Here is a 57671-nt window from a genome sequence, read left to right as displayed (position 1 = left end):
GCCGTCACGCAGCGCGGAGTGTCGGCCGGATAGCTCCCGCTAGATGACCGTCAATCGGCGGCGTCCAATTTTGCCCGCCGAATAGCGCTTACGGCCCCAGGCCCACGAGGCTGGTACCGCCGCAGACATAGAGCACCTGGCCGGTGACGAAATCGGAACGTTCGTCGAGGAAGAAGGTGATGGCGTGCGCCACGTCCTCGCGCGAGCCGAGCCGCCCGACCGGGACGTTGCGCGCCATCCGCGCCTGCTGCTCGGAGCCCTTGGGAATGACGCCCCAGAAATTGTCGGTCAGGATCGGCCCCGGCGCGACCACGTTCACGGTGATGCCGCTCGCGGCGAGCTCCAGCGCCCAGGTCCGCGCCATGCCATGCACGCCGGCCTTGGTCGCCGAATAGGCCGAGCGCGTCGCCGCGCCCATCGCCGCCCGCGAAGAGACGAACACGATGCGCCCGAAGCGACGCGACAGCATCCCTTCCAGCGCCGCCTGGGTCAGCAGCATCGGCGCGCCGAGGTGCAACTGCGCCAGCATCAGAATGTCTTCCGGCTTCGCGTCGGGCAGCAGGTTCGGCAGGATGACGCCCGCATTGTGCACGAGGCAGTCGATGGCGTGATTCCGGCCGATCTCCTGCGCGATCGCGCGCGTCTCCGCGATGTCGGTCAGATCGGCGCGATAGGCCGCGAGCAGATCATGGGTCCAGTCCGGCTTTTCCAGCCCGACCGAGACCACGCGCTGCCCCTTCTCGACGAGCTTTCTCGCCAGCGCCTCGCCGATCCCCGAATTGCCGCCGGTGATGAGTGTGGTGCGGATCTCGCTCATGATCGATTCCCTACCCCGCGTCAGACCTGACGCCGCTTGAGGTCGCGGAGGTCGAAGAAGGCGCCATCGCGCATCAACCTTGCGACAAAATCCTTCAGCCCGCCGCGCTGGATCTTCTCGGTCGCGGTCAGCGGCAGGCTGTCGACGAAGCAGATCCAGCCCGGCGCCTTGTAATAGGCCATCTGCTCCAGGCTCCAGCGGACGACGTCCTCGGCGAGCGCGCGGCCGGCGCCGGCCTCCTCGGCGATGATGACGGCGGCAACCTCGTCGCCGCGCACCTGATCGGGCGTCGCCGCAACCGCGGCCTGCCGGATCGCGGGATGGCGGTTGAGGACGGACTCGACCTCGACCGCGGCAATGTTCTCACCGGACCGGCGGATCACGTTCTTCTTGCGATCGACGAAATGGAGATCGCCATCCACATCGCGCGACACGATATCGCCGGTATGCAGCCAGCCGCCCTCCCACGCCTCGGCGGTCGCCTCCGGGTTTTTCAGATATTCGCGGAAGAAGCCGTAGCGCGGGTCGGCGCCTGCCCGCCGCACCAGGAGCTCGCCCGGCGTCCCAATTGGGGCGTCATTGCCGCTGTCATCAACGATACGAACGTCAACTTCGGGTGCGGGTCGCCCGAAGCAGCTGGTGCCGATCTTGCGCGGCTCGACATTGGCGGCGATGACGCCGCCGCTGCCCGTCTCGGTCATCGCCCAGGCCTCCAGCAGCGGAAAGCCGAAGCGGTCCTCGAACGGCGCGTGCAGCAGCTTGTCGACGCCGGCACCGAAGCCGAAGCGAACGGTGTGCGCGCGGTCCTGCTCCGACGGCGGCGCGCTCATCAGCATCGAGGGCATGACGCCGAGATAATGCAGGCAGGTCGCGCGGCTGTCGCGCACGGAAGCCCACCAACTGCGCGGATGGAAGCGATCGAGCATGGTCAGGCTGCCGCCGACCGACAGCATCGCCATCAGCGACACCGCCATCGCGTTCATGTGGAACAGCGGCAGCGGCGTGATCATGCGCTCGCCGTCGGGCTTGAGCGCGATCAGCCCGCCGACGTCGCGATACCAGTTTCCGGAATGCAGGAAATAGGTGTTGGTGAGCACGCAGCCCTTGGGCTGACCTGTCGTCCCCGACGTATAGAGCAGCGCGCATTCGGTCGCGCCGTCACCCGTGCTCGCCGGCCGCACGCCGCCGAATGGCGCGGGCACGTCGTCCTCGCTGGTCACGACGGGGATCGGCCGACCGGCCTGGCGCGCCGCCGTCTCGACCTCGTCGCGCCGCTCGGCAAGCACGAACGCCGCGTTCATCTCGGAATGCGCGATGATGTATTCGAGCTCGCTCAGCCGCAAATCCGGATTGATCGGCACCACGGAGACGCCGAGCGCGTTGAGCGCGAACCACAGCTCGACGAACACCGGCCTGTTCTGGAGCAGCAGCCCGACCCTGTGGCCTTCGCCGTAGCCGCGGCCCGCGAACGCGGCGCGCCAGCGCTCGACCCGCTCGAGCATGGCGCGATAGGTGATCTCGCCCGCCGCGATGCCGTAGATGGCGGCCGTCTCCGGCAGCACGTTGAGGAAGCCCGCCTCGCCGCGGCGAAGCGCGGTCTCGCGAAAGCGGGCGTAGACTGTGGTCGCAGCGGTCAAATTCGTCTCACATGAAGAGCTGGATGTTGCCGAACGGCGCGTCGAAATTGACGAGATCGACGCGCTTGAGCTTGATCTTCAGGGCATCGCCGACCTGGACGAGATCGTGCGAGGCCCATCCCGAATAGCGCTCCAGCATGTCGCCGCGCGTCTCGGTGTAGATGTAGGACGTCCGCGCCTTGAACACGCCGGCAGCCGTGTCGCACGCCACGATCTGCGGCGCCTGCAAAAGATGATGGCAACGGCTCTTCGGCTTCTGGCTGAAGGTGCGCTCGCCGGCCAGACGCTCGACCCGCACCTTCAGGAGCAGCAGGTCCTCATACATCAGCGACGGCTGAAGCACCGGATCCTGCTGCTGCCATTCGAGCGGCATCCAGTAGCGCCCCTCGGGGTGAAACAGATCGAGCCAGGCCTGCCACTGCATCGTGTCGAGCAGCTCGGCCTCGCGATAGATGAAGTCCGTGATCGTCTTCTCGGTGATCATTCGGCGGCCTCGACACGCTTGTCCATATCCATGGTCATGAATTTCGCCCAGGCGTGGAACTGGTTGCGCATCTGCCGCTCGGAGGTGCCGTTGATCACCGCCGTGACGTCCTGCTCTTCATGGCTCTCGTAGAGCCGCCGCAGATTGACCCATTGATTGCCGTTGGATTTCAGGCCTTCCTGCGCCCGCTCGTACATTTCGAGGTCGTCGTGTCCGACGATTGAGGTCGGCGCGTTGATGAAGCGGTTGTACATCAGCGCCCGCTCGTAGAGCTTGTCGGGCGCGCCGACCAGGCGATAGACCCAGCTCTCGACCAGGGTCTTGTCGACCGCGATCGGGATGAAGTTGCGCAGGATCTGGACGGCACCCTTGACCATGATGTTGGGGAAATAGACGGTGTTGTGCCTGACCTCGCCGAGGATCTCGTGCGCCCGCTTCTCGCCGTAGGCCGCGACCATCTGGTCGAGATAGCCCGGGACATCCGAGTAGTTCGAATGGATGGAGTTGGCGACGCCGGTGTGGCCATGGCCGTTCGGCCAGATCCTGATGCCGCTCTGCTCGTAGAACTCGTACGGGCTCATGAAGGGACTGTAGAGCTGCACCGCCATCGGCGTTTCCGTGGAATCGCCCTGCTCGCGCTTCCAGACCTTGACCGCAGTGCCGGCCGAGCTCTCATGCGCCACCATCGGATGGCAGGTGTCGGTCTGGTTCTCGACCAGCATCTTCCAGTTGCAGGTGTGCATGTAGCGGATCGGCGTCGCCATGACGGCGAGCTTCCCCTCCGGCGAGCGGTCGACCATGTTGTCGATGGTCGAAAGGCTCTCGCCGAAATAGTCCTCGAAGGAGACGCCGCTGTCGCTGAGCCGTGCGAAGATGAAGTCGCGATGGATCACGACGTTCTTGACCCTGGACAGCCCCTCATTCGCCTGGGTGTCGCCGAAGCCGGTGCCCTCGTAGCCCTTCTTCAGCGGGATCGCGAGCAGCGAGCCGTCGGTCTTGAAGGACCAGGCGTGATAGGGGCAGCGGAAGAACTTTCCGGTGTTGCCGCAGGGCTCGGAGGCGATCTTCACGCCCTTGTGCGGACAGCGATTGTAGAACACATGGATGGAGCCGTCGGTATGGCGGCTCGCCAGCACCGGCTGGCGGCCGATCGTGGCGGTGATGAAATCGCCAGGCTTCGCCAACTGGCTGGCATGCCCGACATAGACCCAGCTGTTCGGGAACAGATGCTCCATCTCGAGCTCGAAGATCTCGGGGTCGACATAGACGTCGCGATGAACCTCGGCCTCGCGCACCAGCGCGGCAATCGCGTGGGCATCCCTTCCGTATTTCGCCATGGCGTCCCTCGCCTCCCTCACAAATCCAGCACCAGACGTTCCGACTTCGCGCGCGATACGCAGATCTGCATGACCTTGTTGGAGGCCTTCTCGTCGTCGCTCAGGATGACGTCGCGATGGTCGGGTACCCCTTCGACCACGCCGCACTGGCAGATGCCGCAATCGCCGCGCTGGCAATCGTAGAGCACGTCGAGCCCCGCCGCCTCCAGCGCCTGGATAATGGTTTGGCCGGCTGCGACGCCGACGACCTGTCCGGTCGATCTGATCTCGACCTCGAACGGCAGGTCGGGTGAAGACGGCTGCTCCGCCTTGAAGAGCTCGTAGTGAATGCGGTCCGCCGGGACGCCCTCGGCAAGCGCGGCCGCCTTCACCGCGTCTATCATCCCCGCCGGACCGCAGACGTAGATGTGGGCGTTCGCGGCTGCTCCCCTGAGCGCCACGGTAAGATCCAGGCGGGACTCGTCACTGTCGTAATGAACGGACAGGCCTTTAGCGCAGATGTCCCGCAGATGCGGCAGGAACGCCAGAAGTCCTTGCGTACGGCCCGCGTAATGCAGGCGAAACGGACTTGCGCGGGCGGTGAGCTCCGCCGCCATCGACAGGATCGGCGTGACACCGATGCCGCCGGCAAACAGCAGCGCGGGCGCCGGCCCCTCGTGCAGATGAAAATTGTTCACCGGCGCGCTTGCCTTGACGACATCGCCGATCTTCAGCGCATGCATGAACTGCGAGCCGCCGGTCGAGGCCTCCTCGCGCAGCACCCCGAGCGCCAGCGCATCCTCGGCAAGACTCGGCAGGGCCATCAGCGAGTACGGCCGGTCGCCTCCGTTCGGGAGCGCCACGCGGATATGTGCGCCTGCCTGCCATGGCGGCACGGGGCCGTCCTCCACGCCAAGCACAAGGCTCCGTACGAACGGTGTCTCCGCGGCATACGACCTGACCCTGAGCTTGAGCGGATGCGCGTCCATTCAGGCATCTCACGAATTATATGAATTTGCATATTTTTAGACATGTAATAATTGGATGTCAATCGGGCGCAAGGGGCTCATGGGGCGGCCATGGCGGGAGGTCCCGGCGCCGGCCGCCTATTCGATCGGCGCCGGCCGCACCAGCTGGAAGAGATCGCGGGGCCTCGCATACCAGCCCGACCCGTGCATGCGGGCGATGAGGTCGAGGCCGACCGTATCGATATAGCCTCTCTGTGCATCGATCACGAACTGCTCGGCCACATGAGCACAGACGATCTCGCCGATCACCGCGATCTGCCGGGGCCCGGTCTCGTGAACCGAGAGGGAGCGACATTCGAACGCCACCGGGCACCCCTCGATGAGCGGAGGCGCAACCATCTGCGAAGGACGTGTTTGAAGTCCCGCGATCTCCATCTCGTCGACACCGGCCGGAGCATCGACGGCCGTCGCGTTCATGGCTTGAGCCATCTGGTGCGACACCAGGTGAGCGACGAACTCGCCCGTTTCGACGATATTCTGCGCCGTGTCTTTCAAGCCCTTGTTCGGATGACGCAGCAGGCCGAGCACGACCGTCGGCGGTTCGTGCCCGAGGACGTTGAAGAAGCTGAAGGGCGCGGCATTGGCGGCGCCGTCCCGGGAGCGGGTCGTCACCCACGCGATGGGGCGCGGCGTAACGGTCGCGGTGAGAATCTTGTAGCGGATATCCGCCGGAAGGTGGCCCATATCGAAGAGCATCGGTCCCTCAATTGCGCGCGCGAACGGCGCTGACGGTTGATACTGCCCGCTTCGGTCGATCGTCGACGACGAGCTGGAAAACGTCCGGACGGGAATAGTGCCCCGCGGCGTCGAAATCAAACTTGCCGCGCGTCACCTCATCGAGCGCAATGTCGGCATACAGGATGGTCTCCCCCTCAAAGCATGGGCCCGCCAGCACCTTGCCGAGCGGATTGACGATGGCGCTGCCGCCGCGCATGAGCACGGTCTCGGGATCGGCACCCAGCGCGCACTCGTAGTCCGCCGGGAAGGCGCCGCGCTTGAGATGCTGACAGGCCGTCAAGACGAAGCAGCGTCCCTCCAAGGCGATATGCTGCATGGTCGGAAGCCAGGTATCGCGATCATCCGCGGTTGGAGCGCAGTAGATGCTGATGCCCTGGCTGTACATGTGCATGCGCAGCATCGGCATGTAGTTTTCCCAGCAGATCACGGCGCCGATATTGCCGAGCGAGGTCTCGAACACCGGCATGGTCGAGCCGTCGCCGACCCCCCAGATCAGCCGCTCGCCCGCGGTCGGCATCAGCTTGCGGTGCTTGCCGACGAACCCGCGCGCCCCGTCGAAGAACAGGGCCGTGCAGTAGAGCGTGCCCTGCTCTCGCTCGATGCAGCCGATGACCGTAAAGGCACCGGTTGCGGCCGCCGCCGCGGCGATCGTCTCGACCTCCACGCCATCGAGATCGATGGCCGCCTCCCAATACAAACGGAACGCCTCACGTCCTTCGGGCTTGCGCATGCCGACGGGAGCGCCGAACGAATTTCCCTTGGGATAGCCGCCAATGAAGGCTTCGGGGAAAACGACCAGCCTGGCGCCGGCACCAGCGGCCTTCTCGATCAGGGCTGCCGCCTTTTGCGCCGACACCAGCGAGCTTGTCGGATCTGACGCGGCCTGAACGACGGCCGCCTTGTAGGTGTTCGGTCGGTTGATATCCATCATGTCATCCCGGGCACGGAAACGGAGAGCGGGCCGCTGCCGCGGCCCGCCAGCATGTCATACTCAGTGATCCGCCTCGATTTGCGGCCTGTTCGGCAGCATGATCGATCCGATCACGGCGACGACCGTGCAAATGACGACCGGATACCAGAGCCCCGCAAACACATCGCCGACCGCGAGCGAAAGATAGGTTGCAAAGAACGGCAGGAAGCCACCGAAGATGCCGGCGCCGATGTGGTAGGGAAACGAAAGTGCCGTGTATCGGATGTTGGCCGGGAACACCTCGACCAGGAACGACGCCACCGGCCCATAGACCATCGCGACGATGACGGTCATGACGACCAGCAGAAAGACGATGTAGGCTGACGACACCTTCGCGGGATCCGCCTTGGCAGGGTAACCCGCCTCGGACAAGGCCTTGCGATAAGCCGCCGCATCATATCCGGCAATCGTCTTGCCGTTGACCGTCATGGCTACGGCCTGGCCGTCGACCGGGGCGGCATAGCTGAAGTTGATGCCGCTTCCGATCAACAGCTTCTTGGCCTGGACGCAAGGCTTGCCATGATCGCCATGCGAGCTCAGCAATGCGGCCGCAAGGCCGAACCGGCATGCTTCGCTGGTGGTGTCGGCGTGCACCGTCACCGGCGCACTGCGGGTCGCGGCCACGAGCTGCGGGTTTGCTGCCTCCAGCAGCGACGAAAACATCGGCCGGTAGCACAGCGCCGAAAGTACGAGACCCGTCATCATCAGCCATTTGCGTCCGACCCGATCGGACAGCCAGCCGAAGAAAACGAAAGCCGGCGCACCGATGACGAGGCCGATGACCATCAGGGTATAGGATGTCTGCAGGTCGATCCTTGCGATCTGCTGCATGAAGATCATCACGTAGAACTGGCCGGTGAAGTAGGTTGACCCCATCCCCGCGGTCACACCGAACAGCGCGATCAACACCAGGCGAAGGCTGGACCACCGGGCAAAGGTGTCTCTGACCGGGCTCCTGGACAGGCGACGCTCGGCCTTGAGACGCGTGAAGACGGGCGATTCATGCAGCCTGGCTCGGACGTAGATCGAGAACGCCAGCATCGCGATCGAGATGATGAAGGGAGCGCGCCATCCCCAGGCCTTGAAGTCGGCCTCGCTCATGACGCTCTGCGTGCCGATGATGACCGCAATGGAGAGCGCCAGCCCGACCGACGATGTGATCTGGATCCAGCCGGTCAGAAGCCCGCGCCGGTCCGGACGCGAATGCTCCGCAACGTAGATGACGGCACCGCCATATTCGCCGCCGACCGCGAGGCCCTGGATCAATCGCAGCATGACCAGCGAGATCCATGCAGCATGACCCACGCTGGCATAGGTGGGCAGGAAGCCGATCAAGGCCGTGCCGCCGCCCATCATCACGATGGTGATGAGGAAGGTATATTTTCGACCGACCAGATCGCCGATGCGGCCGAAGACCACTGCGCCGATCGGCCGGATCACGAAGCCTGCCGCAAGAGCACCGAGCGACGCAAGCACGGCGGCGGTCGGGTTGTCCGGCGGAAACAATACCGAACTCATGAACACGGCCAGCGAGCCGTAGATGAAGAAGTCGTACCACTCGAACACGGTGCCGAGGGTCGAGGCGAGAACGACCTGCCGCTCCTCGCTGCGCGTCAGATTCTGGTCGGCGGGTACCGCCGTCGCTCGTGCATCCATCGTCATTCCCCTGTTTGCGCCCGCGGCCAAACCCAGCCCCGCTTCAGGCAATTTTATTTAGTCATATACATATGATGTCGTCAAATACAGCAAGCTTGAATATCCGGCGCGACGCGCCCAATAATGCGCCAGCACGACACCCGCCATAACGCCCTGATCTATAAGGATTTTCAGTGAAGAAGCCGCGCCGACCCCGTCCGCCGGATCCGGCGCCCGCATCCGCACGAGGAGCCAAACCCGGCAAGATCACCAAGGCGGAACGGCCCGGACGGCGCGGCATTCAGTCGATCGAGATCGGCTTCAAGATCCTCGACTACCTCAGGACCGAAATGCGGCCCGTGCCGCTGAAGATGATCGCCGCCAACACCGGAATGTCCGCGGCCAACGTCCACTATTATCTCGTGAGCTTTCAGGCGGTGGGCATCGTCCGACAGGAGAGCGACACCGGCTGCTATGCCCTCGGCCCCTACGCATTGAAGCTCGGCATGGCGGCCATCGAGCAATTCGACGTCTTCGCCGTCGCGCGGCCGGCCATGACCGAACTCGCAACGACGATCGGCCACACCGTATTTCTCGGCGTGTGGGGCAATCGCGGACCGACCATCATCTATCGCGTCGAGGGCGGAGCCAGCCGGCCCATCATCGAGCTGCGCGTCGGAAGCGTCCTGAGCCTGCTGCGGTCCGCGCTGGGGCGAAACTTTCTTGCACATTTGCCGCGCTCGCTGACGGGCGAGATGCTGGATCAGGAGCTCAAGGAGGAACGCTCGCGCGAGACGCGGGTCGATGACGCGCCAACCACCAAGGCCGAGGTGGAGGAGATGATGGACACGATCCGGCGCGACGGCATCAGCCGTTGTCGTGACGCGCTGCTGCCGAACTTCACCTCCCTGTCCGCACCGATCTTCGACCAGGGCGGATTCATGATCGCGGCCATCACGATGATGGGCCCCATCGGTATTCTCGACGATGACCTGAAAGGTCCGACAGCGACGGCCCTGAGCGCCCACGCGCGCGCCCTCTCCGCGACCGCCGGCTGGCAAGGCGGAGGCTGAACCGCCCTCGCCGGCTCGATCGGGCGAGAGCAGCGGCCGCGCATCAGAGCTCGCAGTTACGGCAGATTGTCCCGCAGAAAAATGTCGATGCGGATGCGTTCCTGGTCGGGGCTGATGGGCTCACCCGAGCAATGCGCGAGCAGGACGCGCGCTGCGGACCGCGCCTCGTGGCCGGGGTCCTGGTTGATGATGGCGTCGAGCGTGCCGCGGACCAGGAAGCGCCGCGTATACTGAGTCAGCTCATGGGTGATCCAGACCACCTCGCGCGCCCGTCCCGAGGCCTCGAGCGCATCAGCAATGCCACGGTTCCCGGCGCCGCAGCAATAGATGCCGCGGAGATCGGCATGGCGCGCCAGCAGCGCGGCCGTGAGCTTCCGCGTTCGGTCGCTGTCGTCGCGGCCCTCGATGACCGGGAGCGCGCGCAAATCCGGATACTCGCTGGACAGGATCTGGTGGAAGCCGAACTGCCGCTCGGTGTGATCGCGCAGCGACAACGATCCCGCGATCACCGCGACCGTCCCCTCGTTGCCGGCGAGGAAGCGTCCCATCAGCGTGGCCGCGGTCCGCCCCGCGGCCGGGTTGTCGATACCGACATAGTGCAGGCGGCGCGAGCTCGGCGCGTCCGACACCAGGGTCACCACGGCGACCCCGCGGCCTGCGAGCTCGTCGATCGCGGCGCGTACCCTCGGATGGTCGAGCGCGATGACGGCGACGCCCTGATAGGCCGGCGACAGGTTTTCCAGCGCGCTGGCCAGCACGTCCGGATCGAACACGTCGACATGGAGAATATCGATGAAGCCGCGCTGGCCGGCGAGCCAGTCCGCGGTGCGCTGGACCTGCTCGGTCAGGTTGGTCATGAAGCTGTTGCTGCCGGTCGGCAGCACGAACGCGAAACGGAACGTCTGGCCGCGGGCAAGCCGCGCGGCCGCGACGTCGGCACGATAGCCGAGTTTTGCCACCGCGGCCTCGACACGCGCAACCGTCTTGGCGCGCACGCCCTCGCGCCGGTTGACGACGCGGTCGACGGTGGCGAGCGAAACGCCCGCCGCGCGCGCGACATCCTCGAGCGTCGCGCGAAGCACCGGCTGCGCCGCGCCGGCTGTCATTCGCGCGCCGCCCACAGCATGCCGCGGGTCATCAGCGTTCGGATCTCCGGCACGTCAAGCTCGTAGGCACGGTGGCCGAGCGAGGAGTAGAACACCCTGCCCGCGCCGTAGCGCTTCTTCCACACCACCGGCATGACCACGCCCTCGATCCAGGGCGCGTGCTCGCCGGTGAAGGTCGTCGTCGCCAACACCTCGTTGGCGGGGTCGACATGCATGTAATACTGCTCCGAACGATGCTCGAAACTCTTAAGACCCTTCATGATGGGGTCGTCCGGCTTCGTCAAGTCGACCTTGTAGTCGATGATGTTGCCGGGATGTGCAACCCACTGCCCGCCACACAGGAACTGGTAGTCGACGGAATCGCGGAACGCGTCGCACATGCCGCCATGATGGCCGGCGAGCCCGACGCCGCTGCGCACCGCCGCGCAGAGATTGAGCGCTTCCGCCTTCTCGATCTTCGACATGGTGTAGATCGGGATGATCAACGACAGATCGTGAATCGCGGGATCGGCGAACGCCGCCGTCGTGGTTTCGATCCGCACCTCGAAGCCTTCCGCCTTCAGCCAGCCGCGGATCATCGAGGCACAGAGATCCGGATCGTGTCCCGGCCAGCCGCCCCAAACAATCATTGCCTTGCGCATGTTTCTGTCCTCAGTCGATCTGTCCGGTTTCGCGTCCGGCCGGCAGCATCGCCGGCCGCTCGACGCGGCTCTCGATCATGACGCGCCGCCCGTCGTCGGCGGAGGTCTGGAACGCCTCCATCACCTCCAGCACGTGGAAGGCGAGCGCCCCGCTGGCGCGGTGCGGCCGGTTGTTCAGGATCGCGGCGGCCATGTCGGCGACGCCGATCGAACGGAACTCACCGTCGACATGGCCGTGCGTCGGCGGCACCGTCTCCCATTCACCGCCGGTCCTTGCGACCTGCACCTCGCCGCCGAAGCGGTTCGGGTCCGGCACCAGCATGCTGCCCTTGTCGCCATAGATCTCGATCGGCGCGTGCCGGTGCTTCGGGACATCAAAGCTCATCGCGATCGAGACGACCGCCCCGCTCTCGAATTCGAGCGTGCCCGCCACATGGGTCGAGACCTCGACCGGAATCAGCGTGCCGTTCATCGGCTGGCTGGTCACCACGCGCTCGGATTTCGGACGCGCGGTCGAGCCCATCACGCTCGCGACCGGGCCGAGCAGCTGGACGAGATCGGTAATGTAATATGGCCCCATGTCCAGCATCGGCCCGCCGCCGCGCAGGTAATAGAAGCCTGGCGCCGGATGCCAGCGCTCGTGGCCGGGACAGCCGAAGAAGGCGCTGCCCGCAACCGGCGTGCCGATCGCGCCGTCGTCGATCAGCTTGCGCGCGGTCTGGTGTCCACCGCCCAGGAACGTATCCGGCGCGCAGCCGACGCGAAGGTTCTTCTGCGCCGCGAGATCGATCACCTTGCGCGCCTCCGCGACGTTGATGCCGAGCGGCTTCTCGGAATGGACATGCTTGCCGGCATTGAGCACGGCGAGGCTGACGTCGGTGTGGGCGAGCGGCACCGTGAGATTGATGACGATCTCGACGTCGTCGCGCCTCAGCAACTGATCGACCCGCATCCCCGGCAGGCCGAAGGCCGCGCCCTGGCGCTCCGCGGCATCGCTGCGCATGTCGGCGAGCGCCTTGACCTCCATGACCGGGAAGCGCTGGGCCGCCTTCAGATAGGCGGTGCTGATGTTGCCGCAGCCGATGATTCCGACGCCTATTCTTCTCATTGTGATCTCCGTGAGATTCCGTTCATCCCTTGACCGCGCCCGCGGTGAGGCCGGCGACGATGTGCTTCTGCGCCAGAAGGAAGAGAATGACCGTCGGCAGGATGGTCAGCGTGATGAAGGCAAGGATCAGGTGCCACTCGGACGAATACTCGCCTTGATAAACCATGATGCCGAGCGGCCAGGGATAGAGCGCATCGGTGTTGAGCATCACCAGTGGCAGCAGATAGGCGTTCCAGCTGTTGACGAAGGTGATGGTGCCGACGGTGGCAAGGATCGGCCGTGACAGCGGCAGCGTCACGTAGCGAAAGAACTTGATGTAGCTGCAGCCGTCCACCAGCGCGGCTTCGAGCAGTTCATACGGAATGTCCTTGAAGAAGCGCCGCAGCAGCAGCACGCTCATGGCCAGGCTGAATGCGACCTGCGGCAGTGCGACGCCGAAATACGTATCGAGCAGCCCGAGATCGCGCACCTTGATGAAGAGCGGCAACACCGCTGTCGCGGCGGGAAACAGCAGGCCGAGCGTCAGGTAGCTCAGCAGCATCGATGAGCCGTAGAACCTGACGTGAGCGAAGGTGAACGCGGCCATCGAGGCCACGATCAGGGTCAGCGCCACCGCGAGCGTCGAGATGACCAGCGAGTTGCGGAGCAGCTGCCAGTAGCGCGCCGAGAACAGGATGTCGGCATAGTTCTGCCATTCCCAGTGCCTTGGCAGGCCAAACGGATTGACGCGCAGCTCGCCGAGCGACTTGAAGCCGCCGAGCAGGGTCGCGAGCAGCGGCACCAGCACGAAGACGGCGATCACGGCGAGGAACAGCGCCTTGAACAGCACGGTGGGATCGAACGCGGTACGGGTGGTCTCAGTGTTACTCATCGCGCATGAACCATCGCTTGTAGGTGAAGGCAAAGGTCACGCAGATCACGAACAGGATGACGCCGATGGCGCTGCCATAGCCGACGCGCATGCGGGAGATGCCGTTGTTGTAGAGGAAGCTCACCATCGTGTTGGAGGAATCCGCAGGTCCCCCGCGCGTCAGCGGCATCACCAGGTCGAATAGCTGGAGCGAGCCGATGATGGCGAAGAACACCGAGAGGCGGATGGTCGGATAGAGCAACGGGATGACGACATGGCGGAGCGTCTGCGACCGCGTCGCCCCGTCGATGGTGGCCGCCTCGACCAGGCTCTTGTCGAGGCCCTGAAGCGCGGCGATGAACAGCATCATGTGGAAGCCGAAATACTTCCATACGATGACGATCAGCACCGCCAGCATCGCCGTGTCGGTCGAGGCCAGCAGATGCGGCGGCTCGGCGCCGAAGGTGCGCCAGATCGAGGCGACCAGGCCGTAGTCGCCGTCGTAGACGAACGAGAAGATCAGCCCGGTTGCGATCTCGGCCAGGATATAGGGCATGAAGAACAGCATGCGCAGCGCCACCGCCCCGCGAAAGCGCTCGGCGAGCATCAAGGCGAGCGTGAGCGCCAGCGGCAGCTGTATCAGCAGCGAGACCGCGATGATCAGCCCGTTGTTGCGCAGCGCGAGCCAGAAGGCGCGCGTCTCCAGCACGAAGCGATAATTGTCGAAGCCGATCCAGTTGGTCGGCCGGCCAAAGCCGTTCCAGTTGAAGGCCGAGTACCAGGCCGCCTCGCCGATCGGCACCACCACGAACAGCGTGAACAACAGCAGCGCCGGCGGCAGGAACAGGATCAGCACCGTGAAGCGGCCGTCCCAGCCGGGACCGCGCACCGCCGTCGGCGAGACCGATGTCTGCGCAACGCCCATCGCCGGCGCGCTCGCGATCGGTCGCGCCACCGTCAGTTACCCTGCTTCCAGGCCGCCTCGATCGCTTTCGCGGCGTCCTGCGGGCTCATGCTGCCGCCGGCGATTTCGGCAGTAACGTCATTGACGACGCGACCGACCGAGGGACCGAGGCTCTGGTCGTAGAAGTTCTGGTGATAGTTCGACTTCGCCAGATTGGCCGCGATCAGCTTCATGAAGGAATTGTTGAGGCCGGCATCCGCGCCCTGCACCACCGGGATGATGAAATTGCCCGCCGCAAGCCGCGTCTGTACGTCCCTGGAGACGAAGTATTTCAGGAAGTCGACCGCCTCCTTCGGCGAGCCCTTGGTGATCAGCCAGCCGGTGATGCCGCCGAGCGTGTCGGTCGGCGCGCCCTTGCCGCCCGAGACGACCGGGAAGTCGAACCAGCAGATCTTGTCCTCGGAGAGGCCCACCTTGTCGGCGGCGAGCGCGCGCTGCAGATGATAGACGGTGCTGATGGCGAGCGTCATTGCCGCCTTGCCGTCGCCGAAATAACCGACCGCCTGCGGATTCTTGAAGCCCAGGAAACCGTTCTGGAACGGCTGAAGATCGACGAGCTGCTTGAACAGCTCGCCGGATTTCTGGAAGGTTTCGCCGGCGAAGCCGCCGTTCTCGCCGCGCAGCGCCGCGTCAAAGGCCGGCTTGCCGCCGATGCGCACGGCAAGATGCGTCCAATAGAAGTGCAACGGCCATTTGTCGGCGCCGCCGACCACGATCGGCGTCACGCCTGCGGCCTTCAACGTCTTGACGGCGGCAAGCAGGTCATCCCAGCTCTTGATCCCCGCGGGATCGACCTTCGCCTTGGCCATCAGCTCCCTGTTGCAGAGGAAGCCGACCTGCGACAGCGCGGTCGGAAGTCCATAGACGCGGCCATTGCTGGTGAAGGCAGCGAGCGCTGCCGGCGTCAGGCTGTCGCTGTAACCCTTCACGGAATCGGTGATGTCGTCGAGGACGCCGGCTTCGATCTGCGCCGTCAGGACGCCACCGGCCCAGCTGTAGATGATGTTGGGCCGATCCTTGGATTGCAGGATGGTCGGCAGCTTGGCCTTGTAGGCCTCGTTCTCGAGGAACTGCATCTCGACCTTGACGCCCGGATGCGACGCCTCATAGTCGCGCGCGACCTCCTCCCAGATCTTCACCTGGGCCGGATTGGCCTCGATGTGGAGCCATTTCACCGTCGTGTCGGCTGCGGCAGAGTTGACCCAAAGCAGGCATGCGGCAGCGGCGAGTCCCAGCTTCCCGAGCAGTCTCATCACATCCCTCCCGATCGGCTCTTATTCTTTGGCTGCAATCCTGCCTTCGATTTTTGAGGTACGCAACTAAAATTCTGATCTATGGACCTCACGGCGGAAGCGGTTAAGGTTGGCAGGACAACCGGGCGGCGCCTTGCACCGCCCGCAACACAAGAAAAAGAGGTGCCCATGGCCGCCGTTTATTCCGACCTTGCCGGCAAGGTCGTTCTCGTCACTGGTGGCGCATCGGGGATTGGGGCTGCGATCGTGCGGCGCTTCGCGCAGCAGAAATCCAATGTCGTGTTCTTCGACATCAAGGCCGACGAGGGCCAACGCCTGGCACGCGAGCTGTCCGATCAGGGTCTGGCTGCGCATTTCCAGCGCGTCGACCTGACCGACATCGCCGCGTTGCGCGCCGGCGTCGCCGAGGCGCGCAAAGCGCACGGCGCGATCAATATCCTCGTCAACAATGCCGCGCATGACGAACGCCACAACACCGAAGAGATGACGCCGGAATATTGGGACGACCGCATCGCGGTGAACCTGAAGCACCAGTTCTTTGCGGCGCAAGCCGTGCTGCCGGACATGAAGGCGGCGAAGGCCGGCGCCATCATCAATTTCGGCTCGGTGTCGTGGATGGCCGGACAAGGCGGCATGGCGGCGTACACAGCCAGCAAGTCGGGCGTAGTCGGTCTCACGCGTTCATTGGCGCGCGACTACGGTCCCTACAATATCCGCGTGAACGCGATCGCGCCGGGCTGGATCATGACCGAGCGCCAGCTTGAGAAATGGATGACGCCGGCGGGCGAGATCGAACTGCAGCAGCGACAGTGCCTGAAGCGCCGGCTGGTGCCGGACGAGGTCGCGAAATTCACCGTCTTCCTCGCCTCGGACGAGGCCTCCGCCTGCACCGCTCAGCACTACGTCGTGGATGGCGGCTGGGTGTGAGATGCCTTGAGGACGGCGGGCGCATCAGGGCGCGGCACGGTCGCCGATTGCACTGCAAAATCACTTGCGCCGCAACATTCAAAAATGAGACTGCCCGTCAAACCGGACGAGGCGCCCACGCAGGCACCGCATTCGACTTCAGCTAGCTTCCCTCCAAAGCCGCGGGCCGTTCGAGAGCCACGGGCGTCGCGCCCGGTTCGGCGCGGCAACAAAGCGACGACACAGGGAGGAGCACAATGTCGAAATGCGGTGTGGGACTGCTTGCGCTGAGCAGCCTGTTTCTTTCGAGCGCGGCGATCGCCCAGGAAAAGATCAAGGTGGGCGTGACCGCAACCCTCGAAGGCACCTACACGGTGCTGGGCGAGGACGGCATGCGCGGCCACCAGACGGCACTCAACGTGCTGGGCAAGAAAATCGGCGACAAGGAGCTTGAGTTCATCGTCGCATCGACCGACGCGACGCCGGATTCGGCAGTGCGCGCCGTCCGCAAGCTAATCGAGCAGGACAAGGTGCAGATCCTGCTGTCGCCGCTCTCCGGCGACGAGGGTATCGCGGTGAAGAACTTTGCAAAGACCCATCCCGAGCTGACGTTCATCAATGCGGCATCCGGCGCCCAGGAAACGACCTATGTCGATCCTGCCCCGAACTTCTTCCGCTACAACATGGACGGCGCGCAGTGGCAGGTCGGCCTCGGCAAATACGCCTATGACGACAAGAAGTATCGCAAGATCGCGACCGTCGGCGAAGACTACTCCTTCATCTACACCCAGGTGTTCGGCCTCGTGCTCGAGTTCTGCGGCGCCGGAGGCCAGGTCACCAACCGGCAATGGGTTCCACTCGGCACCAAGGACTTTGCCTCCGTCATCGCCGCGCTGCCCGACGACGTCGATGCCATCTATCTCGGGCTTGGCGGGGCGGACGCCGTCAACTTCCTCAATCAGTATCAGCAGGCCGGCGGCAAGGCGCATCTGATGGGAGGCTCCATCATGATCGACCAGACCATCCTGTCGTCAAAGGGGAACGCCAAGAACGCGCTGATCGGCACCATCGCTGCGAGCGGCCAAGCCGATACCTGGGAGGATCCGGGCTGGCAGAAGTTCGTGAAGGCCTATCAGGACGCCTTCCCGCCCAACAAGCGTTTTCCAAGCCCGTCACTGCTCGCGACCAATTACTATGGCTCGACAATGGCCCTGATCCTGGCGCTGCGCGAGGTCAATGGCGATCTCAGCGACAACCAATCGAAGTTCAGGACTGCGCTGGCGAAGATCGAGCTCGACGCGCCGAACGGCAAGATCAAGCTCGACTCCAATCGTCAGGCGATCGGCACCAACTTCGTCACCGAAGTCGTCGATGATGGCAAGGGCGCGCTGTTCAGCAAGGTCGTGAAGGTGATCCCGAACGTGAACCAGACGCTCGGCTACGACCCGGCCGTGTTCTCGAAGATCGGGCTGCCGAGCCGCACCGTGCCGGAATGTAAGAAATACTGACGCATCACATCGGCAGCAGACGGGCGGGGAGCGACTTGCTGACGCGGGCGCTCTCCGCTCTTGCAATCTCGGCGGCGTTGTTGAACGCTGGCTAAAAAGACAAGAACATTCGGGAGGGAAGGCATGAGCCGTGCGCTCGCCGTCTTCCACGGCCGGTTCGGTCGGGCGACGGTTTATCAGTTGAACCGCCCTTTCAATATCCACGCGCATCGTGAAGGTCATCTGATCTTCCATGTCGGCGGCATGCCCGCATGCATCGATGTCTCCGCCGGCCACTACGATCTCAACGAAACCTCGGTCGTTGCCGTCAATCCTTGGGAGCCGCACAATTTTCTGCCGACCGACCTCGACGGCGGCGCGATCTTCTTCGTGCTCTATGTCAATCCCGAATGGTTTGCGCCCGATGCATCGGGCACCGACCGGCTGCGCTTCGGCCGCACGCAGTTCAAGCGCACTGTCGCGCTCGACAAGCACATCCGGCGAACAGCCGCCTTGGTGTGCGGCGCACCATCGCTCTCCAGCCTCGATTCCGAGCTCCGGCGGCTGATCGACATTTGCTATGATGAAAGCTGGCAACAGGCGGAGACCGTACGCGATGCGCGGGCGAGCGGCGCCGTGACCGACTTCCGCGTGCGCAAATGCATCAAGCTGATGTCCGAGAGTCCGGGGGCGGAGATGGAGCTCGACACCATCGCGCGCGAGTCCGGCCTGTCGCGACCTCACTTCTACCGGCTGTTCCGCGTCCAGACCGGCGTCACGCCGAACCTCTATCTCAACACGCTGATCATGGAACAGGCGCTCGAAGCGCTGGTCGCCAGCGAGGCACCGATCGCCGATATCGGCTTCGATCTCGGCTTCTCCTCGCAGAGCGGCTTCACCCGCTTCTTCGCCGCCAATGTGGGGATGGCTCCGACCGACTATCGTCGCGCCGCCAAGGTCTTGCGCGCCTGACCGCCGCGCGAAAAGATACTCACGATCAAATGTCGCACTTAAAGCCCGGCTAGGATGAGCGCAACGCGACCCCCAGATGGTCGCGACGACGGGAGCGCACGTTCATGGCGAGGCGAGCAGCCGCTGCAAGGCTGTCTGACCTGCATTCGGTGGAGCTTCGGCGCGCCGCCTGGACAAGCGGGCGGCGCACATGAGCCGTTTCATCGAACGCCATCCCGCCTGGGCGCTGATCTCGATCATCGCGATCGCCATCGCGCTGTGGCTGATCTTCGCGGTCTGGCCGCCGGGCCTCGAAGAGGCGATCGGCCGCAAGCGCGTCTTCCTCAACGCCGTCTTCAACGGCATCACGCTCGGCGGGCTCTACTTCCTCGTCGCGAGCGGCTTCACGCTGATCTTCGGCCTGATGCGCAACGTCAACCTGGCGCACGGCTCTCTCTATCTGTTCGGCGGCTATGTCGGCTACGCCATCAGCACAGCCACCGGCTCCTGGCTCCTCAGCTTCATCGTTGCCTTCGTCCTGACCGCGCTGGTCGGCGTGCTGCTTCAGGTGATCGTGTTCCGGCGCATGGAAGGCCAGGACCTCAGGCAGACCATGGTGACGATCGGGCTCTCGATCGTGTTTGCCGACCTGATGCTCTGGGCCTGCGGCGGCGACTTTTACCAGATCCAGACCCCGAGCTGGCTGATCGGGCCCGTGGACCTGCCGCTGATCACGGCGGTGAAATCCTCGGGCGAGCCGGTCTATCTCCGATATCCGGTGGTGCGGCTGGTGATCTTCGCGGCGTCCGTCGTGATCGGCGTCGGCATGTGGCTCGCGCTCAACCGCACCCGGATCGGCATGATCATCCGCGCCGGCGTCGACGATCGCGACATGCTGGCCGCCACCGGCGTGCGCATCCAGCTCGTCTTCGTGCTGGTGTTCGCGTTCGGCGCAGGGCTTGCCGGCATCGCCGGGGTCGTCGGCGGCACGTTCCAGTCGCTGTCCCCCGGTGAGGACATCCGTTTCCTGCTGGCCTCGCTGGTGGTGGTGATCGTCGGCGGCATGGGATCGATCCCCGGTGCGGCGCTCGGCGCCCTCATCATCGGCCTCGCCGAGCAGCTCGGTTCGGTCTACATCCCGACCTACGCCATCGTCGTGACCTTCCTGATCATGGTGCTGGTGCTGGCAATCCGGCCGCAGGGCCTCCTGGCGAGGCGCTGACATGTCCCTCGCGCACGACGCCCGCGTTACCGTCCGCCCCGCCGCCGTGGCGGAGCGTTCCGCGCGGGCATGGCCGGAGATCGACAATCCCGCCGCCTGGATCGTCGCGGTCCTCCTCCTGATCATGCCGCTGATCGCCAACGGCTTCTTCCTGATCGAGATCTTCGCCACCACGCTGATCCTCGGCACCATGGCGCTGAGCCTGATGTTCCTGGCCGGCTACGGCGGCATGGTCAGCCTGATGCAGCTCACCATCGCCGGCTTTGCGGCCTACATGGTCGCCGTGTTCGGCGTCAGCGCCAACACCAATATCAGCCTCGGCTGGCCGTGGTGGCTCGCGGTCCCGATGGCGCTCGCGCTCGCGACCGTCTTCGGCACGCTCGGCGGCGCGCTGGCCGTCCGCACCGAAGGCATCTACACCATCATGATCACGCTCGCGATCGGCGCGGCCTTCTACTATTTCACCAACCAGAACTGGGCGATCTTCAACGGCCACACCGGCATCAACACCGTCGCGACGCCGCATTTCTGGGGCGTCAACTGGCGCGCAGACATTCCCTTCTACTACATCGTGCTCGCAGTCGCCGCGCTGTGCTACTTCGCGGTCGACTACATCTCCCGCGCACCGTTCGGCCTGGCGCTGCAAGGCGTGCGCGACAATCCGCGCCGCATGGCCGCGCTCGGCTTCAACGTCAATGCGCACCGCGTCGCGGCGTACGCCTTCGCGTCCTTCGTCGCGGCGCTCGCCGGCGTGCTCCAGGTCTGGAACTACCGCCAGATCTCACCGGGCTCGGTCAGCGTCGGCGCCTGCATCGACGTGCTGATCATCGCCGTGGTCGGCGGCATCACGCGCCCGATCGGTCCCTTCATCGGCGCGCTGATCTTCGTGCTGCTGCGCACCTTCGCGCTCGACGTCCTGATCAAGTTCGGGCTCGACGGCAACCGTTTCCGGCTGCTGATCGGGCTCGGCTTCCTCGCCATCGTATTCTGGTCCTCGGACGGCGTGATCGGCCTGTGGCAGCGCTGGCGCCAGAGCCATCGCCCCGCGACGAGCCGTTCGGGCGGAGCAAGCGGCCATGGATAGCGTCGCCCAACGCCTCTCCGCCGTCGGCGCCGGCGCCGCGCTCGAGCTGCGCGGCGTGACGCGCCTGTTCGGCGCGCTGGCGGCGCTGACCGACGTCACCATTACCGTGCGTCCCGGCGAGCGGCGCGCCGTGCTCGGCTCGAACGGCGCCGGCAAGACCACGCTGTTCAACTGCATCACCGGCGACTTTCCGCCCTCCTCGGGCACCATCCGCTTCTTCGGCGAGGACGTCACCCACTTCCCGCCCTATGAACGCATCCGCCGCGGGCTGCGCCGGACCTACCAGATCTCGGCGCTGTTCCCCGGCCTCACCGTGCAGGACAACGTCTATCTCGCCTGCCGCGGCATCTCGCGCGGACGTTTCTCGTTCCTGCGCCCGGGACAGAACGACGCCCTGATGCACGCAGCCGACAACCTGGTGCAGGCCGTGCACCTGACCGCGGTGAAGGACCAGCGCGTCGCCGAGCTCGCGCATGGCCAGCAGCGCCAGCTCGAGATCGCGCTCGCGCTCGCCGGCGCCCCGCGCTTCGTGCTGTTCGACGAACCGGCCGCGGGCCTGTCCCCGACCGAACGGCAGGAGCTGATCGAGATCCTGACCTCGCTGCCCGCCCATATCGGCTACATCATCATCGAGCACGACATGGACGTCGCCCTGCGCGTCGTCGAGAGCGTCACGATGATGCACAACGGCCGCGTCTTCAAGGAAGGCCTGCCGCAGGAGATCGAGTCGGATCCCGAGGTGCAGGAGCTTTACCTCGGAGGCGGCCATGAATGAGGTCCGCCGCACAGCCGCCGCGCTCGAGGTCCGCGGCCTCGACGTCTACTACGGCCACTCGCACGCGCTGCAAGGCGTCGACCTCGCGCTGGAGAGCGGCGTGTTCTCCGTCGTCGGCCGCAACGGCATGGGCAAGACCACGCTGTGCAAGGCGATCATGGGACTGGTCCCGGTGAGCGGCGGATCGATCCGCATCCGCGGCGAGGACATCACGCGGCGCTCGCCGGCCCATATCGCCCGCCTCGGCGTCGGCTATGTGCCGCAGGGCCGCCGCCTCTGGCGCTCGCTCAGCGTCGACGAGCACCTGCGGCTCGCCGCCAGCATGCGATCCGGTGCCTGGACCGTCGAGCGCATCTACGACACCTTCCCGCGCCTCGCCGAGCGCAAGGACCATGGCGGCGGCCAGCTCTCCGGCGGCGAGCAGCAGATGCTCGCGATCTCGCGCGCACTGCTCACCAATCCGCATCTGTTGATCATGGACGAGCCGACCGAGGGGCTTGCGCCCGTCATCGTGGCGCAGGTCGAGGAGATGCTGCTGCGGCTCGGCGAGGACGGCGACATGGCCGTGCTCGTGATCGAGCAGAACATCGGCGTCGCCACCGCGGTCTCGCGCAATGTCGCGATCATGGTCAACGGCCGCATCAACCGCATCATCGATTCGGCGCGGCTTGCCGCCGATCGCGAGCTCCAGCAGCGCCTGCTCGGTGTCGGACTGCATGCGACGCTCGAGCCCGATACCGACGCGCCCGCTGCCGGCAGTGAGCCGAAGCCGGCCCCGCAGCCGTCGCGCCCGAGCGGGCCGATCCGGATTTACATCTCCAACCCCATCTTGCCGACGCGCTGGTCCCAGCCGGTCCCGATCGCGCGGATCGAAGCCGCCGCACGCACGCTCTCGACGCAGGTTGCGCGTCTCGACGAGACCGCACGGCGCAAGCGTGAGCCGGCGACGGCGCAGACATCCGGACCTCCGGTGGTGCTGGTCGTCGGCACGCTCGACACCAAGGGCGCCGAGCTGCGCTTCATCCGCGACATCATCACGGGAAGCGGCCTGCGCACACGGCTGGTCGACGTCTCCACCAGCGGCAGGCATGCGAGCTGCGATGTCTCCGCACAGGAGATCGCGCTGAACCACGGACGCGGCGGCTCGGCCGTGTTCGGCCCGGACCGCGGCACCGCCGTCACCGCGATGGCGGATGCGTTCGCCAACTGGCTGCGGCGGCAAGGCAATATCGCCGGCGTGATCACGGCCGGGGGCTCGGGTGCCGCATCGCTCGTTGCGCCGGGCATGCGTACCCTGCCCGTCGGCGTGCCGAAGCTGATCATCTCCTCCGTCGCCTCCGGCGATGTCGGGCCCTATGTCGGGCCCGCCGACATCACCATGATGTATTCCGTCACCGACGTGCAGGGGCTCAACGCGATCTCGCGCGCGGTGCTCTCGAACGGTGCGAATGCCATCGCCGGCATGGTGAAGGCGCGCCTCGATCAGCGCGAAGCCAGGGAGCGCGCGACCGCCGCCAGCCTGCCGTCGATCGGCATCACCATGTTCGGTGTGACGACGCCGGCCGTGCAGAGAATCGCCGCCGATCTGCGCGAGGATTTCGAGTGCCTCGTCTTCCACGCCACCGGCGTCGGCGGCCGCTCGATGGAGAAGCTGGTCGAGACCGGCCAGCTCGCCGGCGTCATAGACCTGACCACGACCGAAGTCTGCGATCTCCTGATGGGCGGCGTGTTTCCCGCGACCGAAGATCGTTTCGGTGCGATCATCCGCACGCGCGCGCCCTATGTCGGCTCGGTCGGCGCACTCGACATGGTCAATTTCGGCGCGCCCGACACCATCCCGGAGCGCTACCGCGGCCGCAAGTTCCACGTCCACAATCCGCAGGTGACCTTGATGCGGACCACGGCCGAAGAGAACGAGCGCCTCGGCCGCTGGATCGGCGAAAAGCTCAACCAGATGGACGGGCCCGTGCGCTTCTTCCTGCCCGAGGGCGGCGTCTCCGCGCTCGATACCCGTGGTCAGCCGTTCTGGGATCCGGATGCCGACGCCGCGCTGTTCCGCACCCTGGAACGCACCGTGCGGCAGACTGGCAACCGTCAGCTCATTCGCGTCCCCAGAAACATCAACGATCCCGAGTTCGCCTCGACCATCGCAGCTGCGTTCCGAACGCTGTTCGGCCGCACCGGGGCGCGCCGGAGACTAGCGAGGTGACCGATGGCCAGGTTTGAGCGCGCAGCACTCCTGAGGCGATTTCGCGGCATGGCCAGGCGGGGTGAGCCGATCGTCGGCGGCGGCGCCGGCACGGGGCTGTCGGCCAAATGCGAGGAGGCCGGCGGCGTCGATCTCATCGTCATCTACAATTCCGGCCGCTACCGCATGGCTGGCCGCGGCTCGCTCGCGGGGCTCATGCCGTACGGCGATGCCAACGCCATCGTGCTGGAGATGGCCGGCGAAGTGCTGCCCGTCGTCAGCAAGACGCCGGTGCTCGCCGGCGTCAACGGCACCGATCCGTTCCGCGACATGGACGTGTTTCTCGACCAGTTGAAGGCGCTCGGCTTTGCCGGCGTGCAGAACTTCCCGACCGTCGGCCTGATCGACGGCGTGTTCCGCGCCAATCTCGAAGAGACCGGGATGTCCTACGCGCTCGAGATCGACATGATCGCGAAGGCGCGCGAGAAGGACCTGCTGACCACGCCCTACGTCTTCAGCGAGAAGGAAGCCGCCGCGATGGCGATAGCCGGGGCCGACATCATCGTCTGCCATCTCGGGCTCACCACCGGCGGCACGATCGGGGCGCAGACCGCGCCGAAATTGCAGGACTGCCCGGCGCGCATCGACACCTGGGCCTCGGCCGCGCTCAGCGTCAATCCGGAGATTCTGGTGCTCGCGCATGGCGGGCCGATCGCCGATCCCGCCGACGCCGATTTCATCATGAAGAACACCCGCAACTGTCACGGCTTCTACGGCGCGTCCTCGATGGAACGACTGCCCGTGGAGCGCGCCCTGACGGAACAGGTGCGTCAATTCAAGGCGATCGGTGCGCGATAACGCCTTTAAGGTTCGAGGGAGGACAAGATGTCAGGGATATTGGTCGGCGAGTTGATCCTCTGGCTGATCGTCGCGATCGTCGTGATCGTCGTGGCCGTCTACATCGTGAACTGGCTCTACCATCGCTCCTCCAAGGAGACGTCGTTCGTCCGGACCGGATTCCTCGGCGAGCGCGTGGTGATCAACGGCGGCGCCTTCGTGCTGCCGTTCATCCACGACTACACGCCGGTCAACATGAACGTGCTGCCGATGGGCATCGTCCGCTCCCGCCAGGACGCCGTGATCACCCGCGACCGCATGCGCGTGGATATCGAGGCCGACTTCTACGTCCGGGTCCAGGCCACCAAGGAGGCGGTCTCGATCGCGGCTGCCACACTCGGCCGCCGCACCATGGAGCCCGAACGGCTCCACGCGCTGCTGGCCGGCAAGTTCATTTCCGCGATCCGGTCGGTCGCGTCCGAAATGACCCTGGAGGAGATGCACGAGCGGCGCGGCGACTATGTCGTGCGCGTCAAGACCAATGCGGCGGAGGCACTTGCCCAGAACGGACTCGAGCTCGAATCCGTCGCGATCACCGATCTCGACCAGACCGATCTCGAATTCTTCAACCCGTCGAACCGGTTCGACGCCGAAGGTCTGACCCGCCTGATGGAGGACATCGAGGCCAAGCGCAAGCTGCGCAACGACATCGAGCAGGACTCGATGATCAAGATCCGCTCCCGCAATCTCGAGGCCGAGCGGCAGGCGCTGGAGATCGAGCGCGAGAGCGAGACGGCGCGGCTGGAGCAGGAGCGCGACATCGAGATGCGCCGCGCGCTCCAGCGCACCGAAGTCGCCCGCGAACGCGCACTGCGCGAAACCGAGGCCGAACAGGCCCAGATCTCCGCGCGCGAGACCATCGAGCGCGCGCGGATCGCCAATGACCAGGCCATTGCCGAGGCCCGCATCGCCTCGGAGCGCGAGACCCGCCAGAAGGAGATCGAGCGAACCCGCACCATCGAGGAAAAGGAGCTGCTGGCGCGCGAGGAAATCGAGAAGACCCGGATCGCCAACCAGCGCTCGATCGACACCACCCGCATTGCCTCGGAGCGCGAGGTGCGCCAGCGCGAGATCGAGCGCATGCGCACCGTCGAGGAGGCCGAGATCGCCGCACGCGAATCGATCGAGAAGGCCCGCATCCAGCAGGACCGCGTCGTCACCGATGCCCGCATCGCCAACGAGGAGGAGACGCGGCGCCGCGAGATCGAGCGCACCCGCGCCGTCGACGAGGCCGAGATCGCCGCACGCGAAGCCACCGAGAAGGCGCGCATCGCCCAGACCATGACGGTCAATGTCGAGCGCATCTCCTCGGACGAGCGGACCCGCGCCCTGGAAATCCAGCAGGTCCGCACCATCCAGGAGGCCGAGATCGAGGCGCAGCGCGCGGTCGAGGCCGCCCGCATCGCCCGCGAACGGACGCTGGCCGCCGAGCGCATCGCCGCCGAGCAGAACACGCGGCAGCTCGAGATCGAGCGCAACCAGACGCTCGATGTCGCGGGAATTGCCGCGCGCGAGGCGACCGAAGCCTCCCGCATCGCCCAGGAGGAGCGGGTGCGCTCGCTGGAAATCGCCCGCAACCGCGCCGTCGAGGAAGCCGACATCGCCTCGCGCGAAGCGATCGAGGCCGCCAGGATCGCGCAGGAGAAAACCGTTGCGGCCGAGCGCATCCAGGCCGAGCGCGAAACCCGCGCGCTCGAAATCGAGCGCACCGGCGTTCTGGAGGCCGCCGAGCTGAAGCGGCGCGACGCGATCGAGCGCCAGCGCATCGGCGTCGATCTTGCGCTCGAGGCCGAACGAATCAACTCGTCCAAGAAGCGCGAGGTGCTCAATATCGAGCAGAAGAAGGCGATCGAGATCGCGGACGAGGACCGCGTCATCGCGCTCTCCACCAAGCGCTCGGAACGGATCGACGCCGATCGCCAAGTCAAGCAGGCCGAGATCGTCGCGCGCAAGGACGTCGAGACCACCGACGTGTCGCGCGAGCAGGCGCTGGAAGCGGCGCGGATCGAGCGCCGCCGCGCCATCGAGCAGCTCGAGGTCGCCCGCGTCCAGTCGCTGCAGGAAGCCGAGATTGCCGCGCGCGAAGAGGTGGAGCGCGCGCGGATCGCGTCCGACCGCGGCCTCGATGAGGCGCGCATCGGCCGCGAGCGCGAGCTGCGCAAGCTCGAGGTCAACCGCGAAAAGGACGTCGAGACGGTGCTGATGGAGAAGGCCATCGCGATTCATCAGAAGTCGCTGGAAGAATCCGCAGCGCGTGCTGCTGCGGAGGAAGCCCGCATCCATGCGACGGAAGCCACCGAGCGCGTCATCACCGCGCGCGAGAGCGAGATCGCAAGGCGGCGCAAGACGGTCGAGGTGCTGCTGGCCGAGAAGCAGGCCGAGGAGACCCGGATCGCGGCCGACGCCGAGCGTGTCCGCGCCACCGTCGAGGCCGAAGCGCAGCGGATGCTCAACGAGGCCGAGAACGTCCTCACGGATCAGGCGCGCTACTCGCTGTTCCGCCGAAAGCTGCTCGACCGCATCGAAGGCATCGTGCGCGAGAGCGTCAAGCCGATGGAGAAGATCGAGGGCATCCGCATCCTCCAGGTCGACGGGCTCAACGGCAATGGCCATGGCGGCAATGGCGGCCGCAGCGCCACCGACGAGGTGATCGACTCGGCGCTGCGCTACCGCGTCCAGGCGCCGCTGATCGATTCGATCCTCGCCGACATCGGCGTCGAGGGCGGCAGCCTCGCCAAGATGCCGGGCCTGATCCGCGAAGCCCGCGACATGCAGGGCATCAAGGAGTCCGCGCGCAAGGGCGGCGGCGGCGACAAGCCAGCCGCCTCCCCGCCTGCGACTGAGGGCGGCGGCGAACCGCCGGCCGAGCGCGGGCCGCGGAAGAAGAGCTGAGGATCGCGTTCATGGCCCGCGTCTACGTCTCCACCGTCGTCAACGCCCGCAACGACCGCGTCTGGGCGCGGGTGCGCGATTTCAACGGCCTACCGAATTGGCACCCGGCGATCGCGGAGAGCCGGATCGAGGGCGGCGAGCCCTCGGACAAGATCGGCTGCGTCAGGGATTTTCGCCTGCGCAACGGCGACCGCATCCGCGAGAAGCTGCTCGGCCTCTCCGACTACGACATGTTCTGCACCTATTCGATCCTGGAATCGCCAATGGGCGTGGAGAACTACGTCGCCACCCTGCGGCTCACGCCCGTCACCGACGGCGACCAGACGTTCATGGAATGGACCGCCGAGTTCGACTGCGCGCCGGAGCGCGAGACGGAGCTCGTCAACAATATCGGCGGCGGCGTGTTCCAGGGCGGGTTTGACGCGCTGAAGCGCGTGTTCGGAGGCTGACACCCGTGCCGCATATCGTCAAAAGCACGATTTTGGACGCGCCGACCGATGCGGCGTGGTCCGTGCTGCGCGATTTCAACGGGCACGACCGCTGGCACCCGGCGGTTGCGACCTCCACGATCGAGCGTGCGCAGCCCTCCGACAAGATCGGCTGTGTCAGGCGCTTCAAGCTGAAGGACGGCTCCGAGCTGCGGGAGCAGCTTCTGGCGCTGTCCGACCTGGAGCAGTCCTTCAGCTACTGCCTGCTCGATACGCCGGTGCCGATGTTCAACTACGTCGCCCATGTCCGGCTGCTGCCGGTCACCGACGGCGACCGCACCTTCTGGCACTGGGAGTCACGCTTCACGACCAGGCCGGAAGACAAGGATCGCATCACCCACATGGTCGCCGAAGACATTTATCAGGCCGGGTTCGAGGCGATCCGCCGGCATCTGAAGGAGGCCGCATCATCATGGCCGTGACAGTGAAGACGTTCACCAGCGCCGGCGAGGCTGCCGGGGCGCTGTCCTCGGACCGCAGCGCGCGCTATCTCGGCGGCGGCACACTTGTGATGCGCGCGCTGAACGAGGGCGACGTGACGATCTCGACCGTCGTTCGCGCCCACGACCAGGCGCTGACCCGGATCGACGCATCCGGTCCGCGCGTGACGCTCGGGGCCGGCGTCACCTTCGCGCGCATCCTCGCCGAACGGGACCTCGCCTTCCTGCATGCCCCTGCCCGCTCGATCGGCGGTCCCGCCGTGCGCAACATGGGCACCGTCGGCGGCAATCTCTTTGCGCCCACTCCCTATGGCGATTTCACCGTCGCGCTGCTGGCGCTTGACGCCACCGTCGCCGTGCAGGGCGGCTTTGGCGCGCGCGACGTCCCGATCGAAGAGTTCTTGCAGGCGCGCGACCGCCAGGCCGGGACGCTGGTGCTGTCGGTGTCCTGCACCCGGCCGGCCAGCAGCGAGGCCTTCCGCTATCGCAAGATCGCGCGTATCAAGCCGAAGGGCGGCTCGGTCATCACCCTTGCCGCGCATCTGCCGGTCAGCGGCGGCCGGATCGCGGGCGCCCGCATCGCGCTGGGCTCGATGGCGCCGACGCAGATCCGCGCCCGCGCCGCCGAGCGAGCGCTCGAGGGCCGCTCGCTCGATGCCGCGACGATCGCGGCCGCCGCATCCGCAGCAACCGAAGGAACATCGCCATCCGACAACGCGCTCGGCAGCGCCTGGTATCGCCGCGAAATCGTCGGCGTCCATCTGCGGCGTCTGCTGTCCGGCCAGGAATAGACAGGGAATAGATCGTCATGTCCAAAATACCCCTGCAATTTCGTCACAACGGCCGCGACGTCGCGATCTTCGTCGACGGCGGCACCAATCTGCTGGTGGCGCTGCGCGAATTGATCGGCGACATGACACCGAAATTCGGCTGCGGCCAGGGCGGCTGCGGCACCTGCAGCGTGCTGATCGACGGCGAATTGCACCTCTCGTGCCTGACGCTGGCCGAGACCGTCGCGGGCCGCGCGGTCGAGACGCTCGACGGCATGAAGCAGGGCCCGAACTTGCATCCGCTCCAGCGCGCCTTCGCCGACCATTTTGCCGCCCAATGCGGCTATTGCACGCCGGGCATGCTGATGGCCGCAAAGGCCCTGCTCGACCGCAACCCCGCCCCGAGCCGCGCCGAGGTCGTCGAGGCGATCTCCGGCAACATCTGCCGCTGCACCGGCTACGAGCCCATCATCGACGCCATCCTCGCTGCTTCCGGCAGCCGAGCGAGTGCCTGAGGATCCCCATCATGCTGGAACTGCGCAAGGACATCTTCGCCGACGAGCGCGACGATAGTTTGAAAGAGATCGGCAAGGGGACGCAGCGCCAGGACATGCTCGGCCACGTCACGGGCACGTCGAGCTATTTCAACGACCACAAACTTCAGGGCATGCTGCACCTGAAGGTCGTCCGCTCGACCGAGGCGCATGCAAAGATTCGCCGTATCGATACCACCGAGGCCGAGCGCTCGGCCGGCGTGCGCCGGATCATCCGCGGCACTGACGTGCCGGTCAATCTCAACACGCTGCTGAGCCTGATCAATTTCGGCAAGGACGACGAGCCTTCGCTGGCGGTCGACAAGGTCCGCTACAAGGGCGAGCCGATCGTCGCCATCGTCGCCGACAGCGAGCGCGAGGCGTTCGAGGCGATTGCCAAGGTCAAGGTCGACTACGAGGTGCTGCCGGCGGTGTTCGACGTCGAGGATGCGCTCAAGCCTGGCGCGCCCGTGGTCAACGAGACCTACCCGAAGAACACATTCACCTATCACGAGGTCTACGATCACCAGCGCTTGCGTTTCGGCGACGCCGATGCGGCGCTCGCGACCGCCGATCACGTGCTGGAGCAGCGCTACCAGATGTCGCCGATCGAGCACGCGCCGACCGAGACCAACGGCGCGATCGCCGCGCCCGACACCAACGGCCGCTACGTCGTCTACACCTCGACGCAGGCGCTGTTCTTCTCGGTCGACACCTGCGCCAAGATCCTGGACGTGCCATCCAACACCTTCCACTTCATCGGCGGCACCGTCGGCGGAGGCTTTGGCGGCAAGGTGGACACGCTGACCGAACCGCTCGCGATCCTGGGGGCGATGCTGACCGGGCGGCCCGTGCGCTACGTGTTCGGCCGCGAGGAGGAGATGCAATACGGCCCGCCGCGCGGCGCCGAGCGCATCTACATCAAGGATGGCGTGATGCGCGACGGCCGCATCGTCGCGCGCAAGATCCGCGCCTATTTCGACAGCGGCGCCTACACGCGGCTGTCCAGCTACGCCGCCGTGAAATGCGCCGCACACCTGCCCGGCCCCTACACCATCCCGAACGTCTATGGCGACGTCTATTGCGTCTTCACCAACCGGACGCCTGCAACCGCCATGCGCGGCTTCGGCGTCACCGCGATGGATTTTGCCATCGAGTGTCAGATGGACAAGCTGGCAAACCTCGTCGGCATGGACCCGATGGAGTTCCGCATCCTGAACGCCTATCGCGACGGCGACATGAAGGCGCACAGGCGCGAAGCCAAGAACACCGCGCTGATCGAATGTGTTCAGGTTGCGGCCGAAAAGGCCAAATGGCCGATCCGCGACGAGTTCAAGCGCGCGTCCTCGCGCAAGGACGGCGGCGGCAGCCGCGCCGTGATTCCGCCGACACCGACGGATTCGCACCCAAGGCCGGCTGTGGCCGCGCAGCAGCGCACGACCTATGACCGGCTTCCACCGACGGTCACCCGCGAGCCGCCGCGCGAGCCGCCACCGCCTCCCCCGCGGCCCGCTGCGCCCTCGCATGGCGCGACCCGTTTCTCCTCCGTCTTCGGCACCAGGAGGCGCTAGATGACCCGGCATCGCGGACGCGGCATGGCGTCGATCAACTATCCCATCGGCATGAATCTCGGCGGCGACCCCAGCCAGGCGCTGGTGCACTCCAATCCGAGCGGCAAGTTCACCGTCGCGCTGTCGTCGATCGACCTCGGCCAGGGCATGAAGTCGGTGACACGGCAGATCTGCGCGGAGACGCTGGGCGTGCCGGTCGAGGACGTCTATGTCGACACGGCCGACTCCGACACCGGCCCGCACTGCATGGGCTCGTTCGCCTCGCGCGGCACCCACCGCGTCGGCAACGCCGTGATGGCCGCCGCCCGCGAGGCGCGCGGCGTGATGATGGAGGCCGCCGCAGAGGAGCTCGAGGTCAACGCCGCCGATCTCGATACCGACGGGCGCGGCAACATCCACGTCAAGGGCGCGCCGCACCGGTCGATCTCGACCAAGGACGTCGCGATCGCCGCGCAGTTCAAGCAGGGCAAGACCATCTCCGGCCGCGGCATCTTCCTCGTCCCTCTTTCCAACGTCGATCCGGAAACCGGCGAGATGTCGCCGGCAACCTGCTACGCCCATGCCTGCCTGGTCGCCGAGGTCGAGGTGGACGACGAGACCGGCGAGGTCGCGATGGTGCGCATGGACTCCGCCTATGAGCTCGGCCGCGCGCTCAATCCGCGCCTGGTCGAGCAGCAGCTGGTCGGCGGCGCCTGGATGGGCGTCAGCCACGCGCTATACGAGACGCCTGAGCCCTACTATCCCGATCCCGTTCACGGCCCCCGCGATTTCGTCGAATATCTAATGCCCGGCCCCGGCGATATCTGCCCGCACGACATCGCCGTGCTGGAGCGTCCTGCGCCGGATGGCCCGTTCGGCGCCAAGGGCCCCGGCGAGATGTGCGCCAATCCGGTGCTACCGGCCGTCGCCAATGCGATCTTCAACGCGGTCGGCGTCCGCATCGACGATCTGCCGATCACCCCGGAAAAAGTGCTGCGCGCCATCAGGTCCCAGGGCGGCGCGCGACCGCAGGCACGGCGCTAGAGGTCTTGCAATGGCGGTCCGCAGCAACATCGTCGGCATCGACAGCCCCGAAGCGCTGGAGAAGGCGCTGCGCGCGGCCTATTACCTCGCCGACGAGGGGCTCGCGACCGCAGCCTATCTCGGCCTCGCCCTCGGCAAGCCCCTGCTGCTCGAAGGCGCGCCGGGCGTCGGCAAGACCGAGGCGGCGAAGGCCATCGCCGCCGTGCTGGGGCGGCGTTTGATCCGGCTGCAATGTTATGAGGGCATCGATTCGTCCGCGGCGCTCTACGAGTGGAACTACCCGCGCCAGATGCTCGCGATCCGCCAGGCCGGCGACGAGAGCATCGACATCTATGGCGAGACGTTCCTGATCGAACGGCCGATGCTCGCCACGCTGCGCGCGCCGGATTCCACCGTACTGCTGATCGACGAAATCGACCGTGCCGATCAGGAGTTCGAGGCCTTCCTGCTCGAATTCCTGTCCGACTTCCAGATCTCGATCCCCGAGCGCGGCACGGTCCGCGCGGCGGAGCGTCCCGTCGTGGTGTTGACCTCGAACCGGACGCGCGACCTGCACGAGGCCCTGCGCCGCCGCTGCGTCTATCACTGGATCGACTATCCCACCGAAGAGCGCGAGGCGCGCATCGTGATGCTGCGAGCCTCCAGCGTTGCGGAAGCAACCGCACGCGCTGTCGTCGCGGCGGTCGGCAAATTGCGACGCGAGCCGCTCAGCAAGGCGCCGGGCATCGCTGAAGCCGTCGACTGGGCCGAGGCGGCGACCTTGCTGCACAAGGGCGGCGCGCGCTGGCCCGATGCCTTCAGGCGCTCGATCGGCGTCGCGCTCAAGGACGAGGAGGACCTGCACTTCATCTCGCCCCGGCTCGACGCGATGCTTGCGGAGGCAACCGCATGAGTCCCGAACTGCAACTGCCGCAGGCGGCGCGCGTGTTCGTCTCCTTCGTCGCACTGCTGCGCGTCAACGGCTTTGCCGTCGCCCCGGAACAGACCACCGCGTTCCTCACTGCGATCGAGCTGCTCGGCCCGCGCGACCTCGGCGATATCCGCCAGGCGGCGCTGGCCACCCTCGCCCCGCCGCCCGAACGCCGCGCGACCTTCGACCGGCTGTTCGACCTCCATTTCCGCGGCAGCGAGGCCGTCACGCGCGATGACGACGGCGAGGACGACGAGACCGTCCGGCTTCAGGAAGAAGGCCGCGGAGACGAGGAGCCTCTGCTCTCCGACGACGCCAACGAATCCGGCCTCACCGCGACCCGTACCGAGGCGCTGGTCGAGCGCCGCTTTGCGCAACTCTCTCCCGGCGATGCGCTACGCCGCCTGACCCGCGAAGCGCCGCGGCGTCTGCCCAGGCGACGCGGCCACCGGCGCATGCAGGCGCGGCGCGGTCCGTTCGCCGATCTTCGCCGGACCTTGCGCGATTCCGTGCGCAGCGACGGCGAGGTCCTGCGTCTCGGCCACCTGAAGCGCAGGCAGCGCCCGCGAAAAATTCTGCTGCTGATCGACGTCTCCGGCTCGATGAAGAGCCGCACCGAGGAGAACATGAAGCTCGCCCACGCGCTGGTGCTGGCAGCGCCCAATGTCGAGGTCTTCACCTTCGGCACGCGCCTGACCCGTGTCACCCGCGCGCTGCGGCTCAAGCGGCGCGAACAGGCGCTAAGCGCGGCCGCCCATCTCGTCAGCGACTGGGACGGCGGCACCCGGATCGGCGATGCCTTGCAAGCCTTTCTCGCGGTGCCGCGGTTCGGCGGCTATGCGCGCGGGGCGGCGGTTATCGTCGTCTCGGACGGGCTGGAGCGCGGCCCACCCGACGCGCTGCGCGACGCCGTGGCAAGACTGTCGCGGCGGGCCTGGCGCATGAGCTGGCTGACGCCGCTCGCAACGGGTCCGGGCTTTCGCCCGCAGACCGAAGCGCTCGTCGCCATCGAACGCTTCGTTGACGATCTCGTCGACGGCGGGTCGAGCGCGTCGATCGTCGCGCATGTCCTGGCACTGGGACGAAGGAGAGTTGCGTGACCGGGATTGTCGACGGCCATCATCACATCTGGCGGCAGGCGGACCTGCCCTGGCTGGTCGGCCCCATGCAGCCCCGCATCTTCGGACCCTACGAGCCGATCCGGCGCGACTATCCGATCCAGGAATATCTCGGCGATCTCAAGGGCACCGGCGTCAATCGCTCCGTCTACGTCCAGACCAACTGGGCCAACGATCGTTTCGAGGACGAGGCCGCCTGGGTGCAGCAGACCGCGGACGAGCAAGGCTGGCCCCACGCCATCGTCGCCTATGCCAATTTCGCCGTCGACGACGTCCGCCCGCAGCTCGACCGCCTCAAGCGTTACCCGCTCGTGCGTGGCGTGCGGATGCAGCTGCATTGGCACGAGAACCCGCTTTATCGGTTTGCCACCAGGCCTGATCTCTGTCTCGACCCCTTGATCCGCCGCAACGTCGGATACCTCGCCGACTACGGCTGGAGTTTTGACCTTCAGGTGTTCACGCCGCAGATGCCGGATGCCGCGCAACTGGCCGAGGCCTGTCCGAAGGTGACCTTCATCCTCCAGCACGCCGGGATGCTGGAGGATCTCTCGCCGGCAGGCCGCGCGGCCTGGCGCGCGGGAATGGCGCGCCTCGCCACATGTCCGAACGTGGTGTCGAAGCTGTCCGGTCTCGGCACGTTCATCCACCGCAACGATCCCGCGCATATCGCCGCGGTGCTGACCGACACGGTCGCGATCTTCGGCGCCGAGCGTTGCCTGTTCGGATCGAATTTCCCGATCGAGAAATTGTGGACCAGCTATCGCGAGCTCGTCGACGCGTTTCGCGCGGCGGCCGTTCCGCTGAGGACCGGGCAACAGGACGCGATCTTCCGGACCACCGCAGCGCGCGTCTATCGGCTTTGACAGACAAGAAACGAGACAGGGAGAGACACGGATGGCGCTGGAGATCAAGATCCTGGACTATGGCGATATCGAGCTGGAATCGAGCTTTCTGGTTCTCGGCCGCGACTGCGGCCGCACCCGCCGCGTCCTCACGCTCGGCTTTTTGATCCTCGGCGGCAAATATCCGGTCGTGGTCGACACGGGCTACCGCTCCAACCAGATCATGGAGACGCTGGGCATGCGCGGCCTGCAGTACCACGAGCACATGATCGAGAACCAGCTTGCCCGCCATGGCGTGCGCATGGGCGACGTGCGCTTCGTCTGCCACACCCATCTGCATATCGACCACGCCGGCAAGGACGATCTGTTTCCGATGAACACGACCGTCGTCCTGAACCGCAAGGAACTGGAATATTCGGTCTCCGGCCTGATGCATCCGCAATATCCGGCGCCCGACATCAAGCACCTGATCGACCGCCTGCACACCAAGAGCGCGCTGCGTTTCCTCGATCTGGAGATCACCGGGCCGATCGAGCTGATGCCCGGCGTCTATTGCGACGCCGCCAACGCCCACACCGAGGGCTCCATGAACATCATTGTCGAGACCGCCGACGGGATCGCCACCATCTGCGGCGACGTGATCTACGATTTCAACGACCAGATCGTCACGCCGTTCAACGAGATTCACGACTGGGAGCCGCGGACGACCGGCAACCACGGCACCAGCAAGCGGGCGGAGAAGGCCTCGATCAAGAAGCTGCTGAGCAATTCGCGCTATTTGCTGCCGGTGCACGACAGGCCGGCCAAGATCGAGGGCGGCATGGTCGTCGGCCGTCTGCACGATCAGGTCCCCGGCCCGATCGTGCAGTCGCTGCCCCCGCGCAACTGGTTTCCGGCCTGACGCGTTCGAAGGATCGACCGATGACGCATGTCACCTTGCGAAGCGAATTCGAGACCCTGATCGATCCCTATGCGCCGGTGGCGCAGGTCGGAACGGGCTTTGACTTCACGGAAGGCCCGATCTGGCATCCGCTCGATCATTACCTCCTGTTCTCTGACATGCCCGGCGACGTTCGGCGGCGTTGGGACGCGCGGCGCGGCGTGGCCGAGGTCAAGCGCCCGTCGAACAAATGCAACGGCATGACGTACGACGCCGAGCTCAATCTGATCGTCTGCGAGCACGCCACCTCGTCGCTGGTCCGCGAGCGGCCGGACGGCCGGCGCGAGGTGCTTGCCTCGCATTTCGGAGGCCAGGAGCTCAACAGTCCCAACGACGTCTGCGTGCACTCCTCGGGCGGAATCTATTTCTCGGATCCCTGGTACGGCCGCATGCCGGTCTATGGCGTCGAGCGGCCGCGGCAGCTTGGCTTCCAGGGCGTCTATCGTGTCATGCCCGGCGGCGAGCCGAAGCTCGTCGTCGACCGCAATCTGTTCGACCAGCCGAACGGACTGTGCTTCTCGCCCGACGAACAGCTGCTCTATGTCAACGACACCGTGCAGGCGCTGATCCGCGTGTTCGACGTCAACGCCGACGGCACGCTTTCGAATGCGCGGGTGTTCGCAAGTAGCATCAAGTCCGAGCTCGAGCCTGGCCTGCCCGACGGCATGAAGTGCGACCAGCACGGCAATGTCTGGGTCACCGCACCCGGCGGCGTTTGGGTCTACTCGCCACGCGGCGAACTGCTCGGCAAGGTTCGTGTACCCGAACTCGTCGCCAACCTCGCCTGGGGCGGGCCGGATTTCCGCACGCTCTATCTGACCTCGACGCATTCGGTCTATGCCATCCCAACCAAGGTGGGACCGCGCCACGAGCCCTATATGAGCGGCAGGCGCGGCGGCGGAGGCGCAAGCGCCGGCCCCGCGGCCGCAGCGCCCATCCTCACCGACGGCGAGATGCGGCTCGATCCGCAGCGCTGCGCCATGATCATCCAGGATCTTCAGAACGACGTCATCATGGATGGCGGCGCGTTCGACGGGTCAGGCGCGCCCGCTCACGCGAAGCAGCAGCATGTGGTCGAGAATGTCCGGCGTCTTGCCGAGGCCGCGCGGGCGCGCGGCGTCGCCATCATCCATGTCTGGTTCGTGGTCGAGCCCGGCGCCCCCGGCGTGACGCTGAACGCGCCGCTGTTCGAGGGTCTGGTCGACAGCAAGGCGATGGTACGCGGCAGCTGGGGCGCGGCGCCGGTCTCGGGCCTGGAGCCCCGGCCCGGCGATTTCGTCGTCGAGAAGATGCGGATGAGCGCCTGGGAGGGCACGCGGCTGGAGACGATCCTGAAGGCTACCGGCCGCGACATGATCATCAACACCGGCGCCTGGACCAACATGTCGGTCGAGCACACCGCGCGGACCGGTGCCGACAAGGGTTATTTCATGATCGTGCCGGAGGATTGCTGCTCGACCATGAATGCCGACTGGCACTCGGCCTCGATCAATTTTGCCATGCAGAACGTCGCCATCGTCACGCGGGCGGATGCCGTCATCAGAGCGCTGGGATGAGCGGTGGCAAAGCTCCTGCACCTCTCCTGCTCGCCGCGTCCCGACTCGGAGTCGAGCGCCGGCGCGCGCGTCTTCCTTGACGGATTTCGCCAGGTGCGTCCCGACTGGGACATCGACGTCATGGATCTCTGGCGGGAGCGGATGCCGGAGTTTGCGGGGCCGATTGTCGAGGCCAAATATGCGCGGATGAAGGCCCAGGCCTTCGACGACGCCCAGCGCGACAGCTTTGCCGAGGCCGAGCGCATGGCGACGCGCCTGTCGCTCGCCGAACGCGTGCTGATCTCGACGCCGATGTGGAATTTCGGCATCCCCTACAAGCTCAAGCAGTGGTTCGACATCATCGTGCAGCCCGGGCTTACCTTCCGGTACGACCCGGCGTCGGGATACCTCCCGCTGCTCAAGGACCGGCCGACCCTCGTCATTCTCGCCAGCGGCAGCGACTTCGTCACCGGCATGAACCGCGGCCGCACCGACATGGCGACACCCTATTTGCGCGAGGCGCTGCGCTTCATTGGCATCAGCGACGTGCGCTTCGTGCCGATCGGGCCGACCACCGGCCCGGCGGACCCGATCCTCACCGCGCGCGAGACGGCGTATCGACGCCTCCGGGAGATCGCCACATGGTTTTGATCGACTGGTGACGCGCCACGCTAGGCGATTGCGAACGGGGAGAGCGCTGCAGATTTCGCGGCGACGGCCGACAGGACCGTGCAGCGTAATCGCAACTTCCGCTTCAACGCTGCGGCGGAATCAGCGCACGCAGGATGTCCGGCTTCCAGGCCTGACGCGCGCTGTCGAAGGCCGCGAAATCATGGTCGAATTGCCAATAGGCCCATGACCAGCCAAGCCTGTCGGCGCTTCTCGCCATGAACGACAAATATCTCGCGCGGCTGTCGGATGGCGCGCGCTCGTACACCCCGAATTCGCCGAGATAGACGGGGCGCTTCTCCTTCTCCGCCCAGAGATTCATCTTCCCGAAGTCAGCAGCAGCCTTGGCTTCGTCGTCGGGACTGCCCCAATCCAGCGGCCCGATCCGCGAAAACGTCGGGGACCACGGTGCGCCCTGATGCGTGAATCGTATCGGCGCGTAATAGTGAAACGTGACAATCAGGTTCCTGTCGTCGGCCGGCAGAGCCAGGTCGTCGACGGGGATGTCGTCCGTATTGAGAACCGCGGCAATGACCGGCCGCGCCGGATTGGTGCGGCGGATGATTTCAAGACATTCGTTGAGGAGCGAATTCCAGTCGCCGGACGTCATTTGCCCGCCAGGCTCGTTCAGGACCTCGAAGACCAGCGCGGGATATTTTCCGGCATAGCGCTCGGCGATCTGCCGCCAGAATGCCCTGAGCTTCTCGCCGCATTCGGAAACGTCGCGTTGGCAGATATGGGTGTCGTGCTCGTCAACGATCGGAATGAGGTTTCTTGCAAGGACGTCCTCGATGACGGCATCGAGCCGCCTCAGAACGATCTCGTCCAGCACGTTCCCCGGGCCCATGAACTTGAAGCCGAAAATGTTGATCCTGACGTGCGAAAATCCGGCCTTCCTGATTGCCGTCAGATTGTCCAGGCGGAATGGCGCGTTCCGGCCGCCTTCCCAGATCCCGTCATAGCCGAGAATATTGATGCCGCGCCCCAATTTCGGCAGGTCACGGGAAGCAGCCTGCCCGGCCCCATTGGCATGGAAGCCAAACGACGCGAGGAAAAATGCCGTTGCCGCAAGATTGAAGCTTCTCGTCCAGCGAGCGCGGATGGCTCTCATCTTGCTTCCATTCGTTGAGACTAGAGATCGGTCTGCGGCACAGGCCTGCACGTCGCGAAGAAGAACGCCACCAGCAGCACCGACGTGAACATCGTCGAACGAAGGAACGTCGTCTCGGTAAAATTGGTCTGAAAGCTGAGAACGACAAATCCGATGATCAGCGCGCAGTGCGACCGGTCGATCGCGCGGACCGAAATCAGATGAAGAACCTTGTTCGAGAACAGCAGGACGCTCGCGGCGAAAAGCGTGTAGCCGAGAAACCCCGTCTCCATCAGGATCGCGATATAGCCGCTGTGATAATTGTCGAGCACCCAGCCATGGTTCTGCTCGAAATAGTCGTATATCGACGGGATGGTCCAGAAGCCGTTGATCCCGAAGCCGAGCAGTGGCGCGTCATCGAAATGGCTGATGGCGTAATGCCAGATGAACGTCCGCTCGGTCAAATCGACGGACGCGTCGCCGACATGGATCGCGTCATACCCCGTCGCGTAAAAATAGAAGATCAGCGCGCCGGCCAGCAAACACATGACGAACGGCAGGACCGCATAGAGTCTCATGCAGATGACCGACCACATCGAGGTCAACAGCAATGCGCATGCGGCCAGGGCAACGGCACCGGCGCCCCGCGATTCCGACGCGAGGACACATGTGGACGCCAGAAGGAAGGTCAGAAGGAAGGCCGGCCACCCTTGCCCCTTCATCTTCAGATAGCAGGCGAAGAACATCAGATACGCGCCGACGAAACCGAGGGTCTGCTTCGATTCATAGACGCCTTGCCATTGACCGTTATGCATCCAGCTGTGGTCTATCCCGATATCGGGTACGGCGAGCGCAACGAAGGCCGACGCGGCGACCAATATGAAAAGGCCCAACGCCGTGGCCCTGACAACCTCGTCCATGTCGATGCGCGTGATGAGACAGAAGGCACCGAAGGTCGTCATCGCGAGCGCCAGGCTCTTCATGATCGCGGCAGCATTCAGGCTGGTCCAGAACACGGAGATGACGGCGAAGGCGTAGAATGCGACCAGAACGATCAGATCGGGATTGAACTGCAAACGCAGCCGCGGACGCACGAATGCGCTGGCGTAGATCAGGACGCCCCACATCAGGACCGCGACAGCCTGCTGCAGATAGGTCAGCTCCGCCGGCAACAGCCCGGTGTTGAAGGTACCCATCGACGCGACGACGTTGATGGTGATCGAACAGCCAATCGCGGCCCTGGCAATCTTCTCAACGCCAACGCTGCGCGTCTTCCAGATCGCGCTCCCGGGAGCCCCGGAGTCCACCTCGGTCTGTAGGCTGGCCATGATTGACCTTCCTTAAACGCGGTTAATTATTTGCTAGCGCGGCCAGGTCTCCACATCGCAGCCTCCGCAGACGCGAAACCTTAAGACTTCGGTAACGATACGAACCCGGCTCAGTCCATTTGATGCAAATCGTACCACCTCGGTATCTCGACCGTCACTCCCCTGCTATAAGCCCTCAGCTCGATCGAGCACTCCCGAATTCCCTGGTCTCCCTGGTTACGCATGAACACGCCTGGCAACACGTTCGATATCGCCGTCGAGCCGGCATTCGACTTCCTGTCGGCGGACTATGCAGAGCTGTTCGACCACTCGGCCGCCACCGCGTTCCAGCATCCGCTCTGGCTGCACAGCCTCTACAGCAGGCTCGCGTCTCATGCGGGAGCAACTCCTCTGGTTGTCGTGGTTCGCCACCGCGCGACCGGCGCCCTTGCGATGGTGCTGCCCCTGCTCCGGATCCGGCGCGGTCCGATACGGACCGTCGAATTCGCAGATCTCCGCGTCTCCGACTATCTGGCGCCGGTTTGCAGTCCGACGGTGTTTTCCGAACTGCTCAGAGATGCGGAGGCATGCGCCGGGATTCGCCGCCTCGTTCGCCCTTTCGACCTGCTCCGCATGACCAAGCTGCCGGACGGGCGGCTGCCGATCGAGAACCTTCTGGCCGCGCCCCGCCGCGTCGCGATGGACACCAATGCCTACGCGACCGTTCTCGTCGCCCCATTCGAGCAATGGCGGGCCAGTGCGATGGATCGTTCCTATCAGAAGGAGCTCGCAAAGAAGTATCGGCAGCTCCAGAAGAAGGGCGCGCTGAGCTTCTCGTGCTGCAGCGACGGCGCCGCCGTCCTCGAGGCGCTGGACGTAATGAGGAAATTTCGCGGTCCGCGGTTCCAGTCGCAGGGCGACGGAGACCTGCTCCAGCGCCCCGAATATTACGACTTCTATTCCGACGTCGCGGTCCGTGGTCTCGGTTCCCTTGCGCGGCTCTATGCCATGAAGATGGATGGCGAGGTGATCGCCGCCGTGCTCGGGCTGCAGCAGCGCGACAGCTTCCTCGTCATCATGAGTGCCTTCGACATCGCCGGATACAAGAGCCAGTCCCTGGGTGCCCTGATGTTCGAGCAGGTGGCGAAGGACTGTATCGAGCGAGGGGATCAGATGCTCGACTTCACCATTGGCGACGAGCCATACAAGAAATTGTTCGGCGCGCAGCCCTCGCCGATGTGGGCGGTCACGCAGGCCGGCAGCACCACAGGCGCGATATCCCTGTTCGCACTGGAGCAGGCGCCCTGGCTCAAACTTGCCGCCAAGCGAATTTCGGAGTTCAGGCTCTCGCCGACCCGCACCTCGACGCCCACGCAGTGACCGGCGTGAGGCCCTGGAGGGCCGCGGCCCTCAGGCGCGCAGCGCGCTGCGGACCTGCGCGAGCCAGCCCGGCCGCATCTGATCGACCCGATGGGTGATGCTTCGCCGCAGGAAGTGCAACCGTCGCCGCACGTCCCAGCTGATATCGTTGCGGGACGTCAGCGCCTGGCGAAAGCGCGCCATCTTCAGTGACTGCTGGTCCGCGGCGATCTTGTCGCGATCGGAATAGAACTCCGATATCTTCTCCTTGCCCATGCCTTCGGTCGCAAGCCACCGCGGTGCATATTCGGTGCAGAGACGCTCGACGTCCACCAGCAGGCGGGCGACGCCCGTTCCGGCGGCGGGACAGTTGGTCTGAAACGCATCGCCGATCAGCACGACGCCGGGCTGGAGATGTCCTTCGGCGACGGACAGATCCATCACCCAGTTCTGTACCCGATCCGTCACGCGAAAATCGCCGAGATAGGGCTGCAATCCCGGCAGCAGCCGCAGGACTGTCGCTTCCGTGTCGCGCCGCAGATCACGCATGACCGGATCGGTCGGGTCGCGGAACATGAAGAGATTGGCCCGCATGCCGGCGGGTACCGGAAACAGGCTGAGATAATCGACGCCGTCGGAGGTGCGCTCGCCGTAACAGGTCAGCGCCTTGAAATCGAACGGCGTGCCGTCACGGCGCGCGATCGTGAAGCCGAACGAGACCGAGTGGCCTGCGGCCAGCACGCGCCGCCTGATGCCCAGCTTGTAGCCGAGGGCTCCGGCCATGCCCGTCGCCAGAACGACAAGACGCGCATTGAGGCGGCGCCCGGAGGCGAGCTCGATATGCTGGATGTCGTCGCTATAGGTGACTGCGGTGACCTCATCGACGATCAGACTGGACGGATCGGGTATCTGGCCGCGCGCCATGGCAACGAGACCGGCATAGGGAAGCCCGTAAGCCTGGCCGACGCTGACATCGACCACCTTGCCTTCCCTGACATTGAGCACCTGATCGTATGGACAAGCGACGCTCGCGAGGCCGCGGATGAAGCCCAGCCTGCGGAACATCTCCAGCTGATGGCCGCCGATCTTTTCGACCCGAAACTCGTCCGGATAGACCGCGCGCTTGTCCACCAGCGCGACGCGATGCCCTGCCCGCGCAAGGACAGCAGCCGCGAGCGAACCTGCAAGGCCACCTCCGACAATCGCGGCGTCCGCAACGATCGTCGTGGTCGCAGCTGCGGCGATCGGCTCAGTCACGGTGCTATCCGCCGTCATGGTCCAGGCTCCCACGGTTAACGGTGGTTCCATGTGCAATTATCCCGCCTGATGTCGCATCGCAGGACCGAACGCGATCATTTCCGTCGATCGAGGTTAACGAACCGAAGACTCGATCTGGCCGGACGATGTTTCGGCACGCGTCTTGCTCGGGATGTTCGACAAGAACCGGTGTTCGGCGACGCCACGGCGGAACGCATGGCTGCTTCTCGTCAGAGCGACATCACGTCGCTTTTCGACGAAGCCGGCCTGCGCTCTAACTGGGACAGCCGGAACGAAGGTGTCCCACCGTGACGCAGCGGATGTTTCGCCGACATCGGCCGCAACCAACAGGACTCCAGAGGCCCCATTAACACTCGCGGTTTTTCACCATGCTAGGCTGTCACCGCCATCGCAGCGCGTATCTCCAGGGGAAAGTCGTCCCTCAACGTCCATGATCGAATCCATCGTCCAGTTCCTGCGGCGCGACGTGACGCGCGGTGTTGTCGGGACCATCCTCCTCAAGGTTGGCAGCGGCGCGCTTGCGTTTGCGTTGTTCTCGCTGGCGGCGCGAACGATGTCGCCTGATGGATTCGGCATCTTTGCGACCTGGCTTTCCGTTGCCCAGATCGCAGCGGTCGTGGGGCTGGTCGGCCAGGAGTCGCTTCTGGTGCGATTTTTGAACGAGTATCAGGTCGAAGACAGGCCCGACCTCACCAAAGGCGTCCTCCTGTCGAGCTTCAAGATGACCTCCGTCGCGATGCTGATCGCGATCGCCGCGGTCGCGTTGGCCGCGAGCTTGAGGGGCGATTGGTGGCTGCTGATCCTTGCTCTCTCGGCCTACACGGCGGTGAATGCCGGACTGATGCTCGGCAGCCAGATCGCCCGCTCGCTGGTCAGCATTCTCATGGGCGAAGGAAACCGGGAGCTCTTCTGGCGGGTCATCGTCGTCCTGTTTCTGCTTGCCATGTTGTTCGGCCATCGGCAGCTCGATCCCGCCGAGTTGTTCGCCGTGATGACGATCGCCATGTCGGTGGGCCTTGTCGCGCAGGTCGTTGCCATTGCGCGAGCCCTGCCGGACTTGCGCAGCACAGCGGCGCGTTACGAGACCTCTCGCTGGAGAGCCAGCGCGCTTCATTTCTGGGTCGCGTCCATCCTGGAAGCGGCCAACCAGTATTTCGACGTCATCCTGGTCTACTGGATGCTGGATCCGGCGACCGCTGGAATCTATTTCGCCGCCTCGCGCCTGGCCAACATCTTCGCCATGCTGTCGGCGGCGCTGTACAGTTTCGGGGCGCGCCGGCTTCCTTCGCTGTACTTCAGCAAGAACCACCAGGAGTTTGGGCGAACGTTGCGGCTCATGGCGGAAGTGACCGCACTTTGCGTGGCCAGCGGACTTCTCCTGATCTGGATCGGCGGCCCCCATCTTCTCAACCTGTTCGGGCCTCATTTCGCCGCACAGCACTGGGTCCTGATCGTGCTCGCGATCGGCACGGCTTTCCAGGCGGCGGGCGGTCCATCCGCGGCGATCCTGCAGCTGACCGGCCATGAGCGCATCTATGTCCCCGTCGTCGCGGCGAACGTCGCACTGCGGCTGGTCGGATTTCTCGTCCTGATTCCCTGGCTCGGCGTGCTTGGCGCGGCGATCTCGGCGACCGTGTCGTTGGCGTTCGCGACCATCGCGCTCAACATCCTCTGTCGCCGGCGAACCGGAGTCGACCCTTCAATTCTCGTGCTTCTGCGCTTCTCGGCATCGAAACGCGGCGCCTTTGCGGTCCGCGGTGCCGACTCCGGCGATTAGGCGTCGATCAACCGGCCAGGCCCAACACTTCGCCCCGACGACGCGCCGCCGACGGATCGGGCGGGACACGATTGATGACGAGCCCGGTCGGCACGCTGCCAAAGCGGGACAGCGCCGCCATTGCCCTGCGCATTGCAGCGGAATCGACCGCGTCTTCGCAAGCGACCAGGACGACCAGATCAGCGTGAGCGGCGAGCGCCGCCGCCTCCGGCTGCAAGGCCAGCGAGGTGGCGTGGACGACGATCAGATCGAACTCCGAACGAATGTCATCCGCGGGCGACGCCTCGGGCCGCTTGCCGGCGCCCAGAAGCGCGTCGACGCTGCGAAAGTCCGCCGTGGTCATGCCGTCCGCCTGCTCCTTGACGAGGCTAACCGCGGCACCACCGAGGTCCGGCTCGACCCGGATCAGGACGCTCAACTTCCCCTTGTTCACCGCCCACCGGTTCAGCGACCGCGCGACGGTGTTGCCGCCGGCCCGCTTGCCGACCGACATCACGAGCGCGACCTTGCCCCGGGCTCCCGGCAATTTCTCCAGCCGGTCGAGCAGCGGGCGCAAATGTGGACTGAGATCGAGCGCAGCCGTCGCTGAGACCGGACCTTGCCAGATGTTTCGGGGCACATCGCCCGGCAGCAAGTCGGGAATGCGGGCCCACACGGGCGGGCGTGGCCACGACGCGGGCTGGCGCGGAGCCGGATCGGGGGCACGAACGTCTTCGACGGGCTTGTCCGATCGGCGTCCCGTAGCGGCAACGACCGCCGTCGATGTCAGCAGCGAGCCGATCGCGAGCGCGGCAAGCAGCAAGGGCAGCGGCGGAAGGGTCGAGCGAAGCGGCGGAATGGCGGACGACGCAATCTTGGTCTGGGAGCTCTGCAGGAGACGCTGCTCGTTCGTCGTCTTCGAGCGCGACAGGAATTGTTCGTAGATGTTTCTGTTCGCCTCGGCGTCGCGCTGCAACTCCTGGAGCCTGACCAGAGCCTGACCGTCGACCAGGAGCTGCGATTCAGCCGCCTTCATCTGGCCTTCGAGGGCCTTCTGCTGTTCGCGCTGGGCCTCGTACTCCGACTTTGCGGTGTCGATGCTCTTGGCCCGCTCGACCTCGATCTGCCTGTTGAGATCGTTCAGCTGGCTGTAGGACATGACGAGGTCGGGATGGCGATCGCCGAACACCGCGCGCTTCTGCGCGATTTGATCATTGAGCGCCGACCGCTGCGCGCGCAGCGCGCTCAGGAGATCCTGCTTGGCCGGACCCTCGACATTCGCCTTGACGTCGCGCTGCGCCTGCTCGTAGCGGGCTTTGGCCTCTTCGGCCCGGGCGCGCGCGGCGGCGACCTGCTGCGACAGCTCGGTCACGCGCAATTGCTGGGTCGTGGAATCCTTGCCGGCGTTGACGATCCTGTGCTCGAGCTTGAACGTGGCCACGGCGTCCTCTGACGCCCTCAACCGGTCGTTCAATGTCTTGAGCCGGCCACTGAGCCAGTCGGCCGCCTCGTCGGTCGCATCGGTGCGGTTGCGACTCTGGCTCGAGACGAACGCCTCGGCTATCGCGTTCGCATAATAGGCCGCCCGCTCCGGCCGGTTCGACGTGAAGCGGATGGCGATGACGTAAGTGAGCCCGCGGCGGGAAATGTCGAGACGGTTGCGGAACCTCTCGAGCAGGCGCGCGGGGTCGGTATGTCCCCCGGAAATGTCCTCGTCATCCCGAATCTTGAGCTGCTCGATCAGCGGCTTGAGAAAGCCGTCGGACTTCGCCACTTCGACCAGGCTTTGCAGCGCGGCGCTATCCTGCCCTATGCCCGGCAGAACGTCCTGATCCGCGGTCACGCGTTGTTCGCGGGGATCGACGACGACCAGCGCGGTCGCCGCAAATCGAACCGGGATCACCAGCAGAACGATGACGCCGAGGGCGAAGATCGCAAGAGCGAGCGCCAGGATACGGCGAGCATTGTCCCGAATGAAGGAGAGCGCGCCTGCGGCGGTGAGCACACCGCCAAGGCGGGCTGCGGCTCCGCCAGCCTCACCGTTCGACGCATCTTGAGTCTGCCACGACGCGGAGACACCGGTCGATCCGGAACTTGTCGGGTCTGCGCGGCGACCGAACGTCATGGACTTTACTCGGATTCAACTGGCAAGCACTGTTCAGTGGCCTGCGCCACCGTAAATATCTATGGTTAATCCGCGGTTACCCGCCTCCGCGCGAAGATGAACAATTGGTTAACGCGCTCGCTTCGCTCCGTCCGCAAACCGCTGCCATTCTCCTGTGAACGATGCTGTTCCGGCGGACAGGGCATTAACTCCGTTTGTTGCTAGCCGGTGTCCGCGCGACGCTCGCATGATAGGTACGGCGTTAAGAAGGTGAACGTTTCATTAGCGGGTCGGGATCCGTGCTGCATTACCAGCCAGGCGCAGAACTGGGCGAGGCACCGAAGCTGCCGTCGACCGCGGCAGCACTCGCAAGTCGGGGCAGCGGCCGACGAAAGCCGCACGTGCTTCTCGTCCAGACGCAAGCCGAGAATGCGGGCGCCCAGGAGATTTCCAGGCTACTCGGCGCCGGCCTGACCGCGCGCGGCTATCGGGTCACCAATCTGTTCTTCTTCCGCAAATCGGATTCATTCGACGAGCCGCCCGATACGCTCTACTGCGCATCGCGCCGGCCGGGACATCCACTGGCCCTGCTGCAAATGCTGTGGACGCTCGGCCGTCATATCAGGACCACCAGGCCCGACGCCGTTCTGACCTTTCAGCATTTCGGCAACGTCATCGGCGCGGGCGTGTCTCGCCTCGTCTGCCGCGCGCCCGTCATCGCCAATCAGGTGTCGTCCGCACTGTCGATGAGCTGGCCGATCCGCACGGCCGACATCGTCATGGGCAGCCTCGGCTTCTTCGACCGCATCACGCTGAACTCGCTGGACATGCAGCGCGAATATTCGCGCTACCCTGCGGCCTACCGGTCGCGCATGGTGCATGTCCCGCACGGCTTCGACGACAAGGCCCTCACCCTGCCGAAGGAAGCTGCGCGACAGAAGTTCAATCTTCCGCCGGACCGCATATTGCTTGGCTGCGCAGCCAGGCTGCACCCGCACAAGCGGCTCGATGCAGCGATACGCCTGCTGCCGGATCAACCGTCCTGGCATCTCGCACTGGCCGGCCAGGGTGCCGACGAGGTTCGGCTAAGGCAGCTGGCGGATGATTTGAAAGTCTCGGACAGACTGCATCTGCTCGGGGAAATCACCCCGCGCCAGATGGCCGACTTTCTCGCCTGCCTGGACGTGTTCGTATTTCCGACACAAGCCGAGACTTTCGGCCTCGCCGCGGTCGAAGCCGCAAACGCCGGCGTTCCCTCCGTCGTCACCGATCTTCCCGTCCTGCGCGAGGTGCTGTCCTTCGAAGGCAAACCGACAGCACTGTTCGTGGATGCCTCCGATCATGCGAAGCTGTCGGCCGCCGTCTCGAAGCTCCTGACCGACCAAACCCTGCGCGACGAACTGCGACAAAACGCCAAAGGCCTGAGGTTGCGGTATTCGGTGGACTCCATGGTTGAGGAATACGTTCGAATTCTCGGCCAAGTCATTTGACCTGATCCGCTGGAATAGATTGGCTCGACATGATCATCGAGTTTCGCTGTGAACGTGAGCATGCGCGGCGGTGGATGCACCGCGAGACGCTGTCGGTCGACGGGCGGGACGTTCCGGTCCAGATCGCCTGGACGGCGACGGCGGAGTCACGGCCTGCGGGTCTCGACGCGCTGTTCGCGCTCGAACGCATGGTGTTGCACGAGGGCAAACCCGGCGGTGCCGACGGGCTGAAGATCATTCCCAAGCGGACGCAGGCTCGCACCGGCACGGCCGACGTGATCGTCGATTTCACAGGCGGCGCGCGCGATCGGGACTGCTCGGCTTCGCTGTATCTGCGCCCGCTGTTCAACGGAGCGGCAGGAGAAAACGCCGCGCTCTCCGCCATTCTTGCCGGCGACATGCCGGTGATCGACATCGTCAACGAGATCGACGGCGCCGTCCTCGATCGCGGCCACCCGTCGGGAGAAACTGCAGCCGGCCTGAGCGGCGCCCTCGAAACGGTCATGGCGCGAACCCTGACCATGGTGGCGGCAATCCTGTCGGGACGGCCGCGCATTCTGCCACAGCTGTCGCGTCCTGCCGGCGCCACGAACCGACGTGGACCTGTTGGCTACGTCGTGCGCGGCCTCGCCGTCTCGATCGCCAAGGAGATCTATCGCCTCTGCTGCTACGCCCCGCATTGGCATATCGGATGGCGCTTCAATGACGGCGCAGGCGTCTGGCAGACCGGAGATCTCTCCGGGCCCCGCTGGAACGTTCTGGGAGATCCCGGAAACCACTTCTACGCCGATCCCTTTCCCGTCACCTGGCGTGGACGAACGTTCGTCTTTTTTGAAGATCTCGATCACCGGGTCGGCAAGGGAATCATTTCAGCGATCGAGTTCGGTGACACCGGGCCAGTCGGCGACGTCATGCCTGTGCTGGAAGAGCCCTGGCACCTGTCCTATCCGTTCCTGATCGAGGACGACGGCGAGTTGTGGATGATCCCGGAGAGCTCGATCAACGGGGACGTCGCCCTCTACAAATGCGTTCGGTTTCCGGACCAATGGGAGCGGCATGCGACGCTGCTTTCGGGCCTGGAGCTCGCCGACGCGACGATCACGCGGCACAACGGCCTGAACTACCTGTTTGGCGCCTGGCGCGACGGGGCCGGCGGCTATTCGGATTCGCTTGCGATCTACTACGCCGACCACCTGCTCGGCCCCTGGCTGCCTCATGCCAGCAACCCGGTCCTGATCGATCGCGCGAGTACGCGACCGGCCGGGAATTTCGTCACCATCAACGAAAGACTGTGGCGCCCGGTCCAGAATTGTGCCGACGGATACGGCGCGGCGCTCGCCCTGGCGGAGGTCATCGAACTGTCGCCCACGACATTCAAGCAGATCGTCCGCCACTCTCTGAAGCCGGGACCCGCATGGCCCGGCCGAAAGCTGCACACCCTGAACCGCTGCGGCCGGCTGGAGGTGATCGACGGATCGCGTGTTCAGCCGAAGACGAGCGCCTTTGCGCGTCAATTTCCGTCGCCGGCTTTGCCGCCCCGGACCCGTCCCTCCACAGCCAGTTGAAACAAGTTCCGCGAACGGCGCATCCCTCGTCTGAGCACGAGCGATCTGCAATTCGAGCGGGATTCGTGGCAGACAGGAGCGAGCGACGCCGGTCATTGCCACGACCGGCCGCTCGGAGACTCCATGGTCAACAACACAAGCTCGACACATCGGCCGTTCGATCCCCGCAGCAAATGGGCCGAACTGTCCCAGGCGGAACGCAGCGCCGCCTATGACAACAATGCGGCGGTCAAGAACAGCCCTGCCCTGATCGCCGAGCGCAACGAAGCTTCCAGCCGGCTGCGCGGTACGCTGAAGTCCCATCTCGATTTGCCTTACGGCGAGCGGGCGAACAACAAGATCGATCTCTACCCCGCCGCAAAGCCCGATGCGCCCTGCTTGGTGTTCGTGCATGGCGGCTATTGGCAGCGCAATTCGCGTGAACTGTTCGCCATGCTGGTCGAAGGCGTTGCCGCACATGGCTGGTCGGTTGCGATTCCCGGCTATTCGCTGGCGCCTGAAGTGTCCCTCACCGACATCGTCGCCGAAATCCCGCGCGCGCTCGACTGGCTCGCCGCGCATGGCGCATCCTATGGCATCGGCGGGCCGATCGTGCTGTCGGGCTGGTCCGCCGGCGCCCATCTCGTGGCGATGGCGCTGGACCATCCGCGCGTCCATGCGGGGCTTGCGATATCAGGCGTCTACGATCTGGCGCCGATCCGCGATACCGGCCTCAACAGCGCGCTGAAGCTGACGGACGAAGAAATCGCCAAGCTCTCGCCGCTTCGCCTCCCCGTGACACAGAAGCGGCTCGACATCGCCTATGGCAGCAACGAACTCCCCGCCCTGGTGCTGGATTCAATCAACCTTCATGAGAAGCGAGCGGCCGCGCAGGCGCCCGGCAAGCTCATTCCGGTCGCAGGCGCCGACCATTTCACCATCCTCGAGGCGCTGCGTCGGCCGGACGGCGCTCTGGTGGAGGCTGCACGCCGGTTGCTGGACTAAAAACGCGAAAACAACCCCATGCACAGTAGAACGCCGTTGTTTCCAAAGGCAAAATCTACGACGCGGATCGTTTTGACTCGTCGGGCAAAACAGGGGCATGATGCCATCATCGCCCCGATCGCCGCTCAGGCTCTTCAACCCAGATTTGCTCTCCCGTGACCTTGACCGGATAGAGCCGCAATGGCGGACTTGGCCAGCCCGCTGTAATCGCCCCGTCGCGCAAATCGAATGATGCGGCATGGCGCGGGCACTGCAGCCGCCCCGCTGTCACCTGTCCAAGACCAAGATCGGCCTGTTCGTGGGGGCAGGCACGGTCGCACGCGACGACATCGCCCTCGCTCCAGATCACAAGCATATCGCGCCCGGCAACGCGGACGATCGTCTCTGCCTTCAGGCGACCGAGGTCACAGACCGGAATCCATCCGGGCTCGTCCGAACGGACAACCGGATCAACCACCGAGATAGGCCTTCCGCACATGCTCGTTCTCGATCAGCTCGGTGCCGGCTCCGGACAGAACGATGCGGCCGTTCTCGAGCAGATAGGCGTGGTCGCACATCTCGAGCGCGGCGAACGCGTTCTGCTCGACCAGCAGTACCGTGGTGCCGGCATCGCGAATGCCACGGATGATCGCAAAGGTGCGCTCGACGATGTTGGGGGCAAGGCCGAGCGAAGGCTCGTCGAACATTATCAGCCGCGGCCGCGACATCAGCGCACGCCCGATCGCGAGCATCTGCTGCTCGCCACCGGACAGCGTGCCCGCCGCCTGCCGGCGCCGCTCGGCGAGCCGCGGAAATTCCGTATAGATGCGATCGCGATCGGCCGCGATCTCGCCTGAACCGCGACGGAGGTAAGCCCCCATGTCGAGGTTTTCCTCGACGCTCATGTGCGGAAACACGCGCCGCCCTTCCGGACAATGCGCGATCCCGCTCGCCAGCACGCGCGGGGGCCTCGCCCCGGTGATGTCGATGCCCTCGAACCGCATTTGGCCTGCGCGCGGCGGCACGAGGCCGGAAATCGCGCGCAGCGTCGTGCTCTTGCCGGCACCGTTGGCCCCGATCAACGCGACGAGTTGCCCGGCCTTCACGTCGAGCGAGATGCCGCGCAGCGCGGTGACGCCGCCATAGCCGCACACCATGTCGCGGATCTCAAGCACGCGCCGCTCCATGTCCGAGATAGGCCTCGATCACGGCGGGATCGTTGCGGATCACGTCCGGCGCTCCCTCGGCGATGATGCGGCCGTAGTTGAGCACCACGATGCGGTCCGAGACGGTCATCACCATCGGCATGTCGTGCTCGACCAGAAGGATCGTGATGCCGCGACCGCGGATGTCGCGAATGAGCTCGACGAACCGGTGGGTTTCCGAGGCATTCATGCCCGAGACGGGTTCGTCGAGCAGCAGCATCGAGGGTTCCGCCGCGAGCGCCAGCGCAACGCCGACCAGGCGCTGCTCGCCGTAGGAGAGCGAGCCGGCCGCATCGTGGGCACGGCGTTCGAGACCGACCCATTCGATCAGCTCGCTTGCCCGCTGCCGCAGCCTGCGCTCCGAGGCGCGCGCGCCCGGCAGCCCGAGGATGGCGTCGAGCAGCCGGACCCGGCCCTGACGATGCAGGCCGATCAGGAGATTGTCGTAGACGGTGTCATTGGGAAACACACTGGTGCGCTGGAAGGTGCGGATCAGGCCGAGATCGGCGATCTCGTGCGGCTTCAATCCGGTAAGCGTCGTGCCCTGATAGGTGACACGGCCTGCGCTCGGCGTCAGGAAACCGGTCATGACGTTGAAGGTCGTGGTCTTGCCGGCGCCGTTCGGTCCGATCAGGCTGACGATCTCGCCCTCGCCCACGGTGAAACTCATGTCGGAGATCGCGACGAGCCCGCCGAAACGGACCGCGACCTGCTCGATCGTCATGGCAACGCTGCGTGCCGTCATCACGCCCGCTCCTTGACGGCGGTTTCAGTGAGCGCCACCGGCGCCAGCGCCGTCGTGCCGCTCCGTCTCCGGCGAAATCGCTGCGCGAGCGACGGCACGATGCCGCGCGGCAGCACGAACAGGATGGCGATCAGCACGCCGCCATAGGCGATCCACTGCGCCTCCGGCGCCATCACCGGACGCAGCGCGACCGGCAGCAGCCCGAAGATCAGACCGCCGACGACGGGCCCCGCCAGCGAGCCCTTGCCGCCGCTGATGACCATGATCACCATGGTGACGGTGTTGATGAAGGCAAACACTTCAGGATCGATGATCCGGATATAGTGCGCATAGAGGCTGCCGGCGGCGCCAGCGATCGCGGCGGAAATCACCGCCGCCAGCGTCAGCGTCTTGGTCACGTCGATGCCGACGGAGACCGCCAGCGTCTCATTCTCCATCAATCCGCGCATGGCGCGGCCGAAATGGGAATGAACGAGACGCGTGATCAGAAGATAGGCGGTGAGAGCCACGACCAGCACGAGATAGTAGTTCTGCATCTTGGTGCGCAGCGTCAGCTCACCGAAGCCGGGCAACGGCAGTGCGATGGAGGGAATATTGGTCAGCGCCAGCGGGCCTTGCGTCAGTTCGACCCAGTTCAACGCGACCAGCCGGACGACTTCGGCGAAGGAGATCGTGACAATGACGAAATAGGCGCCGCGAACGCGGAACGAGAGCAGCCCGACGAAATAACCGCACAGCCCGGCGATGAGGATCGCGAGCACGAAGCCCACAATGGGCGGCCACGGCGTGTGAACAAGGCGCAGGTCTCCGGGCAGCCCGATGTCGAAACCGAGCGATGTCAGCGCGCTGACATAGGCGCCGATGCCGAAGAAGGCGATGTGGCCGAGGCTGAGCTGCCCGGTGAAGCCGAGCAGGAGATTGAGGCTCATCGCGCCGATGACGAAGATTCCGGTCGTGATCAGCGCGTTGAGGAGATAGGGATCGCGCAGCCAGAGCGGCACCGAGGCAAGGGCCGCGACGGCGAGAATGGTGAGGGCTATTCTCATCCGACGCGCTCCGCGCGCGCGAACAGGCCGGTCGGCTTGAAGATGAGAACCGCGATGATGATCACGAAGCCCATCGCGTCGCGATAGCCTGATGAGACGTAGCCCGCGCCGAGCTCCTCGGCGAGCGCCAGGATGAAGCCGCCGATCACCGCACCCGTGATGTTGCCGAGACCGCCGAGGATGACGATGGCGAAGGCCTTGACGGCGGCAAGATCCCCCATTTGCGGGAAGATCACGTAGACCGGGCCGAGCAGAGCCCCCGCCGCGGCGGCAAGGCTGGAGCCGATCGCGAAGGTCGAGGTGTAGATCATGTCGACATTGACGCCCATCAGCGAGGCCGTGTCGTGGTCCTGGAACGTCGCCCGCATCGCGCGGCCGAGGCTCGTCCTGTTGATCAGGAGATACGTCACCAGGATCAGCAGTGCCGCGGCGGCAAGCACGAACAGCCGCAGCCAGGACACGGAGACAGGTCCGAGCACCAGGGGCGCCTCGGGAAACGGCGTCGCCACCGATTTGGCGACCCCGCCCCAGATCCACAGCGTGCCCGACTGCATCGCGATCCAGGCTCCGATCATGACCAGCATCGTGGTGTCGATGTCGGAGCCGCGCAGGGGCCGCAGCAATGTCAGCTCGATAGCTGCCCCCAACAGCCATCCGGCCAGCACGGCGACGGGCAGCGCAAGGAAGAAGTTCAGCCCGAGCTGCTGCACCACGATAAACATGATGTAGGCGCCGAACGTGTAGAGCACGCCGTGCGTGAAATTCACGACGTTCATGATGCCGAAGATCAACGTCAGCCCGATCCCGAGCAGCGCATAGGTGCCGCCGAGCACAAGCATGTTGACCAGATGCTGGAGAAACTCGCTCAAAGCCGTTTCCGTATGACCCGCAATGCGGCGAGAGCGGCGGTGCGCCGCCCTCGCCCGCGAAGAAACGCGTTAGAGCGTCTTCATCCCGACCTTGCCGTCGTTGATCTCGATGAGATAGACGTTCGGCTGGCTCTGCCCGCTCTCCTTGCCCTCGGGGCCGGACTTGCGGAACACGATGTCGCCGTTCAGCCCCTTGATGTTGATATCCCAGAGCGCCGCCTTGATCGCGGCCGGCTCGGCCTTGCCCGCCTTCTCGATCGCGGCCGCCGCGGTGCGGATGCCGTCATAGCCGCGGAAGCTCTCGGTGCAGCCGGCGAACTCGAAGCCGCGCTTCTTCCATTCCGTGATGAAGTAGTTGGTCGCTTCCGGGTTCGGCGTCTTGTCCGGGAACCAGGGCAGGAAGGTGGTCAGATGCATGGTGCCGTTGGCGGCTGCCCCGGCTTGCGCGATGATCTGGTCCGGGTTCTGCGAGCCGCCGGTGGTGATGATGCGCTTCTTCAGGCCCAGCGCAGCAGCCTGCTTGAAGATCAGCGTCAACTGGTCGACGGCGGTCGTGACGATGACCGTCTCGGACTCCGAGCTCTTGATTTTGGACAGCTGCGCGCTCATGTCCTGCGCGCCCTGGTCCATCGTCTCGACGAGGCCGATGCTGATGCCCTTGTCCTTCATCATCTTGCTGAAGTCCTCGGCGGTGCCGCGGCCCCAGTCATTGTTGATGACGAGGAAGTCGACCTTCTTCAGGGCGAGCTTGTCGACGATGCCCTTGAACGCCGCGGCCTCGACCGCCGAGGGCGGCGAGATGCGGAAGATGAAGGGATTTCCGGTCGTCGTGATCTTGCCCGAGGACGAGGTCTCCACCACCATCGGCGTCTCGTATTCCATCAGCTTCGGCATCACCGCGAGCGTCAGGCTCGAGCCCCAGGCGCCCATCAGCACCGGCACCTTGTCGCTGGTGATGAGCTTCTCCGCGACGGCGGCGGCTTCCGTCGGGTTGCTCTTGTTGTCCTCGATCACCAGTTCGATCTTCTTGCCCAAAATGCCGCCCTTGGCGTTGATCTCGTCGGCGGCGATCTTGGCGCCGTTGACGACGTAGGTGCCGGAGGCCGCGAACGCGCCGGTGAGCGGTTCGTTGACGCCGATCTTGATGGTCTGCGCCTGTACGGCGCCGCCGACCAGGGCCGTCGCCAGCGCGATTGTCCCGACCAGTCCGAGTGCTCGTGTCATGTTGTCTCTCCAAATCCAACGCTGTTGATCGTTATGCCAGTCCAGGCTTCGTCACTCCGCGGCGCGAGCGCGCCGATCATTCCGCGCCACCTTTTCCGGTGAAGACGCGGCCAAACATGCGCGCGAGCCGAGCGCGCAAAACGTCTGATGCAAGCGACCAGAAGCTGAGCTCCGCGGGGGCGGCCTGCCCCGACGGCGCGCCCGACATGTGGCGGTCGAGATTTCCCGCGAACTCAGCGACCAGGCGTCTGGCGAGATCGCGCACGAGGCCCGGCCGGCCGACCTGCGCCAGCATGCCCGTGAGCGTGTAGCCGATCGACAGGTCGACGGAGGTCGCCGCGCCGCCATCGAGCGGGATCAGGCGATAGCGGATTTCGCCTTGCGTCGCCGAATGGCTGCGCTGGTCGGTGCCGATGCCGACAATGCGGCCGGAGAGCGTCGCGGGATCGCGTTCGACGCGCGCGGCCCCCTCGAAGCTTGCTGCGATCGGCCCGAGCCTGACGCGAATCACGCCTTCGACACGCTCGGGCCTTGGCGGCGCCGTGAGCGATACGCCGGGAAGGCAGGCTGCAATACCCGCGATATCATCGAACATCGCGAACACTTTCGCCGGTAGATACGGCAGCGAGAAGCGCTGATCGAGAACGGTCGCTGGCGTGAAGTCGGGAATTCTGCCCGGTGCAGCACTCTCTGACACCGGCGCTAACGCCTGTCGCGTAGGCTGCAGCGACTGCCGATCTTGATCGGGTGCGGCTCGCCCCGATCCGGCGGGGCCGAGACTGGTCCGGCCACCGTCGGCCTGCGGCGCA

The 57671-nt window shown here is 65.4% G+C and carries 52 protein-coding genes (1 of these 52 running past the window's edge); 27 read left to right on the top strand and 25 right to left on the bottom strand.

Annotation, left to right across the window (positions count from 1 at the left end; all coding sequences use genetic code 11):
* Window positions 1-88: 88 nt before the first annotated feature.
* The 8 genes from AAFG50_RS15850 to AAFG50_RS15815 all read right to left on the bottom strand — a co-directional run bounded on the left by AAFG50_RS15850 (window position 89) and on the right by AAFG50_RS15815 (window position 8646).
* A complete protein-coding gene (locus AAFG50_RS15850; protein ID WP_028172016.1) occupies window positions 89-817 on the bottom strand; it encodes an SDR family oxidoreductase in 729 nt (242 codons plus the stop codon).
* Between the two features lie 20 nt (window positions 818-837).
* Window positions 838-2454: an ATP-dependent acyl-CoA ligase gene (locus AAFG50_RS15845; RefSeq protein ID WP_028172017.1), complete on the bottom strand. Its 1617-nt coding sequence runs from the start codon at window positions 2452-2454 to the stop codon at window positions 838-840.
* A 7-nt stretch (window positions 2455-2461) separates the two neighbouring features.
* Window positions 2462-2938, bottom strand: a complete 477-nt coding sequence (locus tag AAFG50_RS15840) for an aromatic-ring-hydroxylating dioxygenase subunit beta (RefSeq protein ID WP_028172018.1) — start codon at window positions 2936-2938, stop codon at window positions 2462-2464.
* Window positions 2935-4275, bottom strand: a complete 1341-nt coding sequence (locus AAFG50_RS15835) for a Rieske 2Fe-2S domain-containing protein (RefSeq protein ID WP_028172019.1) — start codon at window positions 4273-4275, stop codon at window positions 2935-2937. The genes AAFG50_RS15840 and AAFG50_RS15835 overlap by 4 nt, the downstream gene beginning before the upstream one ends.
* A gap of 17 nt (window positions 4276-4292) precedes the next feature.
* Complete coding sequence (locus tag AAFG50_RS15830) at window positions 4293-5243, bottom strand: PDR/VanB family oxidoreductase (RefSeq protein ID WP_028172020.1); 951 nt, start codon at window positions 5241-5243, stop codon at window positions 4293-4295.
* A gap of 117 nt (window positions 5244-5360) precedes the next feature.
* Window positions 5361-5978, bottom strand: coding sequence for a flavin reductase family protein (locus AAFG50_RS15825; protein ID WP_028172021.1), 618 nt, complete (start codon window positions 5976-5978; stop codon window positions 5361-5363).
* A gap of 7 nt (window positions 5979-5985) precedes the next feature.
* Entirely contained in the window at window positions 5986-6951 is a 966-nt protein-coding gene (locus AAFG50_RS15820) for a nitrilase (RefSeq protein WP_028172022.1), read from the bottom strand.
* Between the two features lie 60 nt (window positions 6952-7011).
* Window positions 7012-8646, bottom strand: a complete 1635-nt coding sequence (locus AAFG50_RS15815) for an MFS transporter (RefSeq protein WP_063623012.1) — start codon at window positions 8644-8646, stop codon at window positions 7012-7014.
* A 173-nt stretch (window positions 8647-8819) separates the two neighbouring features.
* On the opposite strand from AAFG50_RS15815, the gene AAFG50_RS15810 reads away from it, so the two are divergent.
* Entirely contained in the window at window positions 8820-9698 is an 879-nt protein-coding gene (locus AAFG50_RS15810) for an IclR family transcriptional regulator (protein WP_049832418.1), read from the top strand.
* 56 nt (window positions 9699-9754) lie between these two features.
* Here AAFG50_RS15810 and AAFG50_RS15805 read toward each other — a convergent pair whose 3' ends face one another.
* Genes AAFG50_RS15805 through AAFG50_RS15780 form a run of 6 tightly spaced genes read right to left on the bottom strand, consistent with a single transcriptional unit; the run spans window position 9755 to window position 15620 of the window.
* Window positions 9755-10804, bottom strand: coding sequence for a LacI family DNA-binding transcriptional regulator (locus tag AAFG50_RS15805; protein ID WP_011086178.1), 1050 nt, complete (start codon window positions 10802-10804; stop codon window positions 9755-9757).
* Window positions 10801-11445: a ThuA domain-containing protein gene (locus AAFG50_RS15800; RefSeq protein WP_018643025.1), complete on the bottom strand. Its 645-nt coding sequence runs from the start codon at window positions 11443-11445 to the stop codon at window positions 10801-10803. Before AAFG50_RS15800 ends, AAFG50_RS15805 begins: the two co-directional genes overlap by 4 nt.
* A 10-nt stretch (window positions 11446-11455) precedes the next feature.
* Complete coding sequence (locus AAFG50_RS15795; protein ID WP_028172025.1) at window positions 11456-12553, bottom strand: Gfo/Idh/MocA family oxidoreductase; 1098 nt, start codon at window positions 12551-12553, stop codon at window positions 11456-11458.
* Between the two features lie 22 nt (window positions 12554-12575).
* Entirely contained in the window at window positions 12576-13424 is an 849-nt protein-coding gene (locus AAFG50_RS15790) for a carbohydrate ABC transporter permease (RefSeq protein ID WP_028172026.1), read from the bottom strand.
* Window positions 13417-14358: a sugar ABC transporter permease gene (locus AAFG50_RS15785; protein WP_028172027.1), complete on the bottom strand. Its 942-nt coding sequence runs from the start codon at window positions 14356-14358 to the stop codon at window positions 13417-13419. Before AAFG50_RS15785 ends, AAFG50_RS15790 begins: the two co-directional genes overlap by 8 nt.
* Window positions 14359-14360: 2 nt before the next feature.
* Complete coding sequence (locus AAFG50_RS15780) at window positions 14361-15620, bottom strand: extracellular solute-binding protein (protein WP_028172028.1); 1260 nt, start codon at window positions 15618-15620, stop codon at window positions 14361-14363.
* Window positions 15621-15788: 168 nt separating this feature from the next.
* On the opposite strand from AAFG50_RS15780, the gene AAFG50_RS15775 reads away from it, so the two are divergent.
* The 21 genes from AAFG50_RS15775 (at window position 15789) to AAFG50_RS15675 (ending at window position 38843) form a co-directional block, all read left to right on the top strand.
* On the top strand, window positions 15789-16547 hold the full coding sequence (locus AAFG50_RS15775; RefSeq protein WP_028172029.1) for an SDR family NAD(P)-dependent oxidoreductase: 759 nt from the start codon (window positions 15789-15791) through the stop codon (window positions 16545-16547).
* A gap of 236 nt (window positions 16548-16783) precedes the next feature.
* Entirely contained in the window at window positions 16784-18034 is a 1251-nt protein-coding gene (locus AAFG50_RS15770) for an ABC transporter substrate-binding protein (protein ID WP_011086171.1), read from the top strand.
* Between the two features lie 123 nt (window positions 18035-18157).
* The gene (locus AAFG50_RS15765) at window positions 18158-18985 is read left to right on the top strand and encodes an AraC family transcriptional regulator (RefSeq protein ID WP_011086170.1); all 828 of its coding nucleotides are present in this window, start codon (window positions 18158-18160) and stop codon (window positions 18983-18985) included.
* A gap of 190 nt (window positions 18986-19175) precedes the next feature.
* A complete protein-coding gene (locus AAFG50_RS15760; protein ID WP_011086169.1) occupies window positions 19176-20186 on the top strand; it encodes a branched-chain amino acid ABC transporter permease in 1011 nt (336 codons plus the stop codon).
* A gap of 1 nt (window position 20187) precedes the next feature.
* Window positions 20188-21270: a branched-chain amino acid ABC transporter permease gene (locus AAFG50_RS15755; protein ID WP_028172030.1), complete on the top strand. Its 1083-nt coding sequence runs from the start codon at window positions 20188-20190 to the stop codon at window positions 21268-21270.
* Window positions 21263-22045, top strand: a complete 783-nt coding sequence (locus AAFG50_RS15750) for an ABC transporter ATP-binding protein (protein ID WP_011086167.1) — start codon at window positions 21263-21265, stop codon at window positions 22043-22045. The genes AAFG50_RS15755 and AAFG50_RS15750 overlap by 8 nt, the downstream gene beginning before the upstream one ends.
* Window positions 22038-24254, top strand: a complete 2217-nt coding sequence (locus tag AAFG50_RS15745; protein ID WP_028172031.1) for an ABC transporter permease — start codon at window positions 22038-22040, stop codon at window positions 24252-24254. Before AAFG50_RS15750 ends, AAFG50_RS15745 begins: the two co-directional genes overlap by 8 nt.
* Before the next feature lie 3 nt (window positions 24255-24257).
* Window positions 24258-25091, top strand: a complete 834-nt coding sequence (locus AAFG50_RS15740; protein ID WP_028172032.1) for a phosphoenolpyruvate hydrolase family protein — start codon at window positions 24258-24260, stop codon at window positions 25089-25091.
* A gap of 27 nt (window positions 25092-25118) precedes the next feature.
* Window positions 25119-28022: a flotillin family protein gene (locus tag AAFG50_RS15735; RefSeq protein WP_028172033.1), complete on the top strand. Its 2904-nt coding sequence runs from the start codon at window positions 25119-25121 to the stop codon at window positions 28020-28022.
* 11 nt (window positions 28023-28033) lie between these two features.
* Window positions 28034-28471 carry an SRPBCC family protein gene (locus AAFG50_RS15730; RefSeq protein WP_011086163.1) on the top strand — a complete coding sequence of 146 codons (438 nt, stop codon included), beginning with the start codon at window positions 28034-28036 and terminating at the stop codon, window positions 28469-28471.
* A gap of 5 nt (window positions 28472-28476) precedes the next feature.
* Complete coding sequence (locus AAFG50_RS15725) at window positions 28477-28932, top strand: SRPBCC family protein (RefSeq protein ID WP_028172034.1); 456 nt, start codon at window positions 28477-28479, stop codon at window positions 28930-28932.
* The gene (locus AAFG50_RS15720; protein WP_028172035.1) at window positions 28923-29741 is read left to right on the top strand and encodes an FAD binding domain-containing protein; all 819 of its coding nucleotides are present in this window, start codon (window positions 28923-28925) and stop codon (window positions 29739-29741) included. Before AAFG50_RS15725 ends, AAFG50_RS15720 begins: the two co-directional genes overlap by 10 nt.
* A gap of 17 nt (window positions 29742-29758) precedes the next feature.
* Window positions 29759-30235 (top strand): (2Fe-2S)-binding protein, encoded by a 477-nt coding sequence (locus AAFG50_RS15715; RefSeq protein ID WP_027548905.1) that lies wholly within the window; start codon window positions 29759-29761, stop codon window positions 30233-30235.
* A gap of 11 nt (window positions 30236-30246) precedes the next feature.
* Window positions 30247-31824: a molybdopterin cofactor-binding domain-containing protein gene (locus AAFG50_RS15710; protein ID WP_028172036.1), complete on the top strand. Its 1578-nt coding sequence runs from the start codon at window positions 30247-30249 to the stop codon at window positions 31822-31824.
* Window positions 31825-32847, top strand: coding sequence for a molybdopterin cofactor-binding domain-containing protein (locus tag AAFG50_RS15705; protein WP_028172037.1), 1023 nt, complete (start codon window positions 31825-31827; stop codon window positions 32845-32847).
* A gap of 10 nt (window positions 32848-32857) precedes the next feature.
* Window positions 32858-33739 (top strand): MoxR family ATPase, encoded by an 882-nt coding sequence (locus tag AAFG50_RS15700; RefSeq protein ID WP_011086157.1) that lies wholly within the window; start codon window positions 32858-32860, stop codon window positions 33737-33739.
* On the top strand, window positions 33736-34857 hold the full coding sequence (locus tag AAFG50_RS15695) for a VWA domain-containing protein (protein ID WP_028172038.1): 1122 nt from the start codon (window positions 33736-33738) through the stop codon (window positions 34855-34857). The genes AAFG50_RS15700 and AAFG50_RS15695 overlap by 4 nt, the downstream gene beginning before the upstream one ends.
* Window positions 34854-35738 (top strand): amidohydrolase family protein, encoded by an 885-nt coding sequence (locus AAFG50_RS15690; protein ID WP_028172039.1) that lies wholly within the window; start codon window positions 34854-34856, stop codon window positions 35736-35738. Before AAFG50_RS15695 ends, AAFG50_RS15690 begins: the two co-directional genes overlap by 4 nt.
* 31 nt (window positions 35739-35769) lie before the next feature.
* Window positions 35770-36618, top strand: a complete 849-nt coding sequence (locus AAFG50_RS15685) for an MBL fold metallo-hydrolase (RefSeq protein WP_011086154.1) — start codon at window positions 35770-35772, stop codon at window positions 36616-36618.
* Window positions 36619-36638: 20 nt separating this feature from the next.
* Window positions 36639-38213, top strand: coding sequence for an isochorismatase family protein (locus tag AAFG50_RS15680; RefSeq protein ID WP_028172040.1), 1575 nt, complete (start codon window positions 36639-36641; stop codon window positions 38211-38213).
* Between the two features lie 3 nt (window positions 38214-38216).
* Window positions 38217-38843: an NAD(P)H-dependent oxidoreductase gene (locus tag AAFG50_RS15675; protein WP_028172041.1), complete on the top strand. Its 627-nt coding sequence runs from the start codon at window positions 38217-38219 to the stop codon at window positions 38841-38843.
* Window positions 38844-38946: 103 nt separating this feature from the next.
* On the opposite strand, the gene AAFG50_RS15670 is transcribed toward AAFG50_RS15675, so the two are convergent.
* Complete coding sequence (locus AAFG50_RS15670; RefSeq protein ID WP_028172042.1) at window positions 38947-39972, bottom strand: cellulase family glycosylhydrolase; 1026 nt, start codon at window positions 39970-39972, stop codon at window positions 38947-38949.
* A gap of 20 nt (window positions 39973-39992) precedes the next feature.
* A complete protein-coding gene (locus AAFG50_RS15665) occupies window positions 39993-41279 on the bottom strand; it encodes an O-antigen ligase family protein (RefSeq protein ID WP_028172043.1) in 1287 nt (428 codons plus the stop codon).
* Between the two features lie 222 nt (window positions 41280-41501).
* On the opposite strand from AAFG50_RS15665, the gene AAFG50_RS15660 reads away from it, so the two are divergent.
* Window positions 41502-42638 (top strand): GNAT family N-acetyltransferase, encoded by a 1137-nt coding sequence (locus AAFG50_RS15660; RefSeq protein ID WP_028172044.1) that lies wholly within the window; start codon window positions 41502-41504, stop codon window positions 42636-42638.
* Between the two features lie 30 nt (window positions 42639-42668).
* Here AAFG50_RS15660 and AAFG50_RS15655 read toward each other — a convergent pair whose 3' ends face one another.
* Window positions 42669-43892: an FAD-dependent monooxygenase gene (locus tag AAFG50_RS15655; RefSeq protein WP_028172045.1), complete on the bottom strand. Its 1224-nt coding sequence runs from the start codon at window positions 43890-43892 to the stop codon at window positions 42669-42671.
* Window positions 43893-44325: 433 nt separating this feature from the next.
* Here AAFG50_RS15655 and AAFG50_RS15650 point away from each other — a divergent pair, with 433 nt between their 5' ends.
* Window positions 44326-45672, top strand: coding sequence for a lipopolysaccharide biosynthesis protein (locus AAFG50_RS15650; protein ID WP_028172046.1), 1347 nt, complete (start codon window positions 44326-44328; stop codon window positions 45670-45672).
* A 7-nt stretch (window positions 45673-45679) separates the two neighbouring features.
* On the opposite strand, the gene AAFG50_RS15645 is transcribed toward AAFG50_RS15650, so the two are convergent.
* Window positions 45680-47776, bottom strand: a complete 2097-nt coding sequence (locus AAFG50_RS15645; RefSeq protein WP_028172047.1) for a GumC family protein — start codon at window positions 47774-47776, stop codon at window positions 45680-45682.
* Window positions 47777-48054: 278 nt separating this feature from the next.
* Between AAFG50_RS15645 and AAFG50_RS15640 the strand changes: the two genes are divergently transcribed.
* The 3 genes from AAFG50_RS15640 (at window position 48055) to AAFG50_RS15630 (ending at window position 51794) form a co-directional block, all read left to right on the top strand.
* A complete protein-coding gene (locus tag AAFG50_RS15640) occupies window positions 48055-49245 on the top strand; it encodes a glycosyltransferase family 4 protein (RefSeq protein ID WP_028172048.1) in 1191 nt (396 codons plus the stop codon).
* Between the two features lie 29 nt (window positions 49246-49274).
* Entirely contained in the window at window positions 49275-50810 is a 1536-nt protein-coding gene (locus tag AAFG50_RS15635; protein WP_028172049.1) for a hypothetical protein, read from the top strand.
* Between the two features lie 123 nt (window positions 50811-50933).
* A complete protein-coding gene (locus AAFG50_RS15630; RefSeq protein WP_028172050.1) occupies window positions 50934-51794 on the top strand; it encodes an alpha/beta hydrolase in 861 nt (286 codons plus the stop codon).
* A gap of 106 nt (window positions 51795-51900) precedes the next feature.
* Here the strand turns inward: AAFG50_RS15630 and AAFG50_RS15625 are convergent, their stop codons facing one another.
* The 7 genes from AAFG50_RS15625 to AAFG50_RS15595 all read right to left on the bottom strand — a co-directional run.
* Window positions 51901-52251 carry a Rieske (2Fe-2S) protein gene (locus AAFG50_RS15625; protein WP_231166675.1) on the bottom strand — a complete coding sequence of 117 codons (351 nt, stop codon included), beginning with the start codon at window positions 52249-52251 and terminating at the stop codon, window positions 51901-51903.
* On the bottom strand, window positions 52244-52948 hold the full coding sequence (locus AAFG50_RS15620; RefSeq protein WP_028172051.1) for an ABC transporter ATP-binding protein: 705 nt from the start codon (window positions 52946-52948) through the stop codon (window positions 52244-52246). The genes AAFG50_RS15625 and AAFG50_RS15620 overlap by 8 nt, the downstream gene beginning before the upstream one ends.
* Window positions 52941-53723 (bottom strand): ABC transporter ATP-binding protein, encoded by a 783-nt coding sequence (locus AAFG50_RS15615; protein ID WP_039184161.1) that lies wholly within the window; start codon window positions 53721-53723, stop codon window positions 52941-52943. The genes AAFG50_RS15620 and AAFG50_RS15615 overlap by 8 nt, the downstream gene beginning before the upstream one ends.
* Window positions 53723-54769 carry a branched-chain amino acid ABC transporter permease gene (locus tag AAFG50_RS15610; RefSeq protein WP_028172053.1) on the bottom strand — a complete coding sequence of 349 codons (1047 nt, stop codon included), beginning with the start codon at window positions 54767-54769 and terminating at the stop codon, window positions 53723-53725. The genes AAFG50_RS15615 and AAFG50_RS15610 overlap by 1 nt, the downstream gene beginning before the upstream one ends.
* Complete coding sequence (locus AAFG50_RS15605; protein WP_028172054.1) at window positions 54766-55638, bottom strand: branched-chain amino acid ABC transporter permease; 873 nt, start codon at window positions 55636-55638, stop codon at window positions 54766-54768. The genes AAFG50_RS15610 and AAFG50_RS15605 overlap by 4 nt, the downstream gene beginning before the upstream one ends.
* A 69-nt stretch (window positions 55639-55707) precedes the next feature.
* Entirely contained in the window at window positions 55708-56862 is a 1155-nt protein-coding gene (locus AAFG50_RS15600) for an ABC transporter substrate-binding protein (protein WP_028172055.1), read from the bottom strand.
* Window positions 56863-56938: 76 nt separating this feature from the next.
* Window positions 56939-57671, bottom strand: the 3' portion of a protein-coding gene (locus AAFG50_RS15595) for a 2Fe-2S iron-sulfur cluster-binding protein (RefSeq protein ID WP_028172056.1). 473 nt of this gene lie beyond the right edge of the window; only the last 733 of its 1206 coding nucleotides appear in the window; the start codon falls outside the window, past its right edge; its stop codon occupies window positions 56939-56941.

This window comes from Bradyrhizobium sp. B039 (assembly GCF_038965675.1).
Taxonomy (GTDB): Bacteria; Pseudomonadota; Alphaproteobacteria; order Rhizobiales; family Xanthobacteraceae; genus Bradyrhizobium; species Bradyrhizobium diazoefficiens.
The sequence above is the reverse complement of the archived record's forward strand: the minus strand, read 5'-3'. Positions and strand labels throughout refer to the sequence as shown.

Excerpts from the sequence above, each read along its gene's own strand:
- AAFG50_RS15850 (WP_028172016.1), bottom strand. The coding sequence starts at position 817 with ATGAGCGAGATCCGCACCACACTCATCACCGGCGGCAATTCGGGGATC.
- AAFG50_RS15840 (WP_028172018.1), bottom strand. The coding sequence starts at position 2,938 with ATGATCACCGAGAAGACGATCACGGACTTCATCTATCGCGAGGCCGAG.
- AAFG50_RS15835 (WP_028172019.1), bottom strand. The coding sequence starts at position 4,275 with ATGGCGAAATACGGAAGGGATGCCCACGCGATTGCCGCGCTGGTGCGC.
- AAFG50_RS15830 (WP_028172020.1), bottom strand. The coding sequence starts at position 5,243 with ATGGACGCGCATCCGCTCAAGCTCAGGGTCAGGTCGTATGCCGCGGAG.
- AAFG50_RS15825 (WP_028172021.1), bottom strand. The coding sequence starts at position 5,978 with ATGCTCTTCGATATGGGCCACCTTCCGGCGGATATCCGCTACAAGATT.
- AAFG50_RS15820 (WP_028172022.1), bottom strand. The coding sequence starts at position 6,951 with ATGATGGATATCAACCGACCGAACACCTACAAGGCGGCCGTCGTTCAG.
- AAFG50_RS15815 (WP_063623012.1), bottom strand. The coding sequence starts at position 8,646 with ATGGATGCACGAGCGACGGCGGTACCCGCCGACCAGAATCTGACGCGC.
- AAFG50_RS15805 (WP_011086178.1), bottom strand. The coding sequence starts at position 10,804 with ATGACAGCCGGCGCGGCGCAGCCGGTGCTTCGCGCGACGCTCGAGGAT.
- AAFG50_RS15800 (WP_018643025.1), bottom strand. The coding sequence starts at position 11,445 with ATGCGCAAGGCAATGATTGTTTGGGGCGGCTGGCCGGGACACGATCCG.
- AAFG50_RS15795 (WP_028172025.1), bottom strand. The coding sequence starts at position 12,553 with ATGAGAAGAATAGGCGTCGGAATCATCGGCTGCGGCAACATCAGCACC.
- AAFG50_RS15790 (WP_028172026.1), bottom strand. The coding sequence starts at position 13,424 with ATGAGTAACACTGAGACCACCCGTACCGCGTTCGATCCCACCGTGCTG.
- AAFG50_RS15780 (WP_028172028.1), bottom strand. The coding sequence starts at position 15,620 with ATGAGACTGCTCGGGAAGCTGGGACTCGCCGCTGCCGCATGCCTGCTT.
- AAFG50_RS15775 (WP_028172029.1), top strand. The coding sequence starts at position 15,789 with ATGGCCGCCGTTTATTCCGACCTTGCCGGCAAGGTCGTTCTCGTCACT.
- AAFG50_RS15770 (WP_011086171.1), top strand. The coding sequence starts at position 16,784 with ATGTCGAAATGCGGTGTGGGACTGCTTGCGCTGAGCAGCCTGTTTCTT.
- AAFG50_RS15765 (WP_011086170.1), top strand. The coding sequence starts at position 18,158 with ATGAGCCGTGCGCTCGCCGTCTTCCACGGCCGGTTCGGTCGGGCGACG.
- AAFG50_RS15760 (WP_011086169.1), top strand. The coding sequence starts at position 19,176 with ATGAGCCGTTTCATCGAACGCCATCCCGCCTGGGCGCTGATCTCGATC.
- AAFG50_RS15755 (WP_028172030.1), top strand. The coding sequence starts at position 20,188 with ATGTCCCTCGCGCACGACGCCCGCGTTACCGTCCGCCCCGCCGCCGTG.
- AAFG50_RS15750 (WP_011086167.1), top strand. The coding sequence starts at position 21,263 with ATGGATAGCGTCGCCCAACGCCTCTCCGCCGTCGGCGCCGGCGCCGCG.
- AAFG50_RS15745 (WP_028172031.1), top strand. The coding sequence starts at position 22,038 with ATGAATGAGGTCCGCCGCACAGCCGCCGCGCTCGAGGTCCGCGGCCTC.
- AAFG50_RS15740 (WP_028172032.1), top strand. The coding sequence starts at position 24,258 with ATGGCCAGGTTTGAGCGCGCAGCACTCCTGAGGCGATTTCGCGGCATG.
- AAFG50_RS15735 (WP_028172033.1), top strand. The coding sequence starts at position 25,119 with ATGTCAGGGATATTGGTCGGCGAGTTGATCCTCTGGCTGATCGTCGCG.
- AAFG50_RS15730 (WP_011086163.1), top strand. The coding sequence starts at position 28,034 with ATGGCCCGCGTCTACGTCTCCACCGTCGTCAACGCCCGCAACGACCGC.
- AAFG50_RS15720 (WP_028172035.1), top strand. The coding sequence starts at position 28,923 with ATGGCCGTGACAGTGAAGACGTTCACCAGCGCCGGCGAGGCTGCCGGG.
- AAFG50_RS15715 (WP_027548905.1), top strand. The coding sequence starts at position 29,759 with ATGTCCAAAATACCCCTGCAATTTCGTCACAACGGCCGCGACGTCGCG.
- AAFG50_RS15710 (WP_028172036.1), top strand. The coding sequence starts at position 30,247 with ATGCTGGAACTGCGCAAGGACATCTTCGCCGACGAGCGCGACGATAGT.
- AAFG50_RS15705 (WP_028172037.1), top strand. The coding sequence starts at position 31,825 with ATGACCCGGCATCGCGGACGCGGCATGGCGTCGATCAACTATCCCATC.
- AAFG50_RS15700 (WP_011086157.1), top strand. The coding sequence starts at position 32,858 with ATGGCGGTCCGCAGCAACATCGTCGGCATCGACAGCCCCGAAGCGCTG.
- AAFG50_RS15695 (WP_028172038.1), top strand. The coding sequence starts at position 33,736 with ATGAGTCCCGAACTGCAACTGCCGCAGGCGGCGCGCGTGTTCGTCTCC.
- AAFG50_RS15685 (WP_011086154.1), top strand. The coding sequence starts at position 35,770 with ATGGCGCTGGAGATCAAGATCCTGGACTATGGCGATATCGAGCTGGAA.
- AAFG50_RS15680 (WP_028172040.1), top strand. The coding sequence starts at position 36,639 with ATGACGCATGTCACCTTGCGAAGCGAATTCGAGACCCTGATCGATCCC.
- AAFG50_RS15670 (WP_028172042.1), bottom strand. The coding sequence starts at position 39,972 with ATGAGAGCCATCCGCGCTCGCTGGACGAGAAGCTTCAATCTTGCGGCA.
- AAFG50_RS15665 (WP_028172043.1), bottom strand. The coding sequence starts at position 41,279 with ATGGCCAGCCTACAGACCGAGGTGGACTCCGGGGCTCCCGGGAGCGCG.
- AAFG50_RS15660 (WP_028172044.1), top strand. The coding sequence starts at position 41,502 with ATGAACACGCCTGGCAACACGTTCGATATCGCCGTCGAGCCGGCATTC.
- AAFG50_RS15655 (WP_028172045.1), bottom strand. The coding sequence starts at position 43,892 with ATGACGGCGGATAGCACCGTGACTGAGCCGATCGCCGCAGCTGCGACC.
- AAFG50_RS15650 (WP_028172046.1), top strand. The coding sequence starts at position 44,326 with ATGATCGAATCCATCGTCCAGTTCCTGCGGCGCGACGTGACGCGCGGT.
- AAFG50_RS15645 (WP_028172047.1), bottom strand. The coding sequence starts at position 47,776 with ATGACGTTCGGTCGCCGCGCAGACCCGACAAGTTCCGGATCGACCGGT.
- AAFG50_RS15635 (WP_028172049.1), top strand. The coding sequence starts at position 49,275 with ATGATCATCGAGTTTCGCTGTGAACGTGAGCATGCGCGGCGGTGGATG.
- AAFG50_RS15630 (WP_028172050.1), top strand. The coding sequence starts at position 50,934 with ATGGTCAACAACACAAGCTCGACACATCGGCCGTTCGATCCCCGCAGC.
- AAFG50_RS15615 (WP_039184161.1), bottom strand. The coding sequence starts at position 53,723 with ATGACGGCACGCAGCGTTGCCATGACGATCGAGCAGGTCGCGGTCCGT.
- AAFG50_RS15610 (WP_028172053.1), bottom strand. The coding sequence starts at position 54,769 with ATGAGAATAGCCCTCACCATTCTCGCCGTCGCGGCCCTTGCCTCGGTG.
- AAFG50_RS15600 (WP_028172055.1), bottom strand. The coding sequence starts at position 56,862 with ATGACACGAGCACTCGGACTGGTCGGGACAATCGCGCTGGCGACGGCC.